The organism is Pseudomonas sp. 910_23 (genome assembly GCF_052850795.1).
Map to the genome: position 1 here is coordinate 57,672 of NZ_VXCZ01000011.1, position 56,219 is coordinate 113,890.

Below are 56,219 nucleotides of genomic sequence, written 5' to 3' on the forward strand. Positions count from 1 at the left end.
GCCAGCAGGTCCGCTTCGTTTATACTCGTGCCGATCCGCCTGCAGCGCTCATCGGGAGAGCTCATGCTCGCCGCCGTAAAACTGACTTCCGCCACTCGCCAGAACCTCTGGCGCCTGACGTTCATTCGCACCCTGGTATTGGCCGCACAGGCCGGTTCCGTCGGGCTTGCCTATTGGTTCGACCTGCTGCCGCTGCCCTGGCTGCAACTGGCTGTGACCCTGGGTTTTTCCACCGTGTTGTGTGCATTTACCGCCATACGGCTGCGCACCACCTGGCCGGTGACCGAGTTGGAATATGCCCTGCAACTGGCTTGCGACCTGTTTATCCACAGCGTGTTGCTGTACTTCTCCGGTGGGTCCACCAACCCGTTCGTTTCGTATTACCTGGTGCCACTGACCATCGCTGCGGTGACGTTGCCATGGCGCTACTCGGTGGTGCTTTCGGGGATCGCGCTGACGCTGTACACCCTGTTGCTGGCTCAGTTCTACCCGTTGCAGACCTTCCCTATCGCCCGGGAAAACCTGCAAATCTACGGGATGTGGTTGAGTTTTGCCCTGTCTGCCGCCGTCATTACCTTTTTCGCCGCACGTATGGCCGAAGAGCTGCGTCGCCAGGAAGAGCTGCGCGCCATTCGCCGTGAAGAGGGCCTGCGTGACCAGCAACTGCTGGCCGTTGCCACCCAGGCTGCCGGTGCCGCCCATGAGTTGGGCACGCCGTTGGCGACCATGAGCGTGCTGCTCAAGGAAATGACCCAGGACCATCACGACCCCGCGCTGCAAGACGACTTGAGTGTGCTGCAGGAACAGGTCAAGCAATGCAAGCTGACGCTGCAGCAACTGGTACGCGCCGCCGAAGCCAATCGCCGCCTCGCGGTTGAAATGCAGGATGTGACCCAATGGCTCGATGAAGCCCTGAACCGTTGGCACCTGATGCGCCCCGAGGCCAGTTACCGCTTCAACCTGTTGGGCCAAGGCAGCGTGCCGCGCCTGGCGCCACCGCCAGACCTGACCCAGGCGCTGCTCAACTTGCTGAACAACGCCGCTGACGCCTGCCCTGAAGGGCTCGGTGTACAGTTGGACTGGGACGCCGAAAACATCACCATCAGCATTCGTGACCACGGTGCGGGCGTGCCGCTGGCCATTGCCGAGCAGATCGGCAAACCCTTCTTTACCACCAAGGGCAAAGGCTTCGGCCTGGGCCTGTTTTTGAGCAAGGCCAGCGTGACCCGCGCGGGCGGCTCAGTGAAGCTCTATAGTCATGAGGAAGGTGGCACGCTCACCGAGCTGCGCCTGCCCCGTGTCGCACGAGGAGATATCGATGAGTGACGAGATCCAAGTCGAAGGCGAAGAACTGCCGCACCTGTTGCTGGTAGATGACGATGCCACCTTTACCCGCGTGATGGCGCGCGCCATGAGCCGTCGCGGTTTTCGCGTCAGCACCGCAGGGTCTGCCGAAGAAGGCCTGACCATCGCCCAGGCCGACCTGCCCGACTACGCCGCCCTCGACCTGAAAATGGACGGCGACTCCGGCCTGGTGCTGCTGCCCAAGCTGCTGGAGCTCGACCCCGAAATGCGCGTGGTGATCCTCACCGGTTACTCCAGCATCGCCACCGCTGTCGAGGCGATCAAGCGCGGCGCCTGCAACTACCTGTGCAAGCCGGCGGACGCCGACGACGTGCTGGCCGCTCTGCTTTCCGAGCACGCCGACCTCGACACCCTGGTACCGGAAAACCCGATGTCGGTGGACCGCCTGCAATGGGAGCATATCCAGCGCGTGCTGACCGAGCACGAAGGCAATATCTCCGCCACTGCCCGTGCTTTAGGCATGCACCGCCGTACCTTGCAGCGCAAGTTGCAGAAGCGCCCGGTACGACGCTGAACGAACACTGAACAACCTGCTTCAGGCTGCACGGATGCGCGAACCGATCACCTATGATCGGTTCAAACGCCTGTGATGTTTTTCCTGCCGAGCCTGAACAATGAACCAGAACGCTGAGTACTCCGCGATCAACGACGCGGTGCGGGGGCAATTCTTCCGCCGAACCTGGGCCATGATCACACCGTATTGGCGTAGCGAAGAGAAGGGCAGGGCCTGGCTGTTGCTGGCTGCAGTGATTGGCCTGTCGCTGTTCAGCGTGGCGATTTCCGTGTGGATCAATCACTGGTACAAGGATTTCTACAACGCCCTGGAGAAGAAGGACACCGCCGCCTTCTGGCAACTGATAGGTTATTTCGGCGGCATTGCGGCGGTGGCGATTCTCGGCGCGGTCTACCGTCTCTATCTGACCCAGATGCTGACGATCCGCTGGCGCGCCTGGCTCACCGAAAAACACTTCACCCGGTGGCTGGCCCACAAGAATTACTACCAGCTGGAACAGGGTGGTTATACCGACAACCCAGACCAGCGGATTTCCGAAGATCTCAACAACTTCACCTCCGGCACCTTGAGCCTCGGCCTTGGGTTGCTGCGTAATGTGGTCAGCCTGGTGTCGTTCTCGATCATCCTGTGGGGCGTATCGGGCAGCATCGAAGTGTTTGGCATCACCATCCCCGGCTATATGTTCTGGTGCGCGCTGCTGTACGCCACCGTGGGCAGTTGGCTGACGCACCTGATCGGCCGCCGCTTGATCGGCCTGAGCAACCAACAGCAACGCTTCGAGGCGGACCTGCGTTTTTCCATGGTGCGGGTGCGTGAGAATGCCGAGAGCATTGCCCTGTACAACGGCGAGCCCAATGAAAGACAACGCCTGAGTACGCGCTTCGGCAAGGTCTGGCACAACTTCTGGGACATCATGAAAGTGTCCAAGCGCCTGACCTTTTTCACCGCCGGCTACAGCCAGATTGCGATCATCTTCCCGTTTATCGTGGCCGCGCCGCGCTACTTCACCGGCAAAATCGAGCTGGGCGAGCTGATGCAAATCAACTCGGCGTTTGGCAACGTGCAGGAAAACTTCAGCTGGTTTATCAACGCCTACTCGGAACTGGCGACATGGCGCGCCACCAGTGATCGCCTGCTGAGTTTCCAGCAAGCCATGAGCGACAACGAGCAGCGAGCCCCGGCCATCGATGTGCGCCCTGACGGCGAGCGCCTGGTGATCACGGATCTGGGCATGGACCTGGCCGACGGCCGTCACCTGCTCACCGACGCCGACATGACCGTGGAGCCTGGCCAGCGCGTGATGCTCAGCGGGCGTTCCGGTAGCGGCAAGAGCACCTTGTTGCGGGCGATGGGCCATCTTTGGCCCGCAGGTCATGGCAGCATTCGGTTGCCGGCGACGCGCTACCTGTTCCTGCCGCAGAAGCCTTACCTGCCGATTGGTACGCTCAAGGCGGTGCTGAGTTATCCACAAGACGACAGCGTCTATCCGGCAGAACGTTATGCACAGGTCCTGCAAACCTGCCGCCTGCCGCACCTGCTCAATCGTCTGGATGAAGCCAGCCACTGGCAACGCATGCTTTCGCCGGGTGAGCAACAGCGCCTGGCCTTTGCCCGTGCGTTGTTGTTCGCACCGCAGTGGCTGTATATGGATGAAGCTACCTCGGCGATGGATGAAGAAGACGAGGCAACCTTGTACCAGGCGTTGATCGATGAATTGCCGGGATTGAGCATCGTCAGCGTCGGCCACCGCAGCAGCCTCAAGCGTTTCCATGGGCGGCATGTGCGCATCGAGGGTGGGCGGTTGCAGGAGCAACAGCTTACTTAAGCTCATGCTCGGTAAGTGTGGGAGGGGGCTTGCTCCCGATGGCAGCCTGTCAGTAACAGATGCATTGGCTGATCCACCGCTATCGGGAGCAAGCCCCCTCCCACATTGATCTGCATTGTTCTTGAAGTGGCGCCCAAAAAAAGCCCGGCTGATCATAGATCAGCCGGGCTTTTTTAATGCTCGAAGATGACTTACTTCTTCAAGCCGTAATGCTCATCCAGCATTCCTGGGGCGTTCGGCGTCTTTGGCGCGTAGTCCCGTGGTGGCTCCTGGTTTTCCCGAGGCGGGGTCAGGCGTTCCCGCGGGGTTTGCGGTGCATCGGAATGCAGCGCAGCCAGCAGGCGCTGGCGGGTGATGTCGTCGAGGGCCAGGCGATTAGCGCCTTCGGCGAGGTGATCCTGTACTTCCTGGTAGCTCTGGGTGAGCTTCTTGACCAGGGTCGCGGTGCTGTTGAAGTGGGTAACAACCTCGTTCTGATAACTGTCAAAACGTTCCTGAATGTCATCCAGCTGACGCTGCGTGCGGTTAGGCGCGGCATTCGGCAGCAGGCGGGCAACCAGGAATCCAATGGCGACACCGGCAACCAGGGCAAGAGTCGGCAACAACCAAACTAAGAGCGAGTGTTCCACGAGTCCTTCCTCTATAAACGGCTTTGCTTTACGTTAACGGCTCAAACCTGCGCTGTATACCGCGATTAAGCTCGCAATGATGCCATGCACAGACTTTTAGCTAGACGAGTCGACCCCTTGAGAGGTCACGGAGTTCATCCTTGCTCATGCGTGAAACCCCCGTTTTGATCGATGGCCCGGTGGGCCAATTGGAAGCCTTGTACCTGGATCACCCCGAACCACGTGGCCTGGCGCTGATCTGCCACCCTAACCCGGTGCAGGGTGGGACCATGCTCAATAAAGTGGTGTCGACCCTGCAACGCACTGCCCGCGATGCCGGTTTGATTACTTTGCGTTTCAATTATCGTGGCGTCGGTGCCAGCGCCGGTACACACGATATGGCCAGTGGTGAGGTCGACGATGCCGAAGCGGCCGTCACCTGGCTGCGGGCAAAACATCCCGAACTGCCGATCACCTTGTTGGGTTTTTCCTTCGGTGGCTATGTCGCGGCCAGTCTCGGCGGCCGTCTGGAAGCCAAGGGTGAAAAGCTTGCGCACCTGTTTATGGTGGCTGCCGCCGTGATGCGCCTGGGCGATGCAGATGTGTTGCCCCAAGGCTGCCCGTTGACCCTGATCCAACCGGAAAGCGATGAAGTGGTCGACCCGCAATTGGTCTACGACTGGTCCGCCGCCCTGAAACGCCCCCATGAGTTGCTGAAAGTGGCAGAATGCGGACACTTTTTTCATGGCAAGCTGACCGATCTCAAGGATCTGGTGCTGCCACGTCTTTCGAATTGATGACAAGCGATCACCCATGACGACCCGTACCCGAATCCTCACCGGCATTACCACCACCGGCACGCCGCACTTGGGCAACTACGCCGGTGCGATTCGCCCGGCGATCCTCGCCAGCGAAGACGCGAATGCCGACTCCTTCTACTTCCTGGCCGACTACCACGCGCTGATCAAGTGCGACGATCCGCAGCGCATCCAGCGCTCGCGTATGGAAATCGCCGCGACCTGGCTGGCCGGTGGCCTGGATGTGAACCGTGTGACCTTCTATCGCCAGTCGGACATCCCGGAGATTCCCGAGCTGACCTGGCTGCTGACCTGCGTTGCCGCCAAGGGCCTGCTCAACCGCGCCCATGCGTACAAGGCGTCGGTGGACAAGAACGTGGAAAACGGCGAAGACCCGGATGCGGGCATCAGCATGGGCCTATACAGCTACCCGGTGCTGATGGCCGCTGACATCCTGATGTTCAACGCGCACAAGGTGCCAGTCGGTCGCGACCAGATCCAGCACGTGGAAATGGCTCGCGACATCGGCCAGCGTTTCAACCACTTGTTCGGCAACGGTAAAGAGTTCTTCACCATGCCCGAGGCGCTGATCGAAGAAAGCGTCGCCACCTTGCCGGGCCTGGATGGCCGCAAGATGTCCAAGAGCTACGACAACACCATCCCGTTGTTCACCAGCGCCAAGGACATGAAAGACGCGATCTCGCGGATCGTGACCGACTCGCGTGCGCCGGGCGAAGCCAAGGACCCGGACAATTCGCACCTGTTCACCCTGTACCAGGCGTTCGCGACCAAGACGCAGGAAGAAGAATTCCGTGGCGAGCTGCTGCAAGGCCTGGGCTGGGGCGAGGCGAAGAACCGTCTGTTCCAACTGCTCGACGGCCAGCTCGGCGAAGCGCGCGAGCGTTACCATCAATTGATGTCGCGCCCATCGGACATGGAGGACCTGCTGCTGGTCGGCGCCAAGAAGGCCCGTGCTGTGGCGGCACCGTTCCTGGCCGAGCTGCGTGAAGCGGTGGGCCTGCGTTCGTTCGTCAACCAGGCTGCGGCGCCGGTCGCCACCAAGAAAAAAGCGGCGAAGGCTGCGCGTTTTGTGAGTTTTCGTGAAGACGATGGCAGCTTCCGCTTCCGCCTGCTGGCCGCTGATGGTGAGCAACTGTTGCTGTCGCGCAACTTTGCCGATGGCAAAGCGGCTGGCGCTGTGACCAAACAATTGCAAAGTGGTGATGCGCTGGACGTGCGTGCGCAGGCTCTGAGCTTCAGCGTATGGCTGGACGGCGCCGCCGTGGCTGACAGTGCCGAGTACGCCGATCAAGCATCGCGTGACGCGGCCATCGAAGCCTTGCGCGCTGCGTTGACCCCAATCGAGGATTAACCCGACCAAGGGTTGATTGCCATTCTCCAGGGCCGTCGTTACAGTGTCGGCCCGTTTTTGTTGCCTTGCTAACGAAATTATGACGCCCCTAGAACGATATCAAGCTGATCTGAAACGCCCTGAATTCTTCCATGACGCAGCCCAGGAAAATGCTGTGCGTCATTTGCAGCGCCTGTACGACGATCTGGTCGCGGCCTCGCAAAGCAAACCAGGGATGTTCAGCAAGCTGTTTGGCAAGAAAGATCACACGCCGGTCAAGGGCCTGTACTTCTGGGGTGGCGTCGGCCGGGGCAAGACTTATCTGGTAGACACCTTCTTTGAAGCGCTGCCATTCAAGGAAAAGGTCCGTACTCACTTCCACCGCTTCATGAAGCGCGTGCACGAAGAGATGAAAACCCTGCCGGGCGAGAAAAACCCGCTGACCATCATCGCCAAGCGCTTCTCCCAAGAAGCGCGGGTGATCTGCTTCGATGAGTTCTTCGTCTCCGACATCACCGACGCCATGATCCTTGGCACGCTGATGGAAGAGCTGTTCAAGAACGGTGTGACCCTGGTTGCCACGTCGAACATCGTGCCCGACGGGTTGTACAAGGACGGCCTGCAGCGTGCGCGCTTCCTGCCGGCCATTGCGCTGATCAAGCAGAACACCGATATCGTCAACGTCGACAGCGGCGTCGATTACCGCCTGCGCCACCTGGAGCAAGCCGAGCTGTTCCACTTCCCGCTGAACCAAGCGGCGCACGACAGCCTGAAAAAAAGCTTCCGCGCCCTGACGCCGGAATGCACCCAGGCGGTGGAAAACGACAAGCTGATGATCGAGAACCGCGAAATCATCGCGTTGCGCACCTGCGATGACGTGGCCTGGTTCGAGTTCCGCCAGCTGTGCGACGGCCCGCGCAGCCAGAACGACTACATTGAGCTGGGCAAGATCTTCCACGCGGTGATCTTGAGCGGCGTCGAGCAGATGGGCGTGACCACCGACGATATTGCGCGGCGGTTTATCAACATGGTCGACGAATTCTACGACCGTAACGTCAAGTTGATCATCTCGGCGGAAGTCGAGCTCAAGGACCTGTACACCGGCGGCCGCTTGAACTTCGAATTCCAGCGCACCTTGAGTCGCCTGCTTGAAATGCAGTCCCACGAGTTCCTGTCGCGCGGACACAAGCCTTAATCAATCTCCAGCTCAATGGAGATCCAATGTGGGAGGGGGCTTGCTCCCGATTTCGGAGTGTCAGTCACTGTAGATGTGACTGACCCAGCGCAATCGGGAGCAAGTCGCACCGTCCCTCCCACTTTGTTTTCTGTGTTCCTTCAGTTAGGCGGCTTGCTGAAATTGCTGGCGATACTGGTTCGGCGACAACTCCGTGTGCTGCCTGAACAACCGCGCAAAGAAACTCGCATCGTCGTAACCCACCTCATAACTGATGGTCTTGATGCTCTTGCGGCTGCCTGAGAGCAGGCCCTTTGCCGTCTCGATGCGCAACCGTTGCAGGTAATGCAGCGGCTTGTCACCGGTGGCGGTCTGGAAGCGCCGCATGAAGTTGCGGATGCTCATGCCGTGTTCCCGGGCGACGTCTTCGAAGCGGAACTTGTCGGCGAAGTGTTCTTCGAGCCAGTGCTGGATCTGCAGGATGATCACGTCCTGGTGCAGCTTCTGGCCGCCAAAACCGATACGCCCCGGCGAATAGCTGCGCTGCACCTCATAGAGGATGTCGCGGGCCACGGCCTGGGCGATGTTGGCGCCGCAGAAGCGTTCGATCAGGTAGATGTAGAGGTCACAGGCCGAGGTGGTGCCGCCGGCGCAATACAGGTTATCGGCATCGGTCAGGTGCTTGTCCTGGTTGAGCTGCACCCTGGGGAAGCGCTCGCTGAAAGCATTGAAGAACCGCCAGTAGGTGGTCGCCTCCTTGCCATCGAGCAGCCCGGCTTCGGCCAGCCAGAACACCCCGGTGGCTTCACCGCACAGCACGGCGCCGCGGGCATGTTGTTCGCGTAGCCACGGCAACACTTGCGGGTAGCGGGTGCAGAGGGCGTCGAAGTCGTCCCAGAAGGCCGGCAGCACGATGATATCGGCATCCTCCAGGCCGCCGTCCACCGGCATGATCACATCGCTGAAGCTGCGCACCGACTGCCCGTCGGGGCTGACCAGGCGCGTATCGAACCCTGGGGTCAAGCCCAGGCCCTGCTGTTTACCGTAACGCAGGCTGGCCAGATGGAAGAAGTCCTTGGCTTGCATGAGGGTGGAAGCGAATACCCGATCAATGGCCAAAATGCTGACGCGCCGCAGGGGCGTGGAGATTTGGTTAGACATAATTTCATTTATTCTTATAGGGGAAAGTGGTCACCAGACGGCTGGATCGTCTTATTTTTTGTCGCATGTGTCCAGTGTCCCGTGACGCCATCGGGGCATAGGCTCTGTGGGCTCGTCCTTGTCCGACAATCCACGCAGGTGACCCATGATCCCCAGAACCTTGTTCAGCTCGGAGCACGAACTCTTCCGCGAGAGCGTGCGCACCTTCCTCGAAAAACACGCCGCGCCCTTTCATGGGCAATGGGAAAAGCAGGGCTATATCGACCGTAGCCTGTGGAACCAGGCGGGGGAGGCGGGCATGTTGTGTTCCCACCTGCCCGAGGAATATGGCGGCCTGGGCGCAGATTTCCTCTACAGCGCGGTGGTGATCGAAGAAGTCAGCCGCCTGGGGTTGACCGGCATCGGCTTTTCCCTGCACTCGGATATCGTCGCGCCCTACATCCTGCATTACGGCAGTGAAGCGCTTAAGCACAAATACCTGCCCAAGTTGATCTCCGGGGAAATGGTTACGGCCATTGCCATGACCGAGCCGGGCGCCGGTTCCGACCTGCAAGGGGTCAAGACCACGGCAGTGCTGGACGGCGATGAGTACGTCATCAACGGCTCCAAGACCTTTATCACCAACGGTTACCTGGCCGATCTGGTGATCGTAGTCGCCAAGACCGATCCCAAGGCCGGCGCCAAGGGCACCAGCCTGTTTCTGGTGGAGGCTGGCACGCCCGGTTTCGACAAGGGCAAGCGCCTGGAGAAAGTCGGCATGAAGGCCCAGGACACCTCGGAGTTGTTTTTCCAGGACGTGCGGGTGCCCAAGGAAAACCTGCTGGGCCAGGCCGGTATGGGCTTCGCATACCTGATGCAGGAACTGCCTCAAGAGCGTTTGACCGTAGCGATAGGCGCACTGTCTTCAGCCGAAGCGGCATTGCAATGGACCCTGGATTACACCCGCGAGCGCAAGGCGTTCGGCAAGGCGATTGCCGCCTTCCAGAACACCCGATTCAAGCTGGCCGAGATGGCCACCGAGATTCAGATCGGCCGTGTGTTTGTCGACAAATGCATGGCGTTGCACCTGGAAGGCAAGCTGGACGTGCCGACAGCGGCGATGGCCAAGTACTGGGCCACGGACCTGCAATGCAAGGTGCTCGATGAGTGCGTGCAGTTGCACGGCGGCTACGGCTTCATGTGGGAATACCCGATTGCCCGGGCCTGGGCGGATGCGCGGGTGCAGCGCATTTATGCGGGAACCAATGAGATCATGAAGGAGATTATTGCGCGGGCACTTTGATTGTCTGGTGCTCTTGATGGCCTCATCGCAGGCAAGCCAGCGCCCACATTTGACGGTATTCACAGATCAACATGTGGGAGCTGGCTTGCCTGCGATGGCGGTCTGAAGGTCAATCAAGGCGCGGGGTTTGGATGATCCTTTTGAATCGCCTCAATCCCTTCCAACACCTCTTTCGACAGTTTCAACTCGGCACTGGCAATGTTGCTATTCAACTGTTCCAGCGACGTAGCCCCAATAATATTGCTGGTCACAAACGGCTGCTGCGTCACAAACGCCAGGGCCATCTGCGCCGGGTCCAGGCCATGTTCCCGCGCCAATGCCACATAGCGGCTGCACGCCGCCTCCGACTGCGGGTTGAAGTAACGGCTGAACCGGCTGTACTCGGTCAGGCGTGCCTTGGCCGGCCGTGCGCCGCCTTCGTACTTGCCGCTGAGCATGCCGAACGCCAGTGGTGAGTAGGCCAGCAAGCCGCACTGCTCACGGATGGCGATTTCTGCCAGGCCCACTTCAAAGCTGCGGTTGAGCAGGTTGTATGGGTTCTGGATCGACACCGCGCGCGGCCAGCCACGGGCTTCGGCCAGGGCGAGGAACTTCATGGTGCCCCATGGGGTTTCGTTGGACAGGCCGATGTGGCGGATCTTGCCGGCCTTGACCTGTTCATCCAGGGCTTCGAGGGTTTCTTCCAGCGGGGTGAGGTCGTCTTCGTCCTTGTGCTTGTAGCTCAGTTGGCCGAAGAAATTGGTGCTGCGTTCCGGCCAGTGCAGTTGGTAGAGGTCGATCCAGTCGGTCTGCAGGCGCTTGAGGCTGGCGTCGAGCGCCTGGGTGATGTGCTTGCGGTTGTGACGCAGGTAGCCATCGCGGATGTAGTCAATCGTGTTGCCGGGGCCGGCGATCTTGCTGGCGAGGATCCAGTCGGCGCGGTCGCCACGGCTTTTGAAATAGTTGCCGATGTAGCGTTCGGTGGTGGCATAGGTGTCGGCCTTGGGCGGTACCGGGTACATTTCTGCGGTATCGAGGAAGTTGATCCCCGCGCCCTTTGCCCGTTCGATCTGCGCGAAAGCCTCTGCCTCGCTGTTCTGCTCGCCCCAGGTCATGGTGCCCAACGCGATGGCGCTGACGTTCAGATCGGTGCGGCCCAGCTGTCGGTAATCCATCGGGTACTCCTTCAGGGGAAAACAATCATAAAAGCAGGTTGAATTTTTTTTCGCAATCTGCATAATTGCCCACCTCTTTCTGCAGTGGAAGTGATGCGCCGCCTGCCGAAGAATCTTGCCGTTGAACGGACGCGCCGACCCGAGCCCCCGATAGCGTCTGTATCCGGCTGCCTTTGACTTGTCAAAGTACGCACTATTCAGTAAGATCCGCCGTCTAATTTACAGGGCGGCCCCTGAGGCTATTAAAGAATGACAACTTTTACTGCAAAACCGGAAACAGTTCAGCGCGACTGGTTTGTCGTCGACGCCGCTGGTCAGACCCTGGGTCGTCTGGCCACTGAAGTCGCCAGCCGTCTGCGTGGCAAGCACAAGCCTGAATACACCCCGCACGTTGATACCGGTGACTACATCGTGATCATCAACGCTGAGCAGGTACGTGTTACCGGTAACAAAGCGCAAGACAAAATGTACTACCGTCACTCCGGTTTCCCAGGCGGTATCAAGTCTTCCAACTTTGAAGGCCTGATCTCCAAGAAGCCTGAAGCCCCGATCGAAATCGCGGTCAAAGGCATGCTGCCGAAGGGCCCACTGGGTCGCGATATGTTTCGCAAGCTGAAAGTCTATGCGGGCGCTGTACACCCTCATGCTGCTCAGCAGCCCCAAGAACTGAAGTTTTAACGGAATAGTTCATTATGTCGGCGACTCAAAATTACGGCACTGGCCGTCGCAAAACCGCAACCGCACGCGTTTTCCTGCGTCCGGGCACTGGTAACATCTCGATCAACAACCGCTCCCTGGACAACTTCTTCGGTCGCGAAACTGCCCGCATGGTAGTTCGTCAGCCGCTGGAATTGACCGAGACCGTTGAAAAGTTCGACATCTACGTCACCGTTATCGGTGGCGGTGTAAGTGGTCAAGCTGGCGCAATCCGCCACGGTATCACTCGCGCTCTGATGCAGTACGACGAAACCCTGCGTGGCGCTCTGCGCAAAGCTGGCTTCGTTACTCGCGATGCTCGTGAAGTTGAACGTAAGAAAGTCGGTCTGCGTAAAGCGCGTAAGCGTCCGCAGTACTCGAAGCGTTAATTCGCTTTACGTTCCAGAAAACGCCCAGCCTCCTCACGGAGCTGGGCGTTTTTTATTGCCTGCGATTTATGCACATTTTTCGCCGTGACAACTTGCCACATCCGTAGACCCCCTATACTACAAGGCCTGAGGGCGGAGGCCCGGGCAATTCCCTTGTCATACGTGGGGCTTTTCATTACCATCCGTCAAAATTTTTATAAGTAAAGATTCAACACTTAGTAGACGCCTGATTTAACAGGCCAAAAAGCTGATGGGAGAGGACTGAATGAGCAATGACGGCGTGAATGCAGGCCGGCGTCGCTTCTTGGTAGCAGCCACATCCGTGGTGGGTGCTGCAGGAGCGGTGGGGGCTGCGGTCCCGTTCGTGGGGTCATGGTTTCCCAGTGCCAAGGCGAAAGCCGCAGGTGCACCGGTGAAGGTGAATGTCAGCAAGATCGAGCCAGGTCAGCAGATGATTGCTGAATGGCGCGGCCAGCCGGTTTTCATTGTTCGCCGTACCGAGGAAATCCTGGGGAATCTGAAAAAGATCGAAGGCCAGTTGTCTGACCCGAAATCCGAAAATTCCGATCAGCCCGCCTACGCCAAGAACGAAATGCGTTCGATCAAGCCAGAGATCCTGTTGCTGGTTGGTCTGTGTACCCACTTGGGTTGCTCGCCTACCTTCCGCCCGGAAGTGGCCCCTGTCGATCTGGGCAAGGATTGGGTCGGTGGTTATTTCTGCCCCTGCCACGGCTCGCACTACGACCTCGCTGGCCGTGTCTACAAATCCCAGCCTGCTCCATTGAACCTGCCCGTGCCTCCGCATACCTACGAAACTGACGACCTCATAGTCATTGGCCTCGACAAGGAGAACGCGTGATGAGCAAGTTCATGGATTGGGTGGATGCGCGCTTCCCCGCCACCAAAATGTGGGAAGACCATCTCAGCAAATATTACGCGCCAAAAAACTTCAACTTCTTCTACTTCTTTGGCTCCCTGGCCTTGTTGGTGCTGGTCAACCAGATCGTCACCGGCGTGTGGTTGACGATGAGCTACACCCCGTCGGCGGAAGAGGCCTTTGCTTCCGTCGAATACATCATGCGCGACGTCGAGTACGGCTCGATCCTGCGCCTGCTGCACTCCACAGGCGCGTCAGCGTTCTTCATCGTCGTCTACATGCACATGTTCCGTGGCCTGCTCTACGGTTCGTACCAGAAGCCGCGTGAGCTGGTGTGGGTGTTTGGCATGTTGATCTACCTGGCGCTGATGGCCGAAGCCTTCATGGGCTACCTGCTGCCATGGGGCCAGATGTCGTACTGGGGCGCCCAGGTGATCATCTCGCTGTTCGGTGCAATCCCGGTGATCGGCAACGACCTGACCCAGTGGATTCGTGGCGACTACCTGATCTCCGGCATCACCCTGAACCGCTTCTTCGCCCTGCACGTGGTGGCCTTGCCGATCGTGATCCTCGGCCTGGTTGTGCTGCACATCCTGGCACTGCACGAAGTGGGTTCCAACAACCCTGATGGTGTGGACATCAAGAAGCACAAGGACGAGAACGGCATCCCGCTCGACGGCATTCCATTCCACCCTTACTACACCGTGAAAGACATTGTCGGCGTAGTGGTGTTCCTGTTTGTGTTCTGCTCGATCGTGTTCTTTTTCCCGGAGATGGGTGGTTATTTCCTGGAGAAACCTAACTTCGAACAGGCCAACGCCTTCAAGACGCCCGAGCATATTGCCCCGGTCTGGTACTTCACGCCGTTCTACGCGATCTTGCGTGCGATCCCCGACAAACTCATGGGCGTGATCGCCATGGGCGCAGCCATCGCGGTGCTGTTCGTGCTGCCATGGCTGGACCGCAGTCCGGTCAAGTCGATGCGCTACAAAGGCTGGCTGAGCAAGATCTGGTTGTGGGTGTTCTGCATTTCGTTCGTGATCCTGGGTGTGCTGGGCGTGCTGGCGCCGACCCCCGAGCGTACGTTGCTGTCGCAGGTCTGCACCTTCCTGTACTTCGCCTACTTCATTCTGATGCCGTTCTATACCCGGCTCGAGAAGACCAAACCGGTTCCGGAAAGGGTGACTGGCTGATGAAAAAATTATTCGTTGCATTCGTGCTTGCGGCTCTGCCGCTACTGTCCTTCGCCGCCGAGCATGGCGCGCAGCTGGAAAAAGTCGACATCGATGTGTCTGACAAGGCCGCCATGCAGGATGGTCTGCGTACCTTCACCAACTACTGCATGGGTTGCCACAGCGCCAAGTTCCAACGTTACGAGCGTGTCGCCGATGACTTGGGCATCCCCCATGAAGTGATGCTCAGCCACGCGGTGTTCACTGGCGCGAAGATCGGCGACCACATGAACACCGGCATGCAACCGGCCGATGCCAAGGCCTGGTTCGGAGCCGCACCGCCCGACCTGACCCTGGTGGCCCGTGTACGCGGTACCGACTGGCTCTACGGCTACCTCAAGTCCTTCTATGAAGACCCGGCGCGCCCCTATGGCGTGAACAACAAAGTCTTCCCGAATGTCGGCATGCCGAACGTTCTGGTCGGCCTGCAGGGTCGTCAAGTGGTAGGATGCAAGCAGGTTCAGGTCGTTGAAGACGGCAAGAAGCAATATGATCCGTTGACTGGCACGCCGCTGACTCATGAAGCGTGCGATCAACTGACCATCGTGCCCAAGACCGGTACGCTGAACGAAGAGCAGTTCGACGAGAAGGTCAAGAACCTGGTGACCTTCCTGGCCTACTCGGCCAACCCGGTGAAACTGCAGCACCAGCGCATCGGTACGTACGTCTTGCTGTACCTGGCTTTCTTCTTCGTATTCGCTTATCTGCTCAAGCGCGAATACTGGAAGGATGTGCATTGATCCAACCGTAAGCAATTGCTGTTAATCTTGCGCGCCCAGCGGCATCTCTGAACACGTAACGCCTGGTTTGACCGGACGTTACAGAGATGCTCTCTGGGCGCGCTCGTTTTTGAGCTTTCGATAATTTCAACAAGCGAGGAGGACCGCCATGGGCGTGACCAATCGGTTGGCCTGTTACTCCGACCCCGCCGACCACTATTCCCACCGAGTACGCATCGTGCTCGCAGAGAAGGGTGTCAGCGCCGAGATCATCAGTGTGGAGGCGGGACGTCATCCGCCGAAACTGATCGAAGTGAACCCTTACGGCAGCTTGCCCACCCTGGTCGATCGTGACCTGGCGTTGTGGGAGTCAACCGTGGTGATGGAATACTTGGATGAGCGTTACCCGCATCCGCCTTTGCTGCCGGTGTACCCGGTAGCGCGTGCCAACAGCCGCCTGCTGATCCATCGGATCCAGCGTGACTGGTGCGGGCTGGTGGATGTCATTTTGGATTCGCGTTCTAAGGAAGCCGCTCGGGTGCAGGCGCGCAAGGAATTGCGCGAAAGCCTGACCGGTGTTTCGCCGCTGTTCGCTGATAAACCTTTTTTCCTCAGTGAGGAACAAAGCCTGGTGGATTGCTGCCTATTACCCATACTCTGGCGCTTGCCGATCCTGGGCATTGAACTGCCACGGCCGGCCAAGCCGCTGCTTGATTACATGGAGCGCCAATTTGCGCGTGAGGCTTTCCAGGCGAGTCTGTCTGGTGTCGAACGCGATATGCGCTAAGGCTTAAGGAGCCGTTGATGAACTCCAGTCGACCTTATTTGGTCCGCGCGCTCTATGAGTGGATTGTGGACAACGATTGCACACCGCACATGCTGGTCAATTCCGAGTTTCCCAAGGTGGATGTGCCACAGGGTTTCGCCAGCGACGGACAAATCGTGCTGAACGTATCGCCCAGTGCCGTGCGCCATCTGCACATGGACAACGAAGCGGTGAGCTTTGAAGGGCGTTTCGGTGGCGTACCACATACGCTGTTCGTGCCGATTGGTGCCATCCTCGGGATCTACGCCCGGGAGAATGGCCAAGGCATGGTGTTCGATCTGGAGTCGCCTTTCGAGGATGACGAAACGATCGACGGTGAAGGCGGTGATGATCTACCGCCACCGGACAGCGAGCCGCCGCGTCCTAGCGGTCGGCCGAGTTTGAAAGTGGTGAAGTAGGCAGATTTTGCCTTCAGACCCCTCTGAAAAATGCCTCGACGTTTGTCGGGGCATTTTTTTGCGCGAAGGATATGGATGAAAGTCGCGCCACAACGGTGATCGTACAACCACCATAGGCTATGATGCGGTCTTCAGTTCGCCGAGAAAGATGGTTCATCATGGAAAACGCCAGCGCCGCTCCACGTCTGCCCCGCAAGCGCCGCAGCCTTGCCCAGGAATTGGTCACGGTGTTGTCCGAGCAGATCCGCGATGGCCAGCTCAAACGCGGCGATAAACTGCCTACCGAGTCGGCGATCATGGACGCCCACGGCGTCAGCCGCACCGTGGTGCGCGAGGCCATCTCGCGCTTGCAGGCGGCGGGGCAGGTCGAGACCCGCCATGGTATCGGCACCTTTGTGTTGGACACGCCCAGCCCTAGCGGTTTCCGCATTGACCCGGCCACAGTGGTGACCTTGCGTGATGTGCTGGCGATCCTGGAGCTGCGTATCAGCCTGGAAGTAGAGTCGGCGGGCCTTGCCGCCTTGCGTCGCAGTGATGCACAACTGGCCGCCATGCGTGCGGCCCTTGATGCCCTGAATGAAAGTGCGGCCCACGCTGGCGATGCGGTGGCGTCAGACTTTGCCTTCCACCTGGAAATTGCACTGTCTACCGGCAACCGCTACTTCACCGACATCATGACCCACCTGGGTACCAGCATCATTCCGCGTACCCGCTTGAATTCAGCGCGCCTGGCCCATGATGACCAACAGCATTACATGAGCCGCCTGAGTCGCGAACACGAAGAAATCTATGAGGCAATTGCCCGCCAGGATTCGGATGCGGCGCGGGCGGCCATGCGTCTGCATTTGACCAACAGCCGTGAGCGGCTGCGCCATGCCCATGAAGAGGCAGAAGCGCAGCGCGGCTGAGGTTTGCCATATCCCGTGTGGGAGCTGGTTTGCCTGCGATAGCGGTGTGTCAGTCATTGAGTTTGTTACTGAACCAGTGCATTCGCAGGCAAGCCAGCTCCCAGATTTGATCTCCATTATCTGGAGTACCGGGCCTGTTTAGCTGGTGGGTTGATTGGGCTTGTAGTCTTTGAGCAACAGATACGTACTCCACCCCCACCAATCATTGGTCCAGTGTTTGTCGTTCAGGTCATTGACGTCCTTGCGCCGCAGCACCTTGTCCCCCTCCATCTTGAACAACGGCGAGAAGTTATTCGCCGGGTTTTGCGCGGCGTTCAGGTCGGGCACATACAGCGGTGCCTTGAAGCTGGCCGGGGAGGGCGCGACGCCGCTGATGAAGGTTTCGAAGATTTCGTCTGCCGAAGCCTGCACCGCACGTTTTACCTGCACGCGATTATCGGCGTCGATGCTGTCGAAGTAGCGCTTGTCGCCGTAGGCATGCCACTGATCACCCATGGCATTACGCACCTTGAGCCCGAACTTGCTGTCTTCGTCGTGCATGAAGCGGCTGATCAGCGAGCCCAGTTCACCTGGCGTCACAACGGCTGCCAACTGTTTGCGCGGCACTCGCAGGTGCCCGGCAGAAAACAGGTCGGTCAAGAAGTGATCAGCGAAGCTGTTCATCGCATAGGCCAGTTCCAGGGCCTGGTCGGTACCCGTCTGGTGGGCCACAACGGCTTGTTGCAGCGCCGCCGTGTGACCGGCCAGGTACGCGGACAAGGCCCACTCACCGAAGTGATCGGCATTGTCCGCTGCCAGCTTGAGGTAGCGTCCCAAGGGAATCAGGGCCGAAACAGCGCTGCCGCCACCCGTGATGCGGTTCCACTCCTCCGACAACGTATCACCCAGTGCGTCGTAGGCTTCATGGGGTTGTTTGCCATCCTTGATCGCCTGCTTGACGGCGTTGATTTCCTTTTGCATCACCGCCAGGATCTTCTGCGCCTCTTCCCGTGAGGCGGGTAATACGGCGAGAGAGTTGAAGGCTGCAGTGAAACGTTGCACGCGCTCGGCCGCAGAGGCGCCATCGCTGATGGCTTGGCCGGGGATGCCATAGAAATCGCCACCCAAAGCGATCACTTGGCCGTAGGTCAGCGCGAGCCCGTTGGGCAGATGCAATTGCACCTGGTGTGCAGGAATCGCCGCAGCGTCCTTGGCGAAGCGCAGCAGGGTTTCATCGCCGATGGCGGTGTGTTCACCCCCTTCAAAACGCAGGGTTGGCGGGAGTTTCTCGGGTACTGCGAGTTCAAGACCTGACATGTTAGCTCCTTGCTATGTCGTGGGAATCTTCCTTTTAGCTGTATGTATATACAGCTGAAGTCACTATAGGTGAGAAATTTCCTACGTCAAGAATTGCAATCCACACGTCAGGTGCGAGCGGAGGCTCAACGAATTGCAGTTGACGAATCTTTTTATAGTTGTACGATGACGTACGACATCATCAAAACCAACAACAACGCTTTCCTCAGAAAGTCTTCGCCCAGGGTGTTCGAATAATGAATCCACAAGAACTGAAGTCCATCCTCTCCCACGGTCTGCTGTCTTTCCCGGTGACCGATTTCAACGCCCAGGGTGACTTCCACCAGGCGGGCTACATTAAGCGCCTCGAATGGCTAGCCCCTTACGGCGCCACCGCGTTGTTCGCAGCCGGTGGGACGGGTGAGTTTTTTTCCCTCGCTGCCAGCGAATATTCCCAAGTGGTAAAAACCGCCGTGGACACTTGCGCGTCCAGCGTGCCGATTCTTGCCGGTGTGGGCGGTTCGACCCGCCAGGCCATCGAGTACGCCCAGGAGGCGGAACGCCTCGGTGCCAAAGGCTTGCTGCTGCTGCCGCACTACCTTACCGAAGCCAGCCAGGACGGGGTTGCTGCCCACGTTGAAGCGGTGTGCAAGTCGGTCAAGATCGGCGTGGTGGTTTACAACCGCAATGTCTGCCGCCTGACCGCGCCGCTGTTGGAGCGTCTGGCCGAACGTTGCCCGAACCTGATCGGCTACAAGGACGGGCTGGGTGATATCGAGCTGATGGTGTCGATCCGTCGCCGCCTGGGTGACCGATTCAGCTACCTCGGCGGCCTGCCGACTGCAGAGGTTTACGCCGCGGCCTACAAAGCCCTTGGAGTGCCGGTGTACTCCTCGGCGGTGTTCAACTTCATCCCGAAAACCGCCATGGATTTCTACCACGCCATTGCCCGCGAAGATCACGTCACCGTCGACAAGATCATTGATGACTTCTTCCTGCCTTACCTGGACATCCGTAATCGCAAAGCCGGGTACGCAGTGAGCATCGTCAAGGCCGGCGCGAAAATTGTCGGGTATGACGCCGGCCCGGTGCGTACGCCGCTGACCGATCTGTTGCCGGAAGAATACGAAGCCCTGGCCGCGCTGATCGACAAGCAAGGCGCGCAATAAATTATCCACAAGGCCGCTGAGCAATCAGCGGCCTTTTGCGTCAGGAGAAGATTCGTGTCCCAAGCAAAGCGTTTCGAAAACTACATCAACGGTGAATGGGTAACCGGCGCCGACTATTGCACCAATATCAACCCGTCTGATTTGGCCGATGTCATCGGCGAATATGCCAAAGCGGAGGTGGCCCAAGTCAACGCGGCCATTGACGCGGCCCGCGCAGCTTTCCCGGCCTGGTCCACGTCCGGTATCCAGGCGCGCCACGACGCGCTGGATAAAGTCGGCAGTGAAATCCTTGCCCGTCGCGAAGAGCTCGGCACCTTGTTGGCCCGGGAAGAGGGCAAGACCCTGCCCGAAGCCATCGGCGAAGTGACCCGCGCCGGTAATATTTTCAAGTTCTTCGCCGGTGAATGCCTGCGCCTTTCAGGTGATTACGTGCCCTCGGTGCGTCCTGGCGTCAGCGTTGAAGTGACTCGCGAAGCCCTTGGCGTGGTGGGGCTGATTACTCCATGGAATTTCCCGATTGCCATTCCCGCGTGGAAAATCGCCCCGGCCCTGGCCTACGGCAACTGCGTGGTGATCAAACCTGCGGAGCTGGTGCCGGGTTGCGCCTGGGCCCTGACGGAGATCATTTCTCGCGCTGGTTTCCCTGCTGGTGTGTTCAACCTGGTGATGGGCAGCGGTCGTGTCGTCGGCGACGTGTTGGTCAACAGCCCGAAAGTCGATGGCATCAGCTTCACCGGCTCCGTTGGCGTGGGTCGTCAGATCGCCGTCAATTGTGTGTCGCGCCAGGCCAAAGTGCAGCTGGAAATGGGCGGCAAGAACCCGCAGATCATCCTCGATGACGCCGACCTCAAGCAGGCGGTGGAGTTGTCGGTGCAGAGCGCGTTCTATTCCACCGGCCAGCGTTGCACTGCGTCGAGCCGCTTGATTGTCACGGCGGGGATCCACGACCAGTTTGTCGCCGCCATGGCCGAGCGCATGAAGTCGATCAGGGTCGGCCACGCTTTGAATAGCGGCACCGACATTGGCCCGGTGGTGTCCCAGACCCAGTTGGACCAGGACATGAAATACATCGACATCGGCCAGAGCGAAGGTGCGAGGCTGGTGAGCGGTGGCGGCCTGGTGACCTGCGACACCGAAGGCTATTACCTGGCGCCGACCTTGTTTGCCGACAGCGAAGCGGCGATGCGCATCAGCCGTGAAGAAATCTTCGGCCCGGTGGCCAACGTGGTGCGTGTGGCTGACTACGAGGCGGCGCTGGCCATGGCCAATGACACCGAGTTCGGGTTGTCGGCGGGTATCGCCACTACGTCGCTGAAGTACGCCAACCACTTCAAACGCCACTCCCAGGCCGGGATGGTGATGGTCAACCTGCCGACGGCGGGTGTGGACTACCACGTTCCATTCGGTGGCCGTAAGGGGTCATCCTACGGTTCGCGTGAGCAAGGTCGCTATGCGCAAGAGTTCTACACCGTGGTGAAGACCAGCTATATCGGGTCGTAATACGCAGCATCCTGTGGCACTGGCTTTATGTGGGAGCTGGCTTGCCTGCGATAGCATCACCTCGGTCTTGCTGACACACCGAGGTGTCTGCATTGCGGGCAAGCCCGGCTCCCACAGGAAAAACAAAAAATCATTACCCGCAAAAAAAATAATTAGTGGGAGTACCTCTTCATGCAAGCGACCAAGCCGACCCATGTCCGCTATTTGATCCTGCTCATGCTGTTTCTGGTGACCACGATCAACTATGCCGACCGCGCTACTATCGCCATCGCCGGCTCCAGCCTGCAAAAAGACCTCGGCATCGACGCGGTCACCCTCGGTTACATCTTCTCCGCATTCGGTTGGGCTTACGTGGCCGGGCAAATTCCTGGCGGCTGGCTGCTCGACCGCTTCGGCTCGAAAAAAATCTACGCCTTGAGCATCTTCACCTGGTCGCTATTCACCGTGCTGCAAGGCTATGTCGGTGAGTTTGGCGTCTCCACCGCCGTAGTGGCGCTGTTCATGCTGCGCTTTATGGTGGGCCTGGCCGAGGCGCCGTCGTTTCCGGGCAATGCCCGTATTGTTGCGGCGTGGTTTCCTACGGCTGAGCGCGGCACCGCATCGGCAATCTTCAATTCGGCGCAGTACTTCGCCACGGTGTTGTTTGCGCCATTGATGGGCTGGATCGTCTACCGCTTCGGCTGGCAGCATGTGTTTATCGTGATGGGCGTGATCGGCATCGTGTTCTCGCTGATCTGGCTGAAAGTTATCCACAGCCCGCGCCAGCATCCGATGATCAACGAGGCCGAGTTCAACCACATCGCTGCCAACGGCGCGATGGTCGACATGGATCAGGACAAGGGCAAGGGTAAGAAAACTGATGGGCCGAAGTGGGATTACATCCGCCAGTTATTGACCAACCGCATGATGCTCGGCGTGTACCTGGGCCAGTACTGCATCAACGGCATCACCTACTTCTTTCTGACCTGGTTCCCGGTGTATCTGGTGCAGGATCGCGGCATGACCATCCTCAAGGCTGGTTTTATCGCCTCGTTGCCGGCGATCTGCGGCTTTATCGGCGGTGTGCTCGGCGGGGTGATCTCTGACTACCTGCTGCGTAAAGGCCACTCGCTGACCTTTGCACGCAAGGCGCCGATCATTGGTGGCCTGCTGATCTCCAGCAGTATCGTGGCCTGCAATTACGTGGACATCGAATGGATGGTGGTGGGCTTCATGGCCCTGGCGTTCTTCGGCAAAGGCGTTGGCGCACTGGGTTGGGCGGTAGTGTCCGACACCTCGCCGAAGCAGATCGCCGGCCTCAGTGGCGGCCTGTTCAACACCTTCGGTAACCTGGCGTCGATCACCACGCCGATTGTCATTGGCTACATCATCAGCACTACCGGCTCGTTCAAATGGGCCCTGGTGTTCGTCGGCGCCAACGCGCTGGTCGCAGTGTTCAGCTACCTGGTGATTGTCGGCCCGATCAAGCGCGTGGTGCTCAAAGAGCCGCCCGCCAAAGGCCCTGAGTTGACCAACCTTTCCCAAGCGCATTCCTGAGGTTCGTGTGATGCAGTTGATTGAACATGCCGACTCGCCGCGCTCGATCCGTTTGCACGAGCGCGACAATGTGGTGATCGTGGTAAACGACCAGGGTGTACCTGCGGGGACCGAATTCCCCGACGGCCTGGTCACCGTGGAGTTCATACCCCAGAGCCACAAGGTGACGTTGGAAGATATCCCCGAGGGCGGCCGGATTATCCGCTACGGTCAGACCATCGGTTACGCCCTGGCTCCGATTCCGCGTGGCAGTTGGGTGCAGGAAGATCAGCTGCGCATGCCCACCGCGCCACCGCTTGACAGCTTGCCGCTGTCCACCGAGGTGCCTGAAACCCAGGCACCGCTGGAGGGGTTCACCTTCGAGGGCTATCGCAATGCCGACGGTACTGTGGGCACGCGCAATATCCTCGGCATCACCACCACCGTGCAGTGCGTTACCGGCGTGCTGGACCACGCAGTCAAGCGCATCAAGGATGAGTTGCTGCCCAAGTATCCCCACGTCGATGATGTGCTGGCGCTGACTCACAGCTACGGCTGCGGCGTGGCGATTACGGCGACGGATGCCTATATCCCGATCCGCACCGTGCGCAATCTGGCGCGCAACCCGAACCTGGGCGGTGAAGCCCTGGTGATCAGCCTGGGCTGCGAGAAATTGCAGGCCGGCCAGGTGATGCACGATAACGACAGCTCGGTGGACCTGAGCGAGCCGTGGTTGTATCGCCTGCAGGATTCCAGCCATGGCTTTACCGAAATGATTGAGCAGATCATGGCGCTGACCGAGGTGCGCTTGAAGAAACTCGACCAGCGCCGTCGGGAAACTGTGCCGGCTAGCGAGCTGATCCTGGGTATGCAGTGCGGTGGTAGTGATGCGTTTTCCGGTATCACCGCCAACCCGGCGCTGGGGTATGCCTCGGACTTGTTACTGCGGGCCGGCGCGACGGTGATGTTTTCCGAAGTGACTGAAGTGCGCGATGCCATTTACCTGCTGACTTCCCGGGCGCAGAACCAGGAGGTCGCCCGGGAACTGGTCAGGGAAATGGACTGGTATGACCATTACCTGGCCAAGGGTGAAGCAGACCGCAGCGCCAATACCACGCCGGGCAACAAGAAGGGCGGGCTGTCGAATATTGTCGAGAAGTCCTTGGGCTCCATCGTCAAGTCCGGCAGCAGCGCGATCAACGGCGTGCTCGGCCCCGGCGAGCGCTTGAAGGGCAAGGGCCTGATTTTTTGCGCCACCCCGGCCAGTGATTTTGTGTGTGGCACCTTGCAACTGGCGGCAGGGATGAACCTGCATGTATTCACCACCGGGCGTGGCACGCCGTACGGGCTGGCGATGGCGCCGGTGGTCAAGGTGTCGACCCGCACCGAGCTGGCCCAGCGCTGGCCGGACCTGATCGATATCGACGCCGGGCGCATTGCCACCGGGCGCGCGAGCATCGAGGAGCTGGGCTGGGAGTTGTTTCACTTCTACCTGGACGTGGCCAGTGGCAGGAAGCAGACGTGGGCGGAGCATCACAAGTTGCATAACGACATCACGCTGTTCAACCCGGCGCCGATTACCTGAGACCGGGTCGCCTGCATCGGGAGCAAGCCCCCTCCCACATTGGTCCGCATTTCAACAGAATGAATGCGTTCAAATGTGGGAGGGGGCTTGCTCCCGATAGCGGTAGACCAGACGACACGGGCTGCATGGCTTATCATTAGCCAACTAACGACGCCCACCAAGGTTCTCCCCGGCATGCTGGCAATCTTCCTTACCACCCTCACCATCACCGCGCCGGTGTTTGCCATGCTGTTTCTGGGGGTGCTGCTCAAGCGCATCAACTGGATCAACGACAACTTTATCCACACCGCGTCGTCCCTGGTGTTCAACGTCACCATGCCGGCGCTACTGTTCCTGGGCATCCTGCATGCCGACCTGCACGCGGCACTCAAGCCGGGTTTGCTGATCTATTTTGCCGTCGCCACCCTGGCGAGCTTTGCTTTGGCCTGGGGCTGGGCGATTTTTCGCTGCAAGCGTGAAGACCGGGGCATTTACACCCAGGGTGCGTTTCGCGGCAATAACGGGGTGATCGGCCTGGCGCTCGCCGCCAGTATGTACGGTGACTACGGGATCTCCCTGGGCGCAATCCTCGCGGCGCTGGTGATCCTGTTTTACAACACGCTGTCGACCATTGTGCTGGCGGTGTACAGCCCGGTGATCAAGTCCGACCCGTGGAGCATTTTCAAGAGTGTGGTGGCTAACCCACTGATCATCAGCGTGATCGTTGCTGCGCCGTTCGCGTACTTTCAGATCAGCTTGCCCGGCTGGTTCGAAAAGTCCTTGCAGTACCTGTCGGATACAACGCTGCCGTTGGCGTTGATTTGCATCGGCGGCACCTTGTCCATGGCCGCGCTGCGCAAGAGCGGCAACATGGCGTTGAGTGCGAGCCTGATGAAGATGATCTGGTTGCCGGTGATCGCAACCTTGGGCGCTTGGTTGCTGGGCTTTCGCGGGCCGGAGCTGGGGATTCTGTTCCTGTACTTCGGCGCGCCGACAGCCGCGGCCAGCTTCGTGATGGCCAGGGCGGCGCAAGGCAATCATGAGCTGGCGGCGGCGATTATCGTGATCACTACGCTGATGGCGGCGGTGACCACCAATATCGGGATTTTCGTATTGCAGGCGGGTGGCTGGATCTAGGCGTCTTTCTGGTAGCTTTCGATCACTTCCTGCGCCGCCCGAAAGGCATCAATCGCCGCCGGCACACCGGCATACACCGCGCAATGCAGCAGCGCTTCGCGAATCTCGTCTACCGTGCAGCCATTATTAAGTGCACCGCGCACGTGGCCCTTGAGTTCCTGCGGGCATTTGAGGGCTGTCAGGGCGGCGAGGGTGATCAGGCTGCGGGTCTTGAGCGGCAAGCCTTCGCGGTTCCAGACAGCGCCCCACGCATGTTCATTGACGAAGTCCTGCAGCGGCTGGGTGAACGCCGTGGCATTACCCAGGGCGCGGTCGACGAATGCATCGCCCATGACTTGGCGTCGTACCTCAACTCCGGGTTTTTTCTGATCGGTCATTTCGATTCCCTCTTGTGTTGGCGGTGCCAGGCGCGCACAGAGGTGAACAACAGCAAAGCCACCAACGCCGGCAGGACGTAATACAGCATCAATTGTTCAAGCTTGTTGGCCAGGGGCATACCGGTGGTGAACGCCATTACGTGCAGCCCGTACGCCAGGTACAACCCCAGCAGCACCAGCCCTTCGATACGCGTCACGCGGTAGCCGGTATAAAACACCGGCAGGCACAGGACGATGGCACCGAGCATCACCGGCAAATCGAAGTCCAGGGCATTGGGTGATACCGACAGCGGCGACGGCGCCACAAGCGCGGTAAAGCCCAGCACTCCCAGCAGGTTGAACAGGTTGCTGCCGATCACGTTGCCCACCGCAATTTCCCGCTCGCCGCGCAAGGCGGCGATCAGCGATGTGGCAAGGCAGGGCAGCGAGGTGCCCACGCCGATGAGCGTCAGGCCGATGACGCGCTCCGACAAGCCCAGGTCGCCCGCCACTTCCACCGCGGCGCCCAGCAACAAATGCCCGGCCAGTACCAGCACCAATAGCCCGGCGAACATCAGCAACGCGCTGCTCAACCAGGGTGCCTTGGCCACGGTGTCCAGGGTGCGCGGGCGGCGTGAATGACGCGTCTGGTGGTGCAGCACGCCAAGGTAAGCTACCAGCGCCACCAGCAGCAAAACACCATCGAGCGGTGTCAGCACTTCATTGGCGGCCAGGATAAACACCAGCAGACCGGCGAATATCATCACCGGGATATCCACACGCACCAGTTGCCGTGAGACCCGCAGTGGAATGATCAGCGCCGACAGGCCCAGGGTGACGAGGATATTGAAAATGCTGCTGCCAATAACGCTACCCACGGCGATATCGGTATTGCCGGCCAGCGTGGCCTGGAGGCTGACGGCCATCTGCGGCGCGCTGCTGCCGAAGGCGACAACGCTCAAGCCGATGATCAGCGGTCGCACTTTGAGGCTGGCCGCCAGGCGCACGGCGGCGCGTACCAGGATCTCGGCGCCGACGATCAACAGCAGCAAGCCGCCGACCAGTTCGAGCAGGCTCCAGGGCGAAAGGGCGTTCAATCCGAAAATACTCAAGGCGGCCTCAATCAGTTGTTCAGGGCTTGCACGCGAACCCGTGCGGTGCCGCTGCCCAGCATACGCAGTTGCTCGGCAGCCTTGCGGGAAACGTCGATCAGGCGCCCACGGGTGTGCGGGCCGCGGTCATTGATGCGCACCACGACCGATCGGTCGTTGTTCAGATTGGTCACTTTGACCCGCGTACCGAAGGGCAGGCGCCGATGCGCAGCGGTCAAGGCGTTCTGGTTGAAGGGTTCACCACTGGCGGTTCTTTTGCCATGGTGTTTGGCGCCGTAATAGGAGGCGGTGCCGGTTTCGTCGTAACCGTTGGGGTCGATGAGACCGCTGGCGCAACCGGCCAGCAGGGAGGACAAGGCCAGGAGGCCGAGTAGACGCTTCATTGTCAGGACATCCCCAATAAAAAATGTGGAGAGGGAGCAAGCCCCCTCCCACACAGGTTGGAGCCAGACCTTGAGGTCTGCTCCAACCATTCACCGCAATCAGCCTTCGAGCTTGCTTTTAAGCAGCTCGTTCACCTGTTGCGGGTTGGCTTTGCCCTTGGAAGCTTTCATGGCCTGGCCGACAAAGAAGCCGAACATCTTGCCGCGCTTGGCTTCGTCTGCGGCGCGGTATTGCTCGACCTGTTCGGCATTCGCCGCGAGCATTTCATCGAGTACGGCCGAAATCGCGCCGCTGTCGGTGACTTGCTTGAGACCACGCTTCTCGATGATCTCGTCGGCGTGGCCTTCACCCGCGGCCATCGCTTCGAACACCGTCTTGGCGATTTTGCCGGAGATGGTGTTGTCCTTGATGCGCAGCAGCATCCCGCCCAATTGTTCGGCAGTTACAGGCGCTTCGTCGATTTCCAGGCCCTGTTTGTTCAGCAGGCTGCCCAGTTCGACCATCACCCAGTTGGCCGCCAGCTTGGCGTCGCCGGCAATGCTCACGACTTTTTCGAAGTAGTTGGCTTGTTCACGGCTGGAGGCCAGCACGCTGGCATCGTAGACCGACAGGCCGAACTGCTCCTGGAAGCGCTCGCGTTTTTGCTGCGGCAGTTCCGGCAGGGTGGCGCGGATGTCGTTGAGGAACGAATCCTCCAGCACCACCGGCAACAGGTCCGGGTCGGGGAAGTAACGGTAGTCGTTGGCTTCCTCTTTGCTGCGCATGGCGCGGGTTTCGTCTTTGTTCGGGTCGTACAGGCGCGTTTGCTGGATCACCTTGCCGCCGTCCTCGATCAATTCGATCTGGCGACGCACTTCGCTGTTGATCGCCTTCTCGATGAAGCGGAACGAGTTGACGTTCTTGATCTCGCAGCGGGTGCCGAACTCAACCTGGCCCTTTGGCCGGATCGACACGTTGCAGTCGCAACGCAGCGAGCCTTCGGCCATGTTGCCGTCGCAGATGCCCAGGTAGCGCACCAGCGCGTGGATGGTCTTGACGTAGGCCACGGCTTCCTTGGCGCTGCGCATGTCCGGTTCGGAGACGATTTCCAGCAGCGGCGTGCCGGCACGGTTCAGGTCGATACCGGTGGCGCCGGGGAATTCTTCGTGCAGGCTCTTGCCGGCGTCTTCTTCCAGGTGCGCACGGGTTACGCCGACACGCTTGATGGTGCCGTCTTCCAGCGGGATGTCCAGGTGGCCCTTGCCGACGATCGGCAGTTCCATCTGGCTGATCTGGTAGCCCTTGGGCAGGTCCGGATAGAAGTAGTTCTTGCGTGCAAACACGTTGTGCTGGCCGATTTCGGCGTCAATCGCCAGGCCGAACATCACCGCCATGCGCACCGCTTCCTGGTTCAGCACCGGCAGCACACCGGGCATGCCCAGGTCGACCAGGCTGGCCTGGGTGTTGGGCTCAGAGCCGAACGTGGTGGCGCTACCGGAGAAAATCTTCGATTGGGTGGCGAGCTGGGTATGAATCTCCAGCCCGATCACAACTTCCCATTGCATAGTGTTCTCCTCAGAAGCCGGTAGGGGTGCGGGTGTGCCAGTCGGTGTGCAACTGGTACTGGTGCGCCACATTGAGCAGGCGGCCTTCCTGGAAATACGGGGCGAGCAATTGTACGCCTACCGGCAAGCCATCGACGAAACCGGCGGGCATGGACAAGCCCGGCAGGCCCGCGAGGTTGGCGGTAATGGTGTAGAGGTCTTCCAGGTACTCGGCGATCGGGTCGCCGGTCTTGGCGCCGATTTTCCAGGCCGGGTTCGGCGTGGTCGGGCCGAGGATCACGTCGACTTCTTCGAAGGCGGCCATGAAGTCGTTCTTGATCAGGCGACGGATTTTCTGCGCCTTGAGGTAGTACGCGTCGTAGTAGCCGGCGGACAGGGCATAGGCACCGACCATGATCCGGCGCTGGACTTCACTGCCGAAGCCTTCGCCACGGGAGCGTTTGTACAGGTCGGTGAGGTCTTTCGGGTTCTCGCAGCGATAGCCGAAGCGCACGCCGTCGAAACGCGACAGGTTGGAAGACGCCTCTGCCGGCGCGATCACGTAATAGGCGGGAATCGCGTGCTGGTTGTTCGGCAGGCTGATTTCCTTGATCACCGCGCCGAGCTTTTCCAGCTCTTTGATGCTGTTTTGCACCAGATCGGCGATACGCGGGTCGAGGCCGGCGCTGAAATACTCTTTCGGCACGCCGATGCGCAGGCCCTTGAGCGAGGTATTCAGGCTGGCGCTGTAGTCCGGCACGGGCTCATCGATGCTGGTGGAGTCCTGTTTATCGAAGCCTGCCATGCCTTGTAACAATATTGCACAGTCTTCAGCGGTGCGTGCCAGAGGGCCGCCCTGATCGAGACTTGAGGCGTAGGCGATCATGCCCCAGCGGGAAACGCGACCGTAGGTCGGCTTCAGGCCGGTGAGGTTGGTGAACGCGGCGGGCTGGCGGATCGAACCACCGGTGTCGGTCGCCGTAGCGGCGGGCAGGAAGCGTGCGGCCACGGCCGCAGCCGAGCCACCCGACGAACCGCCGGGCACGTGCTCAAGGTTCCACGGGTTTTTCACCGCGCCGTAGTAGCTCGACTCGTTGGCCGAACCCATGGCGAACTCGTCCATGTTGGTCTTGCCCAGGGTCACAGCCCCGGCGGCGGCCAGCTTGGAGACCACGGTGGCGTCGTAGGGCGCCTTGAAGTTGTCGAGCATCTTCGAGCCGCAGCTGGTGCGAATGCCCTGGGTGCAGAACAGGTCCTTGTGGGCGATGGGGGCGCCCAGCAGAGGGTTGTTTTCACCGTTGGCGCGACGTGCGTCGGCGGCCTTGGCCTGGCTCAGGGCCAGCTCTTGGGTGAGGCTGATGAAGCTGTTGACCTTGGGATCGTGCTCGGCGATACGCGCCAGCAGGGTCTGGGTCAGCTCTTCGCTGGAAAACGTTTTGTCGGCGAGACCGCGGGCGATCTCGGCCAGAGTCATGTGATGCATGAAAGGCTCTTTCCCTTTAGTCGATGACTTTCGGAACCAGGTACAGGCCGTTTTCGACCGCTGGCGCGATGGACTGGTAGGCCTCGCGGTTATTGCGCTCGGTCACGACGTCTGCGCGCAGGCGCTGACTGGCTTCCAGCGGGTGAGCCAGGGGCTCGATGCCGTCGGTATTGACGGCCTGCATTTGGTCAACCAGCCCGAGAATGCTGTTCAGGGCTGCGGTGGTCTGTGGAAGATCGGCGTCATTGAGGCCAAGCGAGGCCAGATGCGCGATTTTTTCCACGTCGGAGCGTTCAAGCGCCATGGGATTCTCCAGTGGAAAACAGAACGGAAGGCGTCCGTGTGTTAGATTGTCGGAACACTACCGCATTTCTACGGTCATATGGCCGCGATTGTGGGGGTTGGTGCACAGAAAGTCGGCCAATTTAGCACATTGGCGCCTTGCCCAAAATCCCTGTCGTTGTTAGAGTTTGCCGCACTTTTTTACCCACGCGTTGCCTAGGGTCCCTTTCCCATGTTCAAGAAACTGCGTGGCATGTTTTCCAGCGATCTTTCCATTGACCTGGGCACTGCCAACACCCTTATTTACGTGCGCGAGCGCGGTATCGTTCTGAATGAGCCATCGGTTGTGGCCATTCGGACCCATGGTAATCAGAAAAGTGTCGTTGCCGTTGGCACCGAGGCCAAGCGTATGCTCGGCCGTACACCAGGCAACATTGCTGCCATTCGTCCGATGAAGGATGGCGTGATCGCCGATTTCAGCGTCTGCGAGAAGATGCTGCAGTACTTCATCAACAAGGTTCACGAAAACAGTTTTCTGCAGCCCAGCCCTCGTGTGCTGATCTGCGTTCCGTGCAAGTCCACCCAGGTTGAGCGTCGTGCCATCCGTGAGTCGGCCCTTGGCGCCGGTGCCCGCGAAGTGTTCCTGATCGAAGAGCCGATGGCGGCTGCGATCGGTGCCGGCCTGCCGGTTGAAGAAGCCCGCGGCTCGATGGTGGTGGATATCGGTGGTGGTACTACCGAAATCGCCCTGATTTCCCTGAACGGTGTGGTGTATGCCGAATCCGTGCGTGTGGGTGGCGACCGTTTCGACGAAGCGATCATCACCTATGTGCGTCGCAACTACGGCAGCCTGATCGGTGAATCCACCGCCGAGCGCATCAAGCAGGAAATCGGCACCGCCTACCCGGGCGGCGAAGTTCGCGAAGTCGATGTTCGCGGTCGCAACCTGGCCGAAGGCGTTCCACGTGCCTTCACCCTGAACTCCAATGAAGTGTTGGAAGCTCTGCAAGAGTCCCTGGCCACCATCGTTCAGGCCGTGAAGAGTGCCCTGGAGCAGTCGCCGCCGGAGCTGGCTTCCGATATCGCCGAGCGTGGCCTGGTGCTGACCGGTGGTGGCGCCTTGCTGCGCGACCTCGACAAGCTGCTGGCACAGGAAACCGGTCTGCCGGTGATCGTTGCCGAAGACCCGCTGACCTGCGTTGCTCGTGGTGGTGGTCGTGCGCTGGAAATGATGGATAAACACACCATGGACCTGCTCTCCAGCGAATAAGATTGCCTGGATGGTTCATGCTTGGTCGGCAGGCAGCACTTTGCAGTGCTGCCTGTTGGCGTTTATCTTCTTCAATCTGCATCCAGGCCGGTTTGATGCCGTATGAATAAAGAGAACATTTGCCTGGGAGGAGCGGCTTATTAAACCGCTTTTCGCCAAAGGCCCCTCATTGGGCGTGCGCTTATTGGTGCTGACCGTGCTTTCGGTCGCGCTGATGGTGGTCGATGCCCGCTTTGCACTGCTCAAGCCCGTGCGTAGCCAGATGTCGCTGGTGTTGATGCAGACCTACTGGATCACCGACCTGCCACAACGTCTCTACCAGGGCGTGGCCAGCCAATTTGGCAGCCGCACCGAGCTGATCGCCGAGAACGAAAAACTCAAGACTGAAAACCTGCTGTTGCAGGGGCGCATGCAAAAGCTGGCGGCCCTCACCGAGCAGAACGTTCGTCTGCGCGAGTTGCTCAATTCTTCCGCGTTGGTCAATGAAAAGGTTGAAGTCGCCGAGCTGATCGGCATGGATCCGAACCCGTTCACTCATCGCATCATCATCAATAAGGGTGAGCGCGACGGTGTGGTCCTCGGCCAGCCGGTGCTCGATGCCCGTGGCCTGATGGGCCAGGTGGTGGAGTTGATGCCCTACACCTCGCGCGTCCTGCTGCTGACGGACACGACCCACAGCATTCCGGTGCAGGTCAACCGCAACGGCTTGCGCGCGATTGCCAGCGGTACTGGCAACCCCGAACGCCTCGAACTGCGCCATGTTGCCGACACTGCGGATATCAAGGAAGGCGACCTGCTGGTCAGCTCCGGCCTGGGCCAGCGCTTCCCGGCCGGCTACCCGGTGGCGACGGTCAAGGAAGTGATCCACGATTCTGGCCAACCATTCGCGATCGTTCGGGCCGTGCCGACGGCTGCCCTTAACCGTAGCCGTTACCTGCTGCTGGTGTTCAGCGATAACCGCACCCCGGAGGAGCGCGCCAACGACGCCGCCCAGGCGCAGGAAGCCGAAGACAAGCAAAATGGCACCTCGCCGGTCGTCCCCGCCACTGTGCCCAAACCGGCTTTCGTCGGGCCACCAGCGCCTGCGGCTGCGCCGGCCGTTCCGGCAACCGCAGCGCCTGTCGCCACACCAGCCAAGCCTGCTGCACAGAGTGCTCGCCCGGCTAAACCGGCGGCGACCACCGCGCCTGCGAGGCCTGCGACAACCGCTCCGGCCACCACACGGCAGAGGGAGGAATAATGGCCGGTACTCATTCGCGCAATGGCTGGATCGTCTGGCTGACTTTCGCCATTGGCTTGCTGCTCAGCGTTTCGCCGCTGCCGCAATTCATGGAAATCCTGCGCCCGCTCTGGCTGGCCTTGCTGCTGGCGTTCTGGTCTTTGAACCTGCCGCACAAGGTGGGCATGGTCACGGCGATGTGCCTGGGCTTGGCGGAGGATGTGCTCTATGGCACCTTGCTGGGCCAGAATGCGTTGATCCTGACCCTGATTACCTTCCTGGTGCTGTCGTTGCAACAGCGCCTGCGCATGTTTCCGATGTGGCAGCAGTGCCTGGTGATCCTGGTGATCTTCGGCCTGGCGCAGCTGGTGCAACTGTGGCTGAGCGCCTTGACCGGCAACCGTCAGCCCACCCTGGCATTGGTCTTGCCGGCGCTGGTCAGTGCATTGCTATGGCCTTGGATCAGTTTTGGCCTGCGTGGGCTGCGTCGTCGCTATAAAATCAATTGAATGGTTGCGAGGCTCTGCCTGGTTATCGAACCCAACAGGGAGAGGCTGCAATGATTTCGCTTTATCTGGCCTCGGGCTCCCCGCGGCGACGTGAGCTCTTGACCCAGATCGGTGTGCCTTTCACCGTAGTCAGCGCCGCGATTGATGAAACACCGCTTACCCATGAACCTGCCGTTGCCTATGTCGAGCGTCTTGCACGCGGCAAGGCAACGGCGGGTTTTGTTGCGCTTGGCCAAACCTCGGGCGCCTGCGTATTGGGCGCCGATACGGCGGTGATTATTGACGGCCAGATCCTGGGCAAACCCGTGGACCAGGCCGACGCGCTGGCGATGCTGATGGCCCTTTCGGGCCGCGAGCATGAAGTGCTCACCGCGATTGCCCTCACCGACGGCCAGCGCTGCGAAACTCGATATGTAAGCAGTCTTGTACGTTTTCGCCAGGTTTCTGTCGAAGAGGCTACAACCTACTGGCACAGTGGCGAACCCCAGGACAAGGCCGGCGGCTATGCTATCCAAGGCCTGGGTTCGGTGTTCGTTGCCGGCCTCAATGGCAGTTATTCTGCGGTGGTTGGCCTGCCCGTGTGCGAAACCGCGCAACTGCTCGCCCAATTCGGCATACCCTGTTGGCAAAACCTTACCGTGCGCTGAACGCCGTATTCCAGCGCCAAGCCTTGAGCGATCGGTCACTATTGTGAAAACGCCTGAACGAGACCCAGCCATGAGTGAAGAGATTCTGATCAATATCACGCCGATGGAATCGCGCGTGGCGGTGGTAGAGAACGGTGTTCTGCAAGAAGTGCATGTCGAGCGTACCCAGAAGCGTGGGATCGTCGGCAATATCTACAAAGGCAAGGTGGTGCGCGTACTGCCAGGTATGCAGGCAGCATTTGTCGATATCGGCCTGGACCGTGCTGCGTTTATCCACGCTTCGGAAATTTCCTTGCGCGAAGGCCCTGCGGTGGAAAGCATCAGCGCCCTGGTGCATGAAGGGCAGAGTCTGGTGGTGCAAGTCACCAAGGACCCTATCGGCTCCAAGGGCGCACGCTTGACCACCCAGTTGTCGATTCCCTCGCGCTACCTGGTGTACATGCCGCGCACTGCCCATGTCGGCATTTCCCTGAAGATCGAAGACGAAGCCGAGCGCGAGCGCCTGAAAAAGGTGGTCAGCGACTGCGTGGCTGCCGAGGGCATCAAGGAAGCGGGCGGGTTTATCCTGCGTACCGCCGCCGAAGGCGCCGGCGCTGATGAGATCCTTATGGATATCCGCTACCTGCGGCGGTTGTGGGATCAGATCGACGCACAGATCAAGACCATTGGCGCGCCCAGCGTCATCTATGAAGACCTGGGCCTGGCGCTGCGTACGCTGCGTGACCTGGTCAGCCCGAAAATTGAGAAAATCCGTATCGACTCGCGGGAAACCTTCCAGCGCACCACGCAATTTGTTGCCGAGCTGATGCCGGAAATTGCCGACCGCCTGGAGCACTACCCCGGCGAGCGGCCGATCTTCGACCTGTATGGCGTTGAAGACGAAATCCAGAAAGCCCTGGAGCGCAAGGTGCCGCTCAAATCCGGCGGCTACCTGGTGGTGGACCCGGCCGAAGCCATGACCACCATTGACGTTAACACTGGCGCATTCGTGGGCCATCGCAACCTCGAAGAGACCATCTTCAAGACCAACCTGGAAGCCGCCACGGCGATCGCTCGCCAACTGCGCCTGCGCAACCTCGGTGGCATCATCATCATCGACTTCATCGACATGGAAGATGAGGAGCACCAGCGCCAGGTATTGCGCACCCTCGAAAAGCAGCTGGAGCGCGATCACGCCAAGACCAACATCATCGGCATCACCGAGCTGGGCCTGGTGCAGATGACCCGCAAGCGCACCCGCGAAAGCCTTGAGCAGGTTCTGTGCGAGCCGTGCAGCAGTTGCCAGGGGCGGGGTAAATTGAAAACCCCGGAAACCGTTTGCTACGAAATTTTCCGCGAAATCCTGCGTGAGGCACGTGCCTATCAGGCCGAGGGTTATAGAGTGCTTGCCAACCAGAAAGTGGTCGATCGCCTGCTGGACGAAGAGTCGGGGAACGTCGCGGAGCTGGAGAGCTTTATCGGTCGCACGATTCGCTTCCAGGTCGAAACCATGTATTCCCAGGAACAATACGACGTGGTGCTGCTCTGATCCCCAATTGCTTGCCTTATTCGAGACCGGCGGACCTTGATCTGCCGTCCGCCAACTGTTTTTTGAGGGTCGCCTGACATGGAGCGTCTGATACGCTTTTTTGCCGCTTTGACCCGCTGGGGCTTGGGCCTGTGTGCGTTGCTGCTGGTATTGGCGGCGGTGTACGTAAGCCTGGGGCGTGAATTGACCCCATTGGTCGCCGAATATCGCGCCGAAATCGAAGCCAAGGCCCAGGCTGCAGTGGATACACCGCTGCATATCGGCAGCCTTGAAGGCCGCTGGAGCGGGTTTGCCCCGGTATTGCTGGCTCACGATGTGATGGTCGGCGAGGGCAGCAGTGCCTTGCGCCTGGACCAGGTGGAAGTGGTACCGGATATGTGGGCCAGCCTGTTGGCCCGTGAAGTGCGCATCGCCCACCTTCAAGTCAGCGGCCTGCAATTGAGCGTCAAGGAAGACAAGGACGGCCGCTGGACGCTGCAAGGCTTGCCGGTTCAGGACGACCAGCCGCTGGACCCGCAACAGTTGCTGACGCGCATGCAAATGGTCAAGCGCGTGTCGGTGCTGGACAGTCAGGTTACCTTGCAGCCCTTCGATCAGGCGCCGGTGACCGTGACCTATGTAGGCCTGAGCCTGCATACCGGCATGAGCCATCAGCGTCTGGATGCACGGCTGACCTTGCCTGATGGCCAGCCGCTTGCTGTCAGCCTGCGTAGCCGTATTCGCGCCAGCCAGTGGAAGGACGCAGAGATCGACGCCTACCTGAGCCTGCCGCAAAGCGACTGGGCCAAATGGATTCCCGCCCGGCTAACCCAGCAATGGAAACTCACGCAGTTCAAAGCCGGCGGTGAGTTTTGGCTCAGTTGGGCCAAAGGCACCGTGCAAAGCGCTGCTGTTCGCCTCAACTCGCCGCAAGTGAAGGGCAGCTACGCCGACCGCAAGCCCGTGCATCTGGAGAATCTGGCGCTGACGGCCTACCTGCAACGCAGTGATAGTGGCCTTGAAGTGCTGTTCGATTCGCTGGCAATGAACATTGGCGACACCCGCTGGGAGTCGCGCATTCAATTGCAGCAAAACCTGGCGACCGATAAAGAACAGGAAGTGTGGAAGTTGCAGGCCGATCGTCTTGACCTGACGCCGATCACGCCGCTGCTCAATGCCTTGGCGCCGTTGCCTGAAGGTTTCGCCAAGACCGTCGAGCATCTCAAGGCCACTGGCCTGTTGCGTAATGTGCTGGTGGATTTCCGCCCTCAGGACGCCACCGACCAGAAAGTCAGCTTTGCCGCGAACCTTGAGCGTGTCGGTTTCGACGCGTATTTCGGTGCGCCGGCCGCGCGTAATGTGTCCGGCAGCATCAGTGGCGACCTGGGCCATGGCGAACTGCGCATGGACAGCAAGGATTTTTCCCTGCATCTGTTCCCCATCTTCGCCAAGCCCTGGCAGTACATCCAGGCCAATGCACGCCTGACCTGGAAACTCGACAAACAGGGTTTCACCCTGATCGCTCCGTACATCAAGGTGCTGGGCGAAGAGGGCAAGGTCGCGGCGGACTTTCTGATTCGCCTGCATTTCGATCATAGCCAGGAAGACTACATGGACCTGCGGGTCGGCATGGTCGATGGCGATGGCCGTTTTACCCCCAAATACTTGCCGGCCGTGTTGAGCCCGGCGCTGGATGAGTGGCTGCGTACCGCGATTCTCAAAGGGGCAGTGGATGAAGGCTTTTTCCAGTACCAGGGGTCGCTGAGCCACAACGCCCTGCCGGCGTCGCGCAATATCAGCCTGTTCTTCAAGGTGCATGACGCCGAACTGGCCTTCCAGCCGGGTTGGCCCCATGTGAACAAGGTTAATGGTGAAGTGTTCGTCGAGGAAAGCGGCGTGCGCATCCTGGCGAGCAAGGGGCAGTTGCTCGACACCCGGGTCAAGGATGTGTACGTCAATATTCCTCACGCACCGGCCGGCAAGGACAGTCATCTGTTGCTCACCGGCGGGTTTTCCGGTGGCTTGGGTGATGGTCTGAAAATTCTTCAGGAAGCGCCCATCGGTACCGCGTCCACGTTCGCCGGCTGGAAAGGCGAGGGTGACCTGCAAGGTAGCCTGGACCTTGACGTTCCCCTGGCCAAGGGCACCGAGCCCAAGATCGTGGTGGACTTCAAGACCGACAAGGCACGCCTGCAATTGGCTGAACCGCCCTTGGACCTCACCCAGCTCAAGGGTGATTTTCGCTTCGATAGCGCCAAGGGCCTGAGCGGTCAGAACATCTCGGCCCAGGCATTCGAGCAACCTGTCACTGCGCAGATCTTCGCCGAGGGCAAGCCGGGCAATATCAGTACTCGCGTGACTGCCAAGGGCCAGGTGGCGGTCAAGCGCCTGACGGATTGGCTGAACGTCAGTCAGCCGTTGCCGGTATCCGGCGATATTCCTTACCAGTTGCAGGTTATTCTGGACGGTGCGGACAGTCAGTTGATGGTCAACTCCAACCTCAAGGGTGTTGCGGTGGATCTACCGGCGCCGTTCGGCATGCCGGCCAGCCAGGGACGTGACAGCACCTTTCGCATGACGTTGCAGGGCGCTGAGCGACGTTACTGGTTTGATTACGGCGAGCTGGCGAATTTCACCTTTGCGGCACCGCCGGACAACTTCAATAACGGCCGTGGCGAATTGTTCCTGGGTGACGGTGACGCGCTGTTGCCCGGGGCCAAGGGCTTGCGCATTCGTGGCGTGCTGTCGGAACTGGATATCGATCCCTGGAAAAAGCTCGTGGACCGCTACGCGGGTAACGACCCAGGTGGCAATGCCAAGCAACTGCTCAGTGGCGCCGACTTCAGGGTAGGCAAGCTGACCGGATTTGGTACCCAGTTTGACCAGGTCAAGTTGCAGCTTGATCGCAAGCCGGCTGCCTGGGGCCTGCAACTCGACAGCCAGCAAGCCAAGGGCACGGTGAACCTGCCCGATGCCAAGGGTGCGCCGATTGCGATCAACCTCAAGTACGTCAAATTGCCCGCAGTGGACCCGACAGCGCAGGCCGACGAAAACGCACCGGACCCGCTGGCCGATATCGACCCCAAAAGCATCCCGGCACTGGACATCGCCATTGACCAGCTGTTCCAGGGCCCCGATCTGATAGGGGCATGGTCGCTGCGGATTCGTCCGACCGCCAAGGGCCTGGCCTTCAATAACCTGGACCTGGGCCTCAAGGGGATGCTGCTCAAGGGCGCCGGTGGCTGGGAGGGCGCGCCGGGCGCCAGCAGCAGTTGGTACAAGGGCCGCCTCGATGGCAGAAATATCGCCGATGTGCTCAAGGGCTGGGGTTTTGCGCCTACGGTGACCAGTGAGGATTTCCATCTGGACGTGGATGGCCGTTGGCCGGGCTCGCCGGCCTGGGTTGGGCCCAAGCGCTTTTCCGGCAGCCTGGATGCCGCATTCCGTAAAGGTCAGTTCGTTGAAGTGGAAGGGGGCGCCCAGGCATTGCGGGTGTTTGGCCTGCTTAACTTCAACTCCATTGGCCGGCGTTTGCGTTTGGACTTTTCCGACCTGTTTGGTAAAGGCTTGAGCTATGACCGAGTCAAGGGCTTGCTGGCTGCCAGTAATGGTGTGTTCGTGACCCGTGAGCCCATCACCATGACCGGGCCCTCGACCAATCTTGAGCTTAACGGCACCCTGGATCTGGTCGCCGATCGCGTCGACGCCAAGCTGCTGGTCACGTTGCCGGTGACCAACAACCTGCCCATCGCGGCGCTGATTGTCGGTGCGCCTGCCATTGGTGGTGCGTTGTTCCTGATCGACAAGCTGATCGGTGATCGGGTTTCGCGCTTTGCCAGTGTGCAGTACAAGGTGCAAGGCCCTTGGAAGGATCCGAAAATCACCTTCGACAAGCCATTTGAAAAGCCAAACTGAGAGCCTGTGGAGTAGCATGGCCCCATGCCCTGTCTGGAGTGTCGGCCCATGTCCTTTGCAGTAATCCAAATGGTCAGCCAGAGCGACGTGCTGGCCAACCTCGCCCAGGCACGCCGCCTGCTGGAGCAGGCGGCGGCAAACGGCGCGAAACTCGCGGTTTTGCCGGAGAACTTCGCCGCCATGGGACGCCGTGACGTGGCCGACATTGGCCGCGCCGAAGCATTCGGTGAAGGCCCGATCCTGCCATGGTTGAAACAGGCCGCCCGCGACCTCACCTTATGGATAGTGGCCGGCACGTTGCCGCTGCCGCCCAGGGAACAACCCCACGCCAAGGCCAACGCTTGCTCGCTGCTGATCAATGATCAGGGTGAAATCGTCGCTCGCTATGACAAGCTCCACTTGTTTGATGTGGACGTAGCGGATGCTCGCGGTCGCTACCGCGAATCCGACGACTATGCTTTTGGAAGCAATGTAGTGGTGGCGGATACGCCAGTGGGCCGCGTGGGGCTGACGGTGTGCTATGACTTGCGCTTTCCCGAGCTGTACAGCGAATTACGCGCTGCGGGGGCTGAATTGATTACCGCGCCCTCGGCCTTTACGGCGGTGACTGGGGCCGCCCATTGGGATGTGCTGATTCGGGCGCGGGCCATTGAAACCCAGTGCTACCTGCTGGCAGCGGCTCAAGGCGGTGTGCACCCAGGCCCACGGGAAACCTTTGGCCACGCGGCAATCATCGACCCTTGGGGGCGGGTGCTGGCGCAACAGGATCAAGGCGAAGCGGTGCTACTGGCCGAACGCGATAGCGGTGAACAAGCGTCGATACGGACGCGCATGCCGGTGGCGAACCACCGGCGCTTTTTCTCGCAGGGCGCGCAGCGGCCTGCTTCAGAACGATGAATTTAAGGCCAAACCTATGAGCGAGTTGTTGTCCTCAGTCAGTGAACACCTCCTGGCACCCGGTGGCGTGACCATCGAAAGTTTGCAAACCGTGCTGGGCGATCTCGCCGGGCCAGGCATTGACGCGGCTGACCTGTATTTCCAGGGGCAGATTTCCGAGTCCTGGGCCCTGGAAGACGGCATCGTCAAGGAAGGCAGTTTCAACCTCGACCAGGGAGTGGGCGTGCGTGCCCAGTCTGGTGAAAAAACGGGTTTTGCCTACAGCAATGCGATCACCCTGGAGGCGCTGGGCCTGGCAGCACGTGCTGCGCGCTCGATCTCCCGCGCTGGACAAAATGGCACGGTGCAGGCGTTCAGCACCCAGGACGTGGCTCAGTTGTATGCGCCGGATAACCCCCTGGAAGTGATCAGCCGTGCGGAAAAAGTCGAGCTGCTAAAACGTATCGACGCCGCTACTCGTGCCTTGGATCCCCGTATCCAGCAGGTTACCGTAAGCATGGCCGGTGTGTGGGAGCGCATCCTCGTTGCCTCCACCGATGGTGGCCTGGCGGCGGATGTGCGGCCGCTGGTGCGTTTCAACGTGAGTGTGATCGTCGAGCAGAACGGTCGCCGCGAACGCGGTGGCCATGGCGGCGGCGGGCGTACCGACTACCGCTATTTCCTCACCGATGACCGTGCCATGGGTTATGCCCGTGAAGCGCTGCGCCAGGCGCTGGTCAACCTCGAAGCCATCCCTGCACCGGCGGGTACCTTGCCGGTGGTGCTGGGCTCGGGTTGGTCCGGGGTGCTGTTGCACGAAGCGGTCGGTCATGGGCTGGAAGGGGACTTCAACCGCAAGGGCAGTTCGGCCTACAGCGGGCGAATGGGCGAGATGGTTGCGTCCAAGCTGTGCACCATCGTGGACGACGGCACGCTGGCCGGGCGCCGTGGTTCGCTGAGCGTCGATGACGAGGGCACGCCGACCGAATGCACCACCCTGATCGAAAATGGCGTGCTCAAGGGCTATATGCAAGACAAGCTCAACGCCCGTCTGATGGGGGTGGCACGCACCGGTAATGGCCGGCGTGAATCCTACGCGCACCTGCCGATGCCACGCATGACCAACACCTACATGCTCGGTGGCGAAAGCGATCCGGCGGAAATCATCGCGTCGGTGAAACGCGGCATCTATTGCGCCAATCTGGGCGGTGGCCAGGTCGACATCACCAGCGGCAAGTTCGTGTTCTCCACCAGCGAGGCGTACCTGATCGAAGACGGCAAGATTACCGCGCCGGTCAAAGGGGCCACCTTGATTGGTAACGGGCCGGAGGCCATGAGCAAGGTGTCGATGGTCGGTAACGACCTGTCGCTGGACAGCGGCGTGGGCACATGCGGGAAGGATGGGCAGTCAGTGCCGGTAGGCGTGGGGCAGCCAACCCTGAAAATTGATGCGATCACCGTGGGTGGCACGGGGTCGTAAGGACGGAGCTTCGGGTGGCGAAGGCCGCCACCCGTGGAAGAGGATCAGCGCAGGCCGCGTTGAGTCTCGTCCAGCTCACGGATGTACTTGAAGATTTTACGGCTGGTGGCCGGCGCTTTGTTGTGCGCCTGCTCGTGCTGGGCCTGACGGATCAGGGAGCGCAATTGCTGGCGGTCCGCATCCGGGTAGTCCATCACGAATTTCTCCAGCACGGCGTCATCGCCCGCGATCAGGCGGTCACGCCAACGTTCCAGGTTATGGAAGCGTTCGTTGTACTGGCGAGTGGAGGCATCGGTTTGATCAAGCAAGGTCAGAATGGCGTCAATGTCCTGATCGCGCATCAGTTTGCCGATAAACGAGATGTGCCGTTTGCGCGCGATATTCGCGGTGTGCTTGGGCGCATCAGCCAGGGCCCGGCGCATTTCGTCGGTCAATGGCAGTTTGGCAATCAAATCTTTTTTGAGCGTTGTAAGGCGCTCGCCGAGGTCAACCAGAGCATGCAGCTCGCGTTTGACCTGGGTTTTGCTTTTCTCCCCATCGAGGGAGTCGTCGTAAGAATCAACCATGGTGGCAGTCCGCAAAGAAACGCCGCCATGATAACCAGTCGGGGGCCGCTTGTCCGGCCCGGTCGCTCGATGGCCTTAACCGAAAGCAGAATTTGAGTGGAGAAAACCATGAGTGCAGCCCAAAGCGTCGGTCCGCAAGCGTTACCGGCACTGCAGGAACAAGTCGAGCAGATCCTCGCCGAGGCCAAGCGCCAGGGGGCCAGCGCCTGTGAAGTGGCGGTGTCGCTGGAGCAGGGGCTGTCGACTTCGGTGCGCCAGCGGGAAGTGGAAACGGTCGAGTTCAACCGCGACCAGGGGTTCGGCATCACCTTGTACGCAGGCCAGCGCAAAGGCTCGGCCAGCACCTCGGCCAGCGGCCCGGAAGCGATTCGCGAGACCGTCGCCGCTGCGTTGGCGATTGCCAAGCACACCTCCGAGGATGAAAGCTCGGGGCTGGCCGACAAGGCGCTGATGGCCAGGGATGTGCAGGATTTCGACCTGTTCCACGCCTGGGACATCACCCCGGAGCAAGCCATTGAACAAGCGCTGATCTGCGAAGCGGCGGCTTTCGATACCGACCCTCGGATCAAGAATGCTGATGGCACCACGCTGAGCACTCACCAGGGCTGCCGTGTGTACGGCAACAGCCATGGTTTTATCGGCGGTTATGCGTCCACACGTCACAGCCTCAGTTGCGTGATGATCGCCGAAGCCAACGGCCAGATGCAGCGTGACTACTGGTACGACGTGAACCGCCAGGGTGATTTGTTGGCAGACCCCGTCAGCATTGGCCAACGGGCTGCACAGCGTGCCGCCAGTCGCCTGGGCGCGCGCCCGGTGCCGACGTGCGAAGTGCCGGTGCTGTTTTCTGCGGAACTGGCCGGTGGTTTGTTCGGTAGCTTCCTGGGGGCGATTTCCGGTGGCAACCTCTATCGAAAATCGTCATTCCTTGAAGGCGCAATCGGCCAAAAGCTGTTTCCTGAGTGGTTGACCATCGATGAGCGCCCGCATTTGATGCGTGCGATGGGCAGTTCGTCGTTCGACGGTGATGGCCTGGCGACCTATGCCAAGCCGTTTGTCGAAAATGGTGAGCTGGTCTCCTATGTGTTGGGTACCTATGCCGGTCGCAAGCTTGGCCTGCCGAGTACCGCCAACTCCGGTGGCGTGCATAACCTGTTCGTGACCCATGGCGACGAAGACCAGGCTGCATTGCTGCGACGCATGGGGCGTGGCTTGCTGGTGACTGAGTTGATGGGCCAGGGTCTGAATATGGTCACCGGTGATTACTCACGGGGCGCGGCAGGTTTCTGGGTGGAAAATGGCGAAATTCAATTCGCCGTCCAGGAAGTGACGATCGCCGGCAACATGCGCGATATGTTCAAGCAGATTGTCGCTGTGGGTAATGATCTGGAGTTGCGCAGCAATATCCGCACGGGGTCTGTGCTGATCGAGCGAATGACGGTCGCCGGTAGCTAACTTCTCCCGCACTCGAGAAAAGGCGCGCCATCCCAAGGATGGCGCGCCTTTTTTATTGCCCATGTCACAGAGGTATTAATCGGGCGCTCTTGTTTTGATTCTCAATATCATTTAATAATAAATATCATTACCGAATGAGTGTGGATCATGAGTTCTGTCCTGCATGAGGATCCGTATCTGGAAAGCTGGCGCTGGATGAGCCGCCAGATTCGCTGTGGCCTCGATCCCAATGAACCTCGCCTGATCGAACATTACCTTAATGAAGGTCGATACCTGGCCTGTTGCACCGCGACCCATCCGTGGACGATCGCCGAAACTTCATTCCGCCTGCTGGTCGACACCGCCAGCGATATCGCGCTGCCCTGGCATTGGCGTTCGATGTGCCTGGACCAAGCGTGGCGCCCGCTGCGCGACCTGGAAAAACTCTCCCAGTGTGCCTGTCGCCTCAAGCGCTGGCAGGCCTTTGCCTGGCAGTTGGCGACCTGCGAATTACTGCCTTCGATTTCCGTTTCTGACTTGGTGCAAGGATCTAATGATGAGTAACACCCGTATCGAACGCGACAGCATGGGCGAACTGCATGTGCCGCAAGACGCGTTGTATGGCGCGCAAACCCAGCGAGCGGTGAACAACTTCCCGATCAGCCAACAGCGTATGCCCGCGCAATTCATCCGCGCCCTGATTCTGGCCAAGACAGCCGCGGCCAAGGTCAACGTCGACCTCAAGCAGATCAGCGAAGGGCAGGGCAAGGCCATTGTCGACGCCGCCCAAGGCTTGCTCGAAGGTGACTACATGCAGCACTTCCCGGTGGATATCTTCCAGACCGGTTCCGGCACCAGCTCCAACATGAACGCCAATGAAGTGATTGCGACCCTTGCCAGTCGTTTGCTTGGCGAGGTGGTCAACCCTAACGATCACGTCAACTGCGGCCAAAGCAGCAACGACATTATCCCCACCACCATTCACGTCAGCGCCGCCTTGGTACTGCATGAGCAAACGCTGCCAGCCCTGCTGCACCTGGTGCAGGTGATCGAGCAGAAGGCCGAAGAGGTGCATCCGTTCATCAAGACCGGTCGTACCCACTTGATGGACGCCATGCCGGTGCGCATGAGCCAGGTGCTCCATGGCTGGGCGCAGCAGCTCAAGGCCAATATCGGGCACTTGCAGGACCTGCTTCCGGCCTTGCAGGCACTGGCCCAGGGCGGCACAGCGGTGGGCACCGGGATCAACGCGCATCCTGAATTTGCCGGGCGTTTCAGCCAGCAACTGAGCCAGTTGACCGGGGTGAAGTTCACGCCCGGCAAGGACCTTTTTGCATTGATTGGCTCCCAGGACACTGCCGTCGCAGTTTCCGGCCAGTTGAAGGCCACGGCTGTATCGCTGATGAAGATTGCCAACGACCTGCGCTGGATGAACTCCGGCCCCTTGGCCGGCCTCGGTGAAATTGAGCTGGAGGGCTTGCAGCCGGGCTCGTCGATCATGCCCGGCAAAGTCAACCCTGTGATCCCGGAAGCCACGGCGATGGTCGCCGCGCAGGTCATCGGCAATGACACCGTCATCACAGTTGCGGGTCAATCGGGCAACTTCGAGCTGAACGTGATGTTGCCGATCATCGCCCAGAACCTGCTCAGCAGCCTTGAGTTGCTGGCCAACTCCAGTCGTTTGCTGGCGGACAAGGCCATTGCCAGCTTCAAGGTCAACGAAGCCAAGCTCAAAGAAGCACTGTCGCGCAACCCGATCCTGGTCACCGCCCTTAACCCGATCATTGGTTACCAGAAGGCCGCTGAAATTGCCAAGAAGGCTTACCAGCAAGGCCGCCCGGTCATCGATGTCGCCCTTGAGCACACCGACCTGCCGCGCAGCCAACTGGAAGTCCTGCTGGACCCGGAAAAGCTCACGGCTGGCGGCGTGTAATTAACCACCCTGCTTTGGAGGCTCACCATGGAGCACTGGAAACGTACGATCGAACGGGCCAATCGCTGCTTTATGGCGGGCGAGCTGGTGGATGCTCGCGAGGCCTATCTGCAAGCCCTGGCCCTGGCCCAAGTGTTGTTCGAACGCTGGGCGGATGCCGACGAAGCAGTGGCGGCCTGCGTCATTTCTCATCACAACCTGGCGGACCTGCATTTGCGCCTGAATCAACCTGAGGAAAGCGCGGAATACCTCTGCGCCATTCACCAGCGATTGTTGCAGACCATGCAGGACCCGCGCCTTAACCCGCAGTTGCGCGAGGCGGCGTTGCGCCAGAGCAGCAAGACCTACGTCGAGCTGTTGAATTTCATCAGCGATCACGGCGAGTACCCCCCCACCCACCGGTTGCTGGGCGATGCTGCGCCGCAGTCGACCTCGTCTCACTATGGAGCACATTGATATGACTTACACCCTGCCGGCCCTGCCTTACGCCTATGACGCCCTTGAGCCGCATATCGACGCGCAAACCATGGAGATTCACTACACCAAGCATCACCAGACTTACATCAATAATCTGAATGCTGCCGTGGAGGGCACGGAATTCGCCGGTTGGCCGGTGGAGAAGCTGGTGTCCAGCGTGCAGAAATTACCGGAGAAATTACGCGTTGCCGTGGTCAATCAAGGAGGCGGCCATGCAAACCATTCGTTGTTCTGGGCGGTCATGTCACCTACAGGGGGCGGTAAACCTGAAGGCACGCTGGGCAAGGCTATCGATGAGCAATTGGGCGGTTTTGACAGTTTCAAGGAGGCATTCACCAAGGCTGCGCTGACCCGCTTCGGCAGTGGCTGGGCCTGGTTGAGTGTCACCCCGCAAAACACGCTGGTCGTGGAAAGCAGCGGCAACCAGGACAGCCCGCTGATGAGCGGCAACACGCCAATCCTCGGTCTGGACGTCTGGGAACATGCCTACTATTTGCGTTACCAGAACCGTCGCCCTGAATACATCAATGCGTTCTACAGCGTAATTAACTGGCCGGAAGTTGCTGCCCGCTACCAGGCCGCCTTGGCCTGACATTCACTCTAAAACAAGATCTAAGGGCGACTATGGGCACTGAAACACTGGCGATCAGCAGCGTGCGAATGTTCCGTTATGCGTTCGGTTCACTGCTGTTATTGGCAGGGACTGCGTTGCTGGTGGCCCATGGGCTGGCCTGGTTGGACCTTGAGCCGCGTATCCTGCGCGCGTTGCAGGGCGGCGCGATTTGCGCGCTCGGCACGGCGCTGGGCGCGGTGCCGGTCCTGGTGATACGGCGGATGCCGGTAGCGTTGAGCGACACCTTGCTGGGCTTCGGTGCAGGTGTGATGCTCGCAGCGACCGCTTTTTCCCTGGTCGTGCCGGGTATCGCCGCGGCTGAAGGCCTGGGCCTTTCGCCGTGGGGTGCGGGTGGGCTGATCAGCTTCGGCATCATGCTGGGCGCATTCGGGTTGTATCTGGTGGATCGCAAGGTCTCCGGCGCCAGCCCGGAGATGCTGGTGGGGACGCCGGATAAGCCGGTGATCCCGCCGCGCATCTGGCTGTTTGTATTCGCCATCATTGCGCACAACATTCCCGAAGGCATGGCAGTGGGCGTCTCCGCGGGAGGAGGGATGGCGGATGCTGACAGTCTCGCCATGGGCATTGCCTTACAGGATGTACCCGAGGGCTTGGTGATCGCGCTGGTATTGGCTGGGGCGGGGATGTCGCGGATCAAGGCGTTCCTGATCGGCGCCGCATCAGGATTGGTTGAACCGGTATTTGCGGTGCTCTGCGCCTGGCTGGTGAGCCTGGCTGAGGTGTTGCTGCCGTTGGGGCTGGCGCTGGCCGCCGGTGCGATGTTGTTGGTAGTGACCCATGAAGTCATCCCCGAATCGCGTCGCAACGGTCACGAAAAGCTCGCCAGCCTGGGGTTGTGTATCGGGTTTTGCCTGATGATGGTGATGGATACGGCGTTGGGCTGAAGCCAGCTCTCGTATCGGCGGTTATTCGCCTTCATCGAATTTGTTGTTGATCAGCTCAACCAACGCCGCCATCGCTTCCTGCTCTTGCTCGCCTGCAGTGTGCAGATGAATCGTGGTGCCCTTGCCGGCTGCCAGCATCATCATCGCCATGATGCTCTTGCCATCGACCATGGACTCCGGTGTGCGCCCGGCGCGGATCTGGCAGGGAAACTTTCCGGCCACGCCGACGAACTTTGCCGACGCCCGGGCGTGCAGGCCCAGCTTGTTGATGATTTCAATTTCCAGAGCGGGCATCGCGCAGGTGTTCCTTTCAGCTTAGGTCGCGGTGGCGAACCTGGACATTCTTGAGGGTTTGTTGCAGCACCTGGCCCAGCCGCTCAGTCAGGTAAACCGAGCGGTGATGGCCACCCGTGCAGCCAATGGCAATGGTGACATACGCCCGATTGCTCGCGGCAAAACGCGGCAACCATTTAAGCAGGTAGCTGGAGATGTCCTGGAACATCTCTTCCACATCCGGCTGCGCGGCGAGGTAGTCGGCGACGGGCTGATCCAGCCCCGACTGATCGCGCAATTCCGGCTTCCAGTAAGGGTTGGGCAGGCAGCGCACATCGAACACCAGGTCGGCATCGACCGGCATGCCACGCTTGAAGCCAAACGACTCGACCAGGAACGCTGTGCCCGGCTCGGGCTGATTCAGCAGGCGCAACTTGATCGCGTCACGCAACTGGTACAGGTTCAGGCTGGTGGTGTTGATCTTCAGGTCGGCCAGATCAATGATCGGCCCCAGCAGTTTGGTCTCGTCTTCAATGGCTTCGGCCAGGGAGCGGTTCGCGCTGCTGAGCGGGTGGCGTCGACGGGTTTCGGAGAAACGCTTGAGCAGGGTTTCTTCATCGGCATCCAGGTACAGCACATCGCAATGAATGTGCTTGGCGCGCACTTCTTCGAGCAGTTCCGGGAACCGCGAGAGGTGGCTGGGCAGGTTGCGGGCGTCGATCGACACAGCGACCAGCGGCTGCGCCAGCTCGGTGTGGATAAGGGCGCGCTCCGCCAACTCCGGCAGCAGGCCGGCCGGCAGGTTGTCGATGCAATAGAAACCGTTGTCCTCAAGCACATTGAGGGCGGTGCTTTTACCTGAGCCGGAGCGGCCGCTGACGATGATCAAACGCATGATTACTGCCCGTTTTGTTCATCCAGGACGACCTGATACAGCGCCTCGTTGCTGCTGGCACTGCGCAACTTGTCACGTACTTCCTTGCGGTCGAGCATACTGGCTATCTGACGAAGCAGTTCCAGGTGCGCATCGGTGGCGGCTTTCGGGACCAGTAGCACGAACAGCAGGTCAACCGGAGCACCGTCGATGGCGTCGAAGTCGATGGGTTTTTCCAGGTGCAGCAAGGCGCTGACCGGGGTCTCGCAGCCTTCGAGACGGCAGTGAGGAATAGCGATGCCGTTGCCAAAACCGGTGGAGCCGAGTTTTTCACGGGCAATCAGAGCCTCGAAAACATCTTGCATCTCCAGCTCAGGCACTTGGCTGCTGATCAGGTTGGCAATTTGTTCCAGGGCGCGCTTTTTACTGCCGCCCGGGACGTTCACGAGGGAACGGCCGGGGGTCAGGATGGTTTGAAGTTGGATCATGGGGGAGGGTTAACGACCTGTACCTTGCATCAGGTGCAGATTCTTTTCCTTATGCTTTATGAGTTGGCGGTCGAGCTTGTCGTAGAGCGAGTCAATCGCCGCGTACATGTCTTCGTGTTCCGCGTTGGCGACGAGCTTGGCATTCGGTACGTGCAGGGTGGCCTCGATTTTCTGCTTGAGCTTATCGACCTCCATGATGACCTGCACGTTGGTGATCTTGTCAAAATGCCCCGCAAGCTTGTTCAGCTTGCTCTCGGTGTATTCACGCAGGGGCTTGGTGACTTCCAGCTGGTGTCCACTGATGTTGACTTGCATACAGCTTCTCCTTCGTTGCCAGTGCATAAAGCGGCAGGCAAAACGCCTGCCACTGGAACGCTATGGCCTGCCCGTCACATCAAACGCTTACGCTCGCTGGAAGGCGCGATCCCAAGGGACTCACGGTACTTGGCGACGGTTCGACGGGCGACCTGAATGCCTTGTGCCTCCAGTAAACCAGCGATCTTGCTGTCACTCAACGGCTTTTTCTGATTTTCCGCGGCAACCAGTTTTTTGATGATCGCGCGGATCGCCGTGGACGAGCATTCGCCGCCTTCGGAGGTGCTGACGTGGCTGGAGAAAAAGTATTTCAGCTCATAAATACCACGCGGGGTATGCATGAACTTTTGCGTGGTTACCCGGGAAATTGTCGATTCATGCATGCCTACCGCTTCGGCGATATCGTGCAGCACCAGAGGCTTCATGGCTTCGTCGCCGTATTCCAGGAAGCCGCGCTGGTGCTCGACGATCTGGGTGGCGACTTTCATCAGGGTTTCGTTGCGGCTTTGCAGGCTCTTGATGAACCACCGCGCTTCCTGCAACTGGTTGCGCATGAAGGTATTGTCGGCGCTGGTATCGGCGCGGCGCACAAAACCTGCGTATTGCGGGTTGACCCGCAGCCGTGGCACCGATTCCTGGTTCAACTCCACCAGCCAGCGCTCGTTGTCCTTGCGCACGATCACGTCGGGAACCACGTATTCGGCTTCGCTGGATTCAATCTGCGAACCGGGGCGCGGGTTGAGGCTTTGCACCAGCTCGATGACCTGGCGCAAATCGTCTTCCTTGAGCTTCATGCGGCGCATCAACTGGCTGTAGTCGCGGCTACCCAGCAGATCGATGTAGTCGCTGACCAGACGCTGGGCCTCGGCGAGCCATGGCGTCTTGGCAGGCAACTGGCGCAGTTGCAGCAACAGGCACTCGCTGAGCGTGCGGGCGCCGATGCCGGCGGGCTCGAATTGCTGGATGCGGTGCAGGACGGCTTCGATTTCGTCCAGCTCGATGTCCAGTTCCGGGTCGAAGGCTTCGAGGATCTCGTCGAGGGTTTCGTCCAGATAACCCTGGTTATTGATGCAATCGATGAGCGTAACCGCGATAAGGCGATCAGTGTCCGACATCGGCGCCAGGTTGAGTTGCCACAGCAAGTGGCTCTGCAGGCTCTCGCCAGCCGAGGTGCGGGTGGTGAAGTCCCACTCGTCATCATCATTGCTCGGCAGGCTGCTGGCGCTGGTCTGGTAAACGTCTTCCCATGCGGTATCCACGGGAAGCTCGTTGGGAATGCGTTCGTTCCATTCGCCTTCTTCCAGGTTGTCCACCGTAGGGGCGGTTTCCTGGTAGGAGGGTTCCTGCACGTCGGGATTGGGTTTTTGCTCGATGTTGTCGGCCAGTGGGTCGGCATTGTCGAAGTCGTCGCCTTCTTCCTGGCGTTCGAGCATCGGATTGGACTCCAGGGCCTCCTGGATTTCCTGCTGCAGGTCCAGGGTCGACAATTGGAGCAGGCGGATGGCCTGTTGCAGCTGCGGTGTCATCGTCAGCTGCTGGCCCATTCTCAGGACTAGCGATGGTTTCATGGCAGGGGCTTAACACCTTATTCGCCGGCGCAATGCGCCATCCACGACAGGGCGCGTGAGCGCCAACATAAGCAAATTATATGCCTGATATCAGGGCCTTTGCCTAGAGCGCGGTAACAATAAAAAAACCAAGGTTTCTATTGACTCCTGCGCGCTCCGGCGAAAGGCGCGATACCACTCCGTCTACAGGCGGAACTCGTGACCCAGATAAACTTCCTTGACCAGTTCATTGGCCAGGATGGTCTCGGCGTCGCCTTCAGCAATCAACTGACCATCGTTGACGATATAGGCGGTTTCACAGATATCCAGCGTCTCACGGACGTTGTGGTCGGTGATCAGCACGCCAATACCCTTGGCCTTGAGGTGGTGAATGATCTGCTTGATATCGCCGACCGAAATCGGGTCAACGCCGGCAAACGGCTCATCCAGCAGGATGAACTTCGGTGCGGTGGCCAGGGCGCGGGCGATTTCCACGCGGCGGCGCTCACCACCGGACAGGCTCATGCCGAGGTTGTCGCGAATATGGTTGATGTGGAACTCCTGCAACAGGCTTTCCAGCTCTTTGCGGCGGCCGTCGCGGTCGAGTTCCTTGCGGGTCTCGAGGATCGCCATGATGTTGTCGGCTACCGACAGTTTGCGGAAGATCGACGCTTCCTGGGGCAGATAACCGATACCGGCGCGTGCACGACCGTGCATGGGCTGGTGGCTGACGTCCAGGTCGTCGATCAACACGCGACCCTGATCCGCCTGGACCAGCCCGACGATCATATAGAAGCAGGTGGTCTTGCCGGCACCGTTGGGGCCGAGCAAACCGACGATCTGGCCGCTGTCGATCGACAGGCTGACATCACGTACCACCTGGCGGCTTTTATAGGCCTTGGCCAGATGCTGGGCTTTCAGGGTTGCCATTACTCGGCCTTCTTCTTCGGCTGGATAACCATGTCGATGCGTGGGCGAGGTGTGCTGAGCTTGCTGCCCGTGGCGCGGCCGGCGTTAGCAACCTGTTTCACGGTGTCATAAGTGATTTTCTCACCTTCCGTGGAGTTGCCGTCGGGGCTTAACACCTTGGCCTGATCGATCAGGACGATGCGATTCTGCTGGGCATGATACTGAATGGTCTTGCCATAGCCCTTCATCGGGCCTGTATCGGCGGCGGACTGCTTCTGTTCGAAGTAAGCCAGGTTGCCCACCGAGGTCACGACATCGATATCGCCGGCCTGGGTACGCGTCAAGGTCACCGTATTGCCGGTGATCTTCATCGAACCCTGGGTGATGATCACGCCGCCGGTGTAGGTGGCGACACCTTGCTTGTCATCGAGCTGCGCATCGTCAGCCGAGATGTGGATCGGTTGCTGGCTATCGTTCGGCAGAGCCCAGGCGCTCACGCTTCCCAGTGCTGCGCCCAGACCGAGCAAAATAGGGAGGGTTTTAACGAGCCTCATACTGTCCTCTTACGTTCGATAGCAGGTGTATCCTGCTTTCTTTCAAATACGCTTTCATTCCCTTGCCAGTCGATACACCGCCAGCGCCGTCGATTCTAACGTCTTGCTCGGTCTGCGCATATTGCTTCTGTGGGAATACGGTCATGCGACTGCTGGTAATAATGGTGTCGCGATTCTGCGCGTCTGTACGTGCGACGCGGACCGAGTCGATCAGTTCAACTTCAGTGCCGTCCGGGTTGACCTCGCCGCGCTTGCTGGTGACATGCCACGGGAATTCGGTGCCGCGATACAGGTTCAGGTCCGGATTGGTCAGCAGGCTGACTTCAGAGGCCTTCAAGTGCTCGACCTTGTCCGACGTCATTTCATACTGCACCTTGCCGTCTGGCAGGAACTGAATGCTGTAGGCGTTGGTGGCGTAATAGTCGATAACGCCTTCGTCAACCTGCGCAACAGGCTTGTCGAGAAAGCGCTCCGGGCTGATATTCCAGTAGCCCACCGCCAGGAACAACGCGGCAATGACCCCGAATAGCAGGAAGTTGCGAATCTTTTTGCTCAGCATATAACGCTCTATAGGTAGGCGGCGTGGGCCGCTTCAAGGCTGCCCTGGGCACGCAGGATCAACTCGCAGAACTCGCGGGCAGCACCTTCGCCGCCACGGGCGGTGGTGATGCCATGGGCGTGTTCGCGCACAAACGCCGCGGCATTCGCGACCGCCATGCCCAGGCCCACCCGGCGAATCACCGGCAGGTCGGGCAGGTCGTCACCCAGATAGGCGACTTGTTCATAGCTTAGGTTGAGTTGGCCAAGAAGCTCGTCCAGCACCACCAGTTTATCCTCGCGGCCCTGATACAGGTGAGCAATTCCGAGGTTTTGTGCGCGGCGTTCCACAACCGGCGTCTTTCGACCGCTGATAATCGCCGTTTGCACGCCCGCCGCCATCAGCATCTTGATGCCCTGGCCATCGAGCGTATTGAATGTCTTGAATTCGCTGCCGTCTTCGAGAAAGTACAGGCGGCCGTCGGTCAGCACGCCGTCAACGTCGAAAATCGCCAGCTTGATGTTTTTACCGCGTTGCAACAGATCGCTGGTCATTTACATCACTCCTGCGCGCAGCAAGTCGCCAAGGTTAAGGGCTCCGATCGGTCGATCATCGTTATCGACGACGATCAGCGCGCCGATCCGGTGGTCTTCCATGATTTTCAGCGCTTCAGCCGCGAGCATTTCAGCGCGGGCGGTCTTGCCGTGGGGTGTCATCACCGCGTCGATGGTGGCGGTGTGAATATCAATGGTGCGGTCCAGGGTACGGCGCAGATCACCGTCGGTGAATATCCCGGCCAAGCGTCCGTCGGTCTCCAGGATTGCCGTCATGCCCAGGCCCTTGCGGGTCATTTCCATCAGCGCATCCCTGAGCAGGGTACCGCGTGGAACGCTTGGCAGTTCGGCGCCCGAATGCATGACATTTTCCACTTTCAGCAGCAAGCGACGCCCGAGGGCACCGCCTGGATGGGAAAATGCGAAGTCTTCTGCGGTAAACCCGCGGGCCTCCAGCAGCGCCACCGCCAGGGCATCGCCCATGACCAGTGCGGCGGTGGTGGAGGAAGTCGGTGCCAGGTTCAACGGGCAGGCCTCATGAGCCACGTGCACGTTGAGGTTGACGTCGGCGGCCTTGGCCAGGGTCGATTCCGGGTTGCCCGTGAGGCTGATCATCTGGATGCCCAGGCGCTTGATCAACGGCAACAGGGTCACGATTTCGTTGGTGGTGCCGGAATTGGACAGCGCCAGAATCACGTCATCCTTGGTGATCATGCCCATGTCGCCGTGGCTGGCTTCGGCCGGATGCACGAAAAAAGCGGTGGTCCCGGTGCTTGCCAGGGTGGCGGCGATCTTGTTGCCGATGTGGCCGGATTTACCCATTCCGACCACGACAACGCGGCCCTTGCTGGCCAGGATCATCTCGCAGGCGCGCACGAAATCCGCGTTGATATGGGCCAGCAAGCCTTCTACGGCTTCAAGCTCTAGGCGGATGGTGCGTTGTGCGGATTGAACAAGTTCGCTGGATTGGCTCATGTCTGAAATCGTATAGCCTGACGAAAAGGCGGCGATTATAGCGGTAATGATCAATTCCCTCACGTAAGTTCGTCAGGCTTTGTGCGCGAAGTTCCAGCCAATCACCTTCGGTAACGGTTATACCCTGTCCTAAATCTGAACGAGCGCTGTTCCGGCCTTGGGGGCGCCGCACCAGCGGTGATATAGTTCGCCGCCAGTTCGGTCCGCCCAACCCATGTGCCTAATTATTGCGCATCCGTTGCAAACCAAAGTCGCACACATGGTGTCTGAGTGAAAGGCTGCATCCCAAGGAGATTAGATGAGTGCCGATAACGCCTACGCGGTCGAGCTGAAGGGCCTTACCTTCAAGCGCGGTTCGCGCAGCATCTTCAATAACGTCGATATTCGCATTCCTCGCGGCAAGGTCACGGGCATCATGGGGCCTTCCGGTTGCGGCAAGACCACCCTGTTACGCCTGATGGGCATGCAATTGCGCCCCAGTGCCGGCGAAGTGTGGGTCAACGGCCAGAACCTGCCGACGCTGTCGCGCAGCGATCTGTTCGATGCGCGCAAGCATATGGGCGTGCTGTTCCAGAGCGGCGCGCTGTTTACCGACCTCGATGTTTTCGAAAACGTAGCGTTCCCGCTGCGGGTACATACCCAGCTGTCCGATGAAATGATTCGTGACATTGTGTTGCTGAAGCTGCAGGCCGTTGGCCTTCGCGGTGCCATCGACCTGATGCCGGACGAACTGTCCGGCGGTATGAAACGCCGTGTCGCCCTGGCGCGGGCCATTGCCCTCGACCCGCAGATCCTCATGTACGACGAGCCATTCGTGGGTCAGGACCCGATCGCCATGGGCGTGCTGGTGCGCCTGATCCGCTTGCTCAATGATGCATTGGGAATCACCAGCATCGTGGTCTCCCACGATCTGGCCGAAACCGCGAGCATCGCCGACTACCTGTATGTAGTGGGCGATGGCCAGGTGCTGGGGCAGGGTACGCCTGAAGAGCTGATGAACGCCGATAACCCGCGTATCCGCCAATTCATGACCGGCGATCCCGATGGCCCGGTGCCTTTTCACTTTCCGGCAGCGGACTACCGCTCAGATCTTCTGGGGAAGCGCTGATGCGCAAGACATCTCTTATCGAAAAGGTTCGCCTTTTCGGTCGCTCGGGCATCGACATCATCGAAGTCCTGGGGCGTTCGACCATTTTCCTGTTCCACGCCTTGCTGGGCCGCGGCGGCATCGGCGGGGGCTTCGGCCTGCTGCTCAAGCAGCTGCA

General features: G+C 59.8%; 57 protein-coding genes (1 of these 57 only partly in view). 36 read left to right on the plus strand and 21 right to left on the minus strand.

Going from position 1 to position 56,219, the window contains the following annotated elements; translation table 11 throughout:
• Positions 1–63 precede the first annotated feature (63 nt).
• The 3 genes from FW800_RS15105 (at position 64) to FW800_RS15115 (ending at position 3,704) form a co-directional block, all read left to right on the plus strand.
• Positions 64–1,326 carry an ATP-binding protein gene (locus FW800_RS15105; RefSeq protein WP_032877809.1) on the plus strand — a complete coding sequence of 421 codons (1,263 nt, stop codon included), beginning with the start codon at positions 64–66 and terminating at the stop codon, positions 1,324–1,326.
• The gene (locus FW800_RS15110) at positions 1,319–1,879 is read left to right on the plus strand and encodes a response regulator transcription factor (RefSeq protein ID WP_003171731.1); all 561 of its coding nucleotides are present in this window, start codon (positions 1,319–1,321) and stop codon (positions 1,877–1,879) included. Before FW800_RS15105 ends, FW800_RS15110 begins: the two co-directional genes overlap by 8 nt.
• A gap of 100 nt (positions 1,880–1,979) precedes the next feature.
• Positions 1,980–3,704 carry an ABC transporter ATP-binding protein/permease gene (locus FW800_RS15115; protein ID WP_446437902.1) on the plus strand — a complete coding sequence of 575 codons (1,725 nt, stop codon included), beginning with the start codon at positions 1,980–1,982 and terminating at the stop codon, positions 3,702–3,704.
• Positions 3,705–3,895: 191 nt separating this feature from the next.
• On the opposite strand, the gene FW800_RS15120 is transcribed toward FW800_RS15115, so the two are convergent.
• Positions 3,896–4,333 carry a YhcB family protein gene (locus FW800_RS15120; protein WP_005784763.1) on the minus strand — a complete coding sequence of 146 codons (438 nt, stop codon included), beginning with the start codon at positions 4,331–4,333 and terminating at the stop codon, positions 3,896–3,898.
• Between the two features lie 146 nt (positions 4,334–4,479).
• Here FW800_RS15120 and FW800_RS15125 point away from each other — a divergent pair, with 146 nt between their 5' ends.
• The 3 genes from FW800_RS15125 (at position 4,480) to zapE (ending at position 7,655) form a co-directional block, all read left to right on the plus strand.
• Complete coding sequence (locus FW800_RS15125; RefSeq protein ID WP_005784765.1) at positions 4,480–5,109, plus strand: alpha/beta hydrolase; 630 nt, start codon at positions 4,480–4,482, stop codon at positions 5,107–5,109.
• A gap of 16 nt (positions 5,110–5,125) precedes the next feature.
• Positions 5,126–6,481 (plus strand): tryptophan--tRNA ligase, encoded by a 1,356-nt coding sequence (locus FW800_RS15130; RefSeq protein ID WP_446437903.1) that lies wholly within the window; start codon positions 5,126–5,128, stop codon positions 6,479–6,481.
• 79 nt (positions 6,482–6,560) lie between these two features.
• Complete coding sequence (gene zapE, locus FW800_RS15135; RefSeq protein ID WP_005784768.1) at positions 6,561–7,655, plus strand: cell division protein ZapE; 1,095 nt, start codon at positions 6,561–6,563, stop codon at positions 7,653–7,655.
• 144 nt (positions 7,656–7,799) lie between these two features.
• Here the strand turns inward: zapE and FW800_RS15140 are convergent, their stop codons facing one another.
• On the minus strand, positions 7,800–8,696 hold the full coding sequence (locus FW800_RS15140) for a GlxA family transcriptional regulator (protein WP_446437932.1): 897 nt from the start codon (positions 8,694–8,696) through the stop codon (positions 7,800–7,802).
• 244 nt (positions 8,697–8,940) lie between these two features.
• Between FW800_RS15140 and FW800_RS15145 the strand changes: the two genes are divergently transcribed.
• Positions 8,941–10,077 carry an acyl-CoA dehydrogenase family protein gene (locus FW800_RS15145; protein WP_446437904.1) on the plus strand — a complete coding sequence of 379 codons (1,137 nt, stop codon included), beginning with the start codon at positions 8,941–8,943 and terminating at the stop codon, positions 10,075–10,077.
• Between the two features lie 113 nt (positions 10,078–10,190).
• Here the strand turns inward: FW800_RS15145 and FW800_RS15150 are convergent, their stop codons facing one another.
• Positions 10,191–11,231, minus strand: coding sequence for an NADP(H)-dependent aldo-keto reductase (locus FW800_RS15150; RefSeq protein WP_446437905.1), 1,041 nt, complete (start codon positions 11,229–11,231; stop codon positions 10,191–10,193).
• A gap of 249 nt (positions 11,232–11,480) precedes the next feature.
• Here FW800_RS15150 and rplM point away from each other — a divergent pair, with 249 nt between their 5' ends.
• From rplM to FW800_RS15190, 8 genes are all read left to right on the plus strand, one after another.
• A complete protein-coding gene (rplM, locus tag FW800_RS15155) occupies positions 11,481–11,909 on the plus strand; it encodes a 50S ribosomal protein L13 (protein ID WP_003171742.1) in 429 nt (142 codons plus the stop codon).
• A 14-nt stretch (positions 11,910–11,923) separates the two neighbouring features.
• On the plus strand, positions 11,924–12,316 hold the full coding sequence (gene rpsI, locus FW800_RS15160; RefSeq protein ID WP_002555064.1) for a 30S ribosomal protein S9: 393 nt from the start codon (positions 11,924–11,926) through the stop codon (positions 12,314–12,316).
• Positions 12,317–12,581: 265 nt separating this feature from the next.
• Complete coding sequence (petA, locus tag FW800_RS15165) at positions 12,582–13,175, plus strand: ubiquinol-cytochrome c reductase iron-sulfur subunit (protein WP_032877804.1); 594 nt, start codon at positions 12,582–12,584, stop codon at positions 13,173–13,175.
• Positions 13,175–14,386, plus strand: coding sequence for a cytochrome b (locus tag FW800_RS15170; RefSeq protein ID WP_032877803.1), 1,212 nt, complete (start codon positions 13,175–13,177; stop codon positions 14,384–14,386). Before petA ends, FW800_RS15170 begins: the two co-directional genes overlap by 1 nt.
• The gene (locus tag FW800_RS15175; protein WP_032877802.1) at positions 14,386–15,165 is read left to right on the plus strand and encodes a cytochrome c1; all 780 of its coding nucleotides are present in this window, start codon (positions 14,386–14,388) and stop codon (positions 15,163–15,165) included. Before FW800_RS15170 ends, FW800_RS15175 begins: the two co-directional genes overlap by 1 nt.
• A 148-nt stretch (positions 15,166–15,313) precedes the next feature.
• Positions 15,314–15,931, plus strand: coding sequence for a glutathione S-transferase N-terminal domain-containing protein (locus FW800_RS15180; protein WP_005784778.1), 618 nt, complete (start codon positions 15,314–15,316; stop codon positions 15,929–15,931).
• 17 nt (positions 15,932–15,948) lie between these two features.
• Positions 15,949–16,368 (plus strand): ClpXP protease specificity-enhancing factor, encoded by a 420-nt coding sequence (locus FW800_RS15185; protein WP_005784780.1) that lies wholly within the window; start codon positions 15,949–15,951, stop codon positions 16,366–16,368.
• 158 nt (positions 16,369–16,526) lie between these two features.
• Positions 16,527–17,276 carry a FadR/GntR family transcriptional regulator gene (locus FW800_RS15190; protein ID WP_032877801.1) on the plus strand — a complete coding sequence of 250 codons (750 nt, stop codon included), beginning with the start codon at positions 16,527–16,529 and terminating at the stop codon, positions 17,274–17,276.
• Between the two features lie 138 nt (positions 17,277–17,414).
• On the opposite strand, the gene FW800_RS15195 is transcribed toward FW800_RS15190, so the two are convergent.
• Complete coding sequence (locus FW800_RS15195; RefSeq protein ID WP_148853459.1) at positions 17,415–18,572, minus strand: phospholipase; 1,158 nt, start codon at positions 18,570–18,572, stop codon at positions 17,415–17,417.
• A gap of 236 nt (positions 18,573–18,808) precedes the next feature.
• On the opposite strand from FW800_RS15195, the gene kdgD reads away from it, so the two are divergent.
• The 5 genes from kdgD to FW800_RS15220 all read left to right on the plus strand — a co-directional run bounded on the left by kdgD (position 18,809) and on the right by FW800_RS15220 (position 25,436).
• Positions 18,809–19,720 (plus strand): 5-dehydro-4-deoxyglucarate dehydratase, encoded by a 912-nt coding sequence (kdgD, locus tag FW800_RS15200; RefSeq protein ID WP_005784786.1) that lies wholly within the window; start codon positions 18,809–18,811, stop codon positions 19,718–19,720.
• A gap of 54 nt (positions 19,721–19,774) precedes the next feature.
• Positions 19,775–21,220, plus strand: coding sequence for an aldehyde dehydrogenase family protein (locus FW800_RS15205; protein WP_446437906.1), 1,446 nt, complete (start codon positions 19,775–19,777; stop codon positions 21,218–21,220).
• 171 nt (positions 21,221–21,391) lie between these two features.
• Positions 21,392–22,756 carry an MFS transporter gene (locus FW800_RS15210; RefSeq protein WP_005784790.1) on the plus strand — a complete coding sequence of 455 codons (1,365 nt, stop codon included), beginning with the start codon at positions 21,392–21,394 and terminating at the stop codon, positions 22,754–22,756.
• A 10-nt stretch (positions 22,757–22,766) separates the two neighbouring features.
• Positions 22,767–24,320: a galactarate dehydratase gene (garD, locus tag FW800_RS15215; protein WP_446437907.1), complete on the plus strand. Its 1,554-nt coding sequence runs from the start codon at positions 22,767–22,769 to the stop codon at positions 24,318–24,320.
• Positions 24,321–24,494: 174 nt separating this feature from the next.
• Entirely contained in the window at positions 24,495–25,436 is a 942-nt protein-coding gene (locus FW800_RS15220) for an AEC family transporter (protein ID WP_005784792.1), read from the plus strand.
• Here FW800_RS15220 and FW800_RS15225 read toward each other — a convergent pair.
• From FW800_RS15225 to gatC, 6 genes are all read right to left on the minus strand, one after another.
• A complete protein-coding gene (locus FW800_RS15225) occupies positions 25,433–25,813 on the minus strand; it encodes a carboxymuconolactone decarboxylase family protein (protein ID WP_032877796.1) in 381 nt (126 codons plus the stop codon). The genes FW800_RS15220 and FW800_RS15225 overlap by 4 nt on opposite strands.
• Positions 25,810–26,889, minus strand: a complete 1,080-nt coding sequence (locus FW800_RS15230; protein WP_005784796.1) for a calcium/sodium antiporter — start codon at positions 26,887–26,889, stop codon at positions 25,810–25,812. The genes FW800_RS15225 and FW800_RS15230 overlap by 4 nt, the downstream gene beginning before the upstream one ends.
• Before the next feature lie 26 nt (positions 26,890–26,915).
• On the minus strand, positions 26,916–27,287 hold the full coding sequence (locus tag FW800_RS15235) for a septal ring lytic transglycosylase RlpA family protein (RefSeq protein WP_005784798.1): 372 nt from the start codon (positions 27,285–27,287) through the stop codon (positions 26,916–26,918).
• 99 nt (positions 27,288–27,386) lie between these two features.
• Positions 27,387–28,832 carry an Asp-tRNA(Asn)/Glu-tRNA(Gln) amidotransferase subunit GatB gene (gene gatB, locus FW800_RS15240; RefSeq protein WP_216090745.1) on the minus strand — a complete coding sequence of 482 codons (1,446 nt, stop codon included), beginning with the start codon at positions 28,830–28,832 and terminating at the stop codon, positions 27,387–27,389.
• Between the two features lie 10 nt (positions 28,833–28,842).
• Positions 28,843–30,294 (minus strand): Asp-tRNA(Asn)/Glu-tRNA(Gln) amidotransferase subunit GatA, encoded by a 1,452-nt coding sequence (gatA, locus tag FW800_RS15245; RefSeq protein WP_228309344.1) that lies wholly within the window; start codon positions 30,292–30,294, stop codon positions 28,843–28,845.
• Between the two features lie 16 nt (positions 30,295–30,310).
• Positions 30,311–30,598, minus strand: a complete 288-nt coding sequence (gatC, locus tag FW800_RS15250; protein ID WP_003188556.1) for an Asp-tRNA(Asn)/Glu-tRNA(Gln) amidotransferase subunit GatC — start codon at positions 30,596–30,598, stop codon at positions 30,311–30,313.
• Positions 30,599–30,808: 210 nt separating this feature from the next.
• Between gatC and mreB the strand changes: the two genes are divergently transcribed.
• From mreB to tldD, 8 genes are all read left to right on the plus strand, one after another.
• Entirely contained in the window at positions 30,809–31,846 is a 1,038-nt protein-coding gene (gene mreB, locus FW800_RS15255) for a rod shape-determining protein MreB (protein ID WP_002555108.1), read from the plus strand.
• A gap of 139 nt (positions 31,847–31,985) precedes the next feature.
• A complete protein-coding gene (gene mreC / locus FW800_RS15260; RefSeq protein ID WP_446437933.1) occupies positions 31,986–33,086 on the plus strand; it encodes a rod shape-determining protein MreC in 1,101 nt (366 codons plus the stop codon).
• Entirely contained in the window at positions 33,086–33,574 is a 489-nt protein-coding gene (gene mreD, locus FW800_RS15265) for a rod shape-determining protein MreD (protein WP_003188558.1), read from the plus strand. The genes mreC and mreD overlap by 1 nt, the downstream gene beginning before the upstream one ends.
• Before the next feature lie 50 nt (positions 33,575–33,624).
• On the plus strand, positions 33,625–34,221 hold the full coding sequence (locus FW800_RS15270; protein WP_446437908.1) for a Maf family protein: 597 nt from the start codon (positions 33,625–33,627) through the stop codon (positions 34,219–34,221).
• 70 nt (positions 34,222–34,291) lie between these two features.
• Positions 34,292–35,749 (plus strand): ribonuclease G, encoded by a 1,458-nt coding sequence (rng, locus tag FW800_RS15275; RefSeq protein ID WP_003188562.1) that lies wholly within the window; start codon positions 34,292–34,294, stop codon positions 35,747–35,749.
• Between the two features lie 78 nt (positions 35,750–35,827).
• Positions 35,828–39,643, plus strand: a complete 3,816-nt coding sequence (locus FW800_RS15280) for a YhdP family protein (protein ID WP_446437909.1) — start codon at positions 35,828–35,830, stop codon at positions 39,641–39,643.
• A gap of 48 nt (positions 39,644–39,691) precedes the next feature.
• Positions 39,692–40,540, plus strand: a complete 849-nt coding sequence (locus tag FW800_RS15285) for a carbon-nitrogen hydrolase family protein (RefSeq protein WP_248134839.1) — start codon at positions 39,692–39,694, stop codon at positions 40,538–40,540.
• A 16-nt stretch (positions 40,541–40,556) separates the two neighbouring features.
• On the plus strand, positions 40,557–41,999 hold the full coding sequence (gene tldD / locus FW800_RS15290; RefSeq protein WP_012722229.1) for a metalloprotease TldD: 1,443 nt from the start codon (positions 40,557–40,559) through the stop codon (positions 41,997–41,999).
• 44 nt (positions 42,000–42,043) lie between these two features.
• Here the strand turns inward: tldD and yjgA are convergent, their stop codons facing one another.
• The gene (yjgA, locus tag FW800_RS15295) at positions 42,044–42,565 is read right to left on the minus strand and encodes a ribosome biogenesis factor YjgA (protein ID WP_005784816.1); all 522 of its coding nucleotides are present in this window, start codon (positions 42,563–42,565) and stop codon (positions 42,044–42,046) included.
• A 108-nt stretch (positions 42,566–42,673) separates the two neighbouring features.
• Between yjgA and pmbA the strand changes: the two genes are divergently transcribed.
• From pmbA to FW800_RS15325, 6 genes are all read left to right on the plus strand, one after another.
• Complete coding sequence (gene pmbA, locus FW800_RS15300; RefSeq protein ID WP_005784818.1) at positions 42,674–44,020, plus strand: metalloprotease PmbA; 1,347 nt, start codon at positions 42,674–42,676, stop codon at positions 44,018–44,020.
• Between the two features lie 147 nt (positions 44,021–44,167).
• The gene (locus tag FW800_RS15305; protein ID WP_446437910.1) at positions 44,168–44,563 is read left to right on the plus strand and encodes a FagA protein; all 396 of its coding nucleotides are present in this window, start codon (positions 44,168–44,170) and stop codon (positions 44,561–44,563) included.
• Positions 44,556–45,932, plus strand: coding sequence for a class II fumarate hydratase (locus FW800_RS15310; protein WP_446437911.1), 1,377 nt, complete (start codon positions 44,556–44,558; stop codon positions 45,930–45,932). The genes FW800_RS15305 and FW800_RS15310 overlap by 8 nt, the downstream gene beginning before the upstream one ends.
• 27 nt (positions 45,933–45,959) lie before the next feature.
• Positions 45,960–46,388: a hypothetical protein gene (locus FW800_RS15315; RefSeq protein WP_446437912.1), complete on the plus strand. Its 429-nt coding sequence runs from the start codon at positions 45,960–45,962 to the stop codon at positions 46,386–46,388.
• Position 46,389: 1 nt separating this feature from the next.
• Positions 46,390–47,001, plus strand: a complete 612-nt coding sequence (locus FW800_RS15320) for a superoxide dismutase (protein WP_032877788.1) — start codon at positions 46,390–46,392, stop codon at positions 46,999–47,001.
• A 32-nt stretch (positions 47,002–47,033) separates the two neighbouring features.
• A complete protein-coding gene (locus FW800_RS15325) occupies positions 47,034–47,927 on the plus strand; it encodes a ZIP family metal transporter (RefSeq protein ID WP_005784830.1) in 894 nt (297 codons plus the stop codon).
• A gap of 21 nt (positions 47,928–47,948) precedes the next feature.
• On the opposite strand, the gene FW800_RS15330 is transcribed toward FW800_RS15325, so the two are convergent.
• The 10 genes from FW800_RS15330 to FW800_RS15375 form a co-directional block, all read right to left on the minus strand.
• Complete coding sequence (locus tag FW800_RS15330) at positions 47,949–48,221, minus strand: HPr family phosphocarrier protein (protein ID WP_032877786.1); 273 nt, start codon at positions 48,219–48,221, stop codon at positions 47,949–47,951.
• Between the two features lie 16 nt (positions 48,222–48,237).
• Entirely contained in the window at positions 48,238–49,095 is an 858-nt protein-coding gene (gene rapZ / locus FW800_RS15335) for an RNase adapter RapZ (protein WP_005784834.1), read from the minus strand.
• Positions 49,096–49,097: 2 nt separating this feature from the next.
• Positions 49,098–49,562, minus strand: a complete 465-nt coding sequence (gene ptsN, locus FW800_RS15340; protein WP_446437913.1) for a PTS IIA-like nitrogen regulatory protein PtsN — start codon at positions 49,560–49,562, stop codon at positions 49,098–49,100.
• A gap of 9 nt (positions 49,563–49,571) precedes the next feature.
• Positions 49,572–49,877 carry a ribosome hibernation-promoting factor, HPF/YfiA family gene (hpf, locus tag FW800_RS15345; RefSeq protein ID WP_003171804.1) on the minus strand — a complete coding sequence of 102 codons (306 nt, stop codon included), beginning with the start codon at positions 49,875–49,877 and terminating at the stop codon, positions 49,572–49,574.
• A 74-nt stretch (positions 49,878–49,951) separates the two neighbouring features.
• Positions 49,952–51,445, minus strand: coding sequence for an RNA polymerase factor sigma-54 (locus FW800_RS15350; RefSeq protein ID WP_005784839.1), 1,494 nt, complete (start codon positions 51,443–51,445; stop codon positions 49,952–49,954).
• Between the two features lie 183 nt (positions 51,446–51,628).
• Positions 51,629–52,354: an LPS export ABC transporter ATP-binding protein gene (gene lptB / locus FW800_RS15355; RefSeq protein ID WP_005784841.1), complete on the minus strand. Its 726-nt coding sequence runs from the start codon at positions 52,352–52,354 to the stop codon at positions 51,629–51,631.
• Entirely contained in the window at positions 52,354–52,887 is a 534-nt protein-coding gene (gene lptA / locus FW800_RS15360; RefSeq protein WP_446437914.1) for a lipopolysaccharide transport periplasmic protein LptA, read from the minus strand. The genes lptB and lptA overlap by 1 nt, the downstream gene beginning before the upstream one ends.
• On the minus strand, positions 52,874–53,446 hold the full coding sequence (gene lptC, locus FW800_RS15365) for an LPS export ABC transporter periplasmic protein LptC (RefSeq protein WP_057701586.1): 573 nt from the start codon (positions 53,444–53,446) through the stop codon (positions 52,874–52,876). Before lptC ends, lptA begins: the two co-directional genes overlap by 14 nt.
• A gap of 8 nt (positions 53,447–53,454) precedes the next feature.
• Positions 53,455–53,979, minus strand: coding sequence for a KdsC family phosphatase (locus tag FW800_RS15370; RefSeq protein WP_005784847.1), 525 nt, complete (start codon positions 53,977–53,979; stop codon positions 53,455–53,457).
• Complete coding sequence (locus FW800_RS15375) at positions 53,980–54,954, minus strand: KpsF/GutQ family sugar-phosphate isomerase (protein WP_032877777.1); 975 nt, start codon at positions 54,952–54,954, stop codon at positions 53,980–53,982.
• A 298-nt stretch (positions 54,955–55,252) separates the two neighbouring features.
• Between FW800_RS15375 and FW800_RS15380 the strand changes: the two genes are divergently transcribed.
• Both FW800_RS15380 and mlaE read left to right on the plus strand, forming a co-directional pair.
• A complete protein-coding gene (locus tag FW800_RS15380) occupies positions 55,253–56,062 on the plus strand; it encodes an ATP-binding cassette domain-containing protein (protein ID WP_005784851.1) in 810 nt (269 codons plus the stop codon).
• On the plus strand, positions 56,062–56,219 hold the 5' portion of the coding sequence (gene mlaE / locus FW800_RS15385) for a lipid asymmetry maintenance ABC transporter permease subunit MlaE (RefSeq protein ID WP_005784853.1). Its footprint extends 640 nt past the window's final position; only the first 158 of its 798 coding nucleotides appear in the window; it begins with the start codon at positions 56,062–56,064; the stop codon falls past the right edge of the window. Before FW800_RS15380 ends, mlaE begins: the two co-directional genes overlap by 1 nt.

Coding starts and splice junctions, on each gene's coding strand:
- FW800_RS15105 (WP_032877809.1), top strand. CDS start 64: ATGCTCGCCGCCGTAAAACTGACTTCCGCCACTCGCCAGAACCTCTGG.
- FW800_RS15110 (WP_003171731.1), top strand. CDS start 1,319: ATGAGTGACGAGATCCAAGTCGAAGGCGAAGAACTGCCGCACCTGTTG.
- FW800_RS15115 (WP_446437902.1), top strand. CDS start 1,980: ATGAACCAGAACGCTGAGTACTCCGCGATCAACGACGCGGTGCGGGGG.
- FW800_RS15125 (WP_005784765.1), top strand. CDS start 4,480: ATGCGTGAAACCCCCGTTTTGATCGATGGCCCGGTGGGCCAATTGGAA.
- FW800_RS15130 (WP_446437903.1), top strand. CDS start 5,126: ATGACGACCCGTACCCGAATCCTCACCGGCATTACCACCACCGGCACG.
- zapE (WP_005784768.1), top strand. CDS start 6,561: ATGACGCCCCTAGAACGATATCAAGCTGATCTGAAACGCCCTGAATTC.
- FW800_RS15145 (WP_446437904.1), top strand. CDS start 8,941: ATGATCCCCAGAACCTTGTTCAGCTCGGAGCACGAACTCTTCCGCGAG.
- FW800_RS15150 (WP_446437905.1), bottom strand. CDS start 11,231: ATGGATTACCGACAGCTGGGCCGCACCGATCTGAACGTCAGCGCCATC.
- rplM (WP_003171742.1), top strand. CDS start 11,481: ATGACAACTTTTACTGCAAAACCGGAAACAGTTCAGCGCGACTGGTTT.
- rpsI (WP_002555064.1), top strand. CDS start 11,924: ATGTCGGCGACTCAAAATTACGGCACTGGCCGTCGCAAAACCGCAACC.
- petA (WP_032877804.1), top strand. CDS start 12,582: ATGAGCAATGACGGCGTGAATGCAGGCCGGCGTCGCTTCTTGGTAGCA.
- FW800_RS15170 (WP_032877803.1), top strand. CDS start 13,175: ATGAGCAAGTTCATGGATTGGGTGGATGCGCGCTTCCCCGCCACCAAA.
- FW800_RS15175 (WP_032877802.1), top strand. CDS start 14,386: ATGAAAAAATTATTCGTTGCATTCGTGCTTGCGGCTCTGCCGCTACTG.
- FW800_RS15180 (WP_005784778.1), top strand. CDS start 15,314: ATGGGCGTGACCAATCGGTTGGCCTGTTACTCCGACCCCGCCGACCAC.
- FW800_RS15185 (WP_005784780.1), top strand. CDS start 15,949: ATGAACTCCAGTCGACCTTATTTGGTCCGCGCGCTCTATGAGTGGATT.
- FW800_RS15190 (WP_032877801.1), top strand. CDS start 16,527: ATGGAAAACGCCAGCGCCGCTCCACGTCTGCCCCGCAAGCGCCGCAGC.
- FW800_RS15195 (WP_148853459.1), bottom strand. CDS start 18,572: ATGTCAGGTCTTGAACTCGCAGTACCCGAGAAACTCCCGCCAACCCTG.
- kdgD (WP_005784786.1), top strand. CDS start 18,809: ATGAATCCACAAGAACTGAAGTCCATCCTCTCCCACGGTCTGCTGTCT.
- FW800_RS15210 (WP_005784790.1), top strand. CDS start 21,392: ATGCAAGCGACCAAGCCGACCCATGTCCGCTATTTGATCCTGCTCATG.
- garD (WP_446437907.1), top strand. CDS start 22,767: ATGCAGTTGATTGAACATGCCGACTCGCCGCGCTCGATCCGTTTGCAC.
- FW800_RS15220 (WP_005784792.1), top strand. CDS start 24,495: ATGCTGGCAATCTTCCTTACCACCCTCACCATCACCGCGCCGGTGTTT.
- FW800_RS15225 (WP_032877796.1), bottom strand. CDS start 25,813: ATGACCGATCAGAAAAAACCCGGAGTTGAGGTACGACGCCAAGTCATG.
- FW800_RS15235 (WP_005784798.1), bottom strand. CDS start 27,287: ATGAAGCGTCTACTCGGCCTCCTGGCCTTGTCCTCCCTGCTGGCCGGT.
- gatB (WP_216090745.1), bottom strand. CDS start 28,832: ATGCAATGGGAAGTTGTGATCGGGCTGGAGATTCATACCCAGCTCGCC.
- gatA (WP_228309344.1), bottom strand. CDS start 30,294: ATGCATCACATGACTCTGGCCGAGATCGCCCGCGGTCTCGCCGACAAA.
- gatC (WP_003188556.1), bottom strand. CDS start 30,598: ATGGCGCTTGAACGCTCCGACGTGGAAAAAATCGCGCATCTGGCCTCG.
- mreB (WP_002555108.1), top strand. CDS start 30,809: ATGTTCAAGAAACTGCGTGGCATGTTTTCCAGCGATCTTTCCATTGAC.
- mreD (WP_003188558.1), top strand. CDS start 33,086: ATGGCCGGTACTCATTCGCGCAATGGCTGGATCGTCTGGCTGACTTTC.
- FW800_RS15270 (WP_446437908.1), top strand. CDS start 33,625: ATGATTTCGCTTTATCTGGCCTCGGGCTCCCCGCGGCGACGTGAGCTC.
- rng (WP_003188562.1), top strand. CDS start 34,292: ATGAGTGAAGAGATTCTGATCAATATCACGCCGATGGAATCGCGCGTG.
- FW800_RS15280 (WP_446437909.1), top strand. CDS start 35,828: ATGGAGCGTCTGATACGCTTTTTTGCCGCTTTGACCCGCTGGGGCTTG.
- FW800_RS15285 (WP_248134839.1), top strand. CDS start 39,692: ATGTCCTTTGCAGTAATCCAAATGGTCAGCCAGAGCGACGTGCTGGCC.
- tldD (WP_012722229.1), top strand. CDS start 40,557: ATGAGCGAGTTGTTGTCCTCAGTCAGTGAACACCTCCTGGCACCCGGT.
- yjgA (WP_005784816.1), bottom strand. CDS start 42,565: ATGGTTGATTCTTACGACGACTCCCTCGATGGGGAGAAAAGCAAAACC.
- pmbA (WP_005784818.1), top strand. CDS start 42,674: ATGAGTGCAGCCCAAAGCGTCGGTCCGCAAGCGTTACCGGCACTGCAG.
- FW800_RS15305 (WP_446437910.1), top strand. CDS start 44,168: ATGAGTTCTGTCCTGCATGAGGATCCGTATCTGGAAAGCTGGCGCTGG.
- FW800_RS15310 (WP_446437911.1), top strand. CDS start 44,556: ATGAGTAACACCCGTATCGAACGCGACAGCATGGGCGAACTGCATGTG.
- FW800_RS15315 (WP_446437912.1), top strand. CDS start 45,960: ATGGAGCACTGGAAACGTACGATCGAACGGGCCAATCGCTGCTTTATG.
- FW800_RS15320 (WP_032877788.1), top strand. CDS start 46,390: ATGACTTACACCCTGCCGGCCCTGCCTTACGCCTATGACGCCCTTGAG.
- FW800_RS15325 (WP_005784830.1), top strand. CDS start 47,034: ATGGGCACTGAAACACTGGCGATCAGCAGCGTGCGAATGTTCCGTTAT.
- FW800_RS15330 (WP_032877786.1), bottom strand. CDS start 48,221: ATGCCCGCTCTGGAAATTGAAATCATCAACAAGCTGGGCCTGCACGCC.
- rapZ (WP_005784834.1), bottom strand. CDS start 49,095: ATGCGTTTGATCATCGTCAGCGGCCGCTCCGGCTCAGGTAAAAGCACC.
- ptsN (WP_446437913.1), bottom strand. CDS start 49,562: ATGATCCAACTTCAAACCATCCTGACCCCCGGCCGTTCCCTCGTGAAC.
- hpf (WP_003171804.1), bottom strand. CDS start 49,877: ATGCAAGTCAACATCAGTGGACACCAGCTGGAAGTCACCAAGCCCCTG.
- FW800_RS15350 (WP_005784839.1), bottom strand. CDS start 51,445: ATGAAACCATCGCTAGTCCTGAGAATGGGCCAGCAGCTGACGATGACA.
- lptB (WP_005784841.1), bottom strand. CDS start 52,354: ATGGCAACCCTGAAAGCCCAGCATCTGGCCAAGGCCTATAAAAGCCGC.
- lptA (WP_446437914.1), bottom strand. CDS start 52,887: ATGAGGCTCGTTAAAACCCTCCCTATTTTGCTCGGTCTGGGCGCAGCA.
- lptC (WP_057701586.1), bottom strand. CDS start 53,446: ATGCTGAGCAAAAAGATTCGCAACTTCCTGCTATTCGGGGTCATTGCC.
- FW800_RS15370 (WP_005784847.1), bottom strand. CDS start 53,979: ATGACCAGCGATCTGTTGCAACGCGGTAAAAACATCAAGCTGGCGATT.
- FW800_RS15375 (WP_032877777.1), bottom strand. CDS start 54,954: ATGAGCCAATCCAGCGAACTTGTTCAATCCGCACAACGCACCATCCGC.
- FW800_RS15380 (WP_005784851.1), top strand. CDS start 55,253: ATGAGTGCCGATAACGCCTACGCGGTCGAGCTGAAGGGCCTTACCTTC.